Origin of the sequence: Caecibacter sp. AF58-12pH5A, assembly GCF_027681725.1 — a bacterium.
In the GTDB taxonomy this organism is placed as follows: Bacteria; Bacillota; Negativicutes; order Veillonellales; family Megasphaeraceae; genus Megasphaera; species Megasphaera hominis.
On the sequence record NZ_JAQDBC010000011.1, the window covers coordinates 1 to 57,476 of the forward strand.

Below are 57,476 nucleotides of genomic sequence, written 5' to 3' on the forward strand. Positions count from 1 at the left end.
TTCGAGCCAGTGATCCTCATTCGTTTTTATAGGGGCGTTATTTCACAGCCCCTTTTGCTCAATAATAGGGGTATGCGTCTTCGTCTTCGTTTTGATCGTCGTAATTATCGTAGTATATATCTGGCTTATCATAGTAGATGGTATTTCCAGATTGCGTGTATTGAGAACCGTCACTACCGTAAACCATATTCCCAGATTGTGTGTATGTTGTACCATCCTCCGCATAAATTGTACTACCAGATCGTGTATATGTCGTACCATCACTGCCATAGATTGTGTTGCCATTCTGTGTATAGTAATTTCCGTTGTCGTCATAAATCGTATTACCACTTTGGGTCATAACACCTGAATAGGCAAAGGTGCTAGCGGCGCAGAGGGTTAAAGCCGCAGCAATGAGCGTTGTTCGGATCATATGCATAAAAAAGACTCCTTAAAATTAAAATATTTTACTACTAGTATAAATCTTATGAGAAAATACATATAGACATAAGTTTAAAATATTACAAAAAACTTAGTTGAAAAATTATAGATGTTCATTCTCATTTATAATAAAGAGATGCGTCATTGTCTTTTTTTTCGTCGGGTTTGTCGTAGTAGACGGTGTCGCCGTATTTGGTGTATTGTGAGCCGTCGCTGCCGTAGATCGTATCGCCGTACTGCGTATACGAGCGGCCGTCGTTGGTGTAGACCGTGTCGCCGTATTTCGTATACGTCGTGCCGTCGCTGCCATAGACCGTATCACCGTATTGTGTGTAGGTTTTGCCGTTTGAGCCGTAGACGGTGTCGCCGTATTGTGTGTATTGTGTGCCGTCGCTGTCGTAGACTGTGTCACCGTATTGGGTCATCGTGCCGGAGTAGGCGAGGCCTGTGGCTGTACTGAGGGCGAAGAGAACGGCCATGAGTGTTGTTCGTACATATTGCATGGTGAGTACCTCCTGTCAGTATATGTTATATAGTATATATTATATATATATTATAATGCTCTGCGCGCGGGCTAGGAAGAAGACTTTGTTGCTTATCGGGATGAAGAGGGCGTATTAGTGCTTCCTAAAGATTGGGACGATGACGAATAAGTGGGAAATTTAGTGAGCTAAAGTGAAATTTTAGGATTCCCCAGAGATTAAGTGGCGTCCCGTACTCATTTTAGAAAACGGGATTGCATATATATTATCATTGAAAATTATTTCGCGTAGTCCACGAACGAATTTTGAGGGAGAATACCAAATAATACAGTGGGAAAAGGCGGGATTACTGAAACCGCCTGTCATCCGGACTAGCAAATTCTTGAAGCTACAAAAAGAAGATTTTGGCGAAAAGATAGGTAAACTGGCAGATGCAGATAGTATGTCTGTGCGGTTAGTGTTGTCGTTTTTCAAAAGGTCGTATTAAATAATAGGTAATTATAACAGTTTTGTGACAGTTACAAAAAATCACTTTCAATCGCCTTCTGCCTTATGTTAGAATATGGGCAACTAAAGACAGTATGTTTTGTCTATATCTGGTAGAGGTGATGTGGGATGTGGAGAAAGGCTATACCGCCGGGGGCGACGGTGCGGGATGTATTGACTGAGCGGGGTATGACGGTGCCTGTGTTTGCCAGATTGATGGGGTTTTCTGAGGCGCGGGCAGAGGCGTTTCTCTGTGGCGATGCGCTTTTGACACCGGAGATTGCGGCGGCTTTAGAGAAGATCTTGGGCGTACCGGCCAGGTTTTGGCGGAATTTGGAGCTGTCGTACCGGGCTGATTTGGCCAAGGTTTTGGAAGAAAATATGGTGTGAATGCGGAGGGAGTTGTGCAGTCGCTTGGTCAGGAGCGGCTGGACAGCTCTTTTTTGGTGGCCCTTGTCCTTGACGTTCTCTTTTTCTGGTTTTATAATATCCATAAAACCAGATATGTAAATATAAAGATTATATAATCCAAAAAGAAAGAAGGAATTTCTATGCCTATGATTCAAGCTAAAGTCACGGTTCCTATGACTGCCGAGGAGAGTGCTGTATTTCACACGGAGCTCACGCAGGCCGTCGTAGATATTCTCCACAAGCCTATGGAGTACGTCATGGTCCATGTCGGAGACGATGCTGATTTGTGGATGGGCGGTAAGAAGCTGAAGCGTGGAGCTTTTATTTCCTTTTTGTTTATGGGCGACCAGCCGGACGAAGCGTGCGCTGCTCTGACAGAGCGGGTTTGCCAGGTTCTGGCGCGTCATTTCTCCATCCCTGGCGCTAACGTCTATACAACATTCCAGACGGTCCGCCAATGGGGCAGTGATGGTGTATTATTCTAAAAGGGAGATGCGTACGATTGGATGAAAAACAAGCACTGGAAATTACGAAGGCCTTGGCCAACGAAACGCGCTTGCACATCCTCCAATGGCTGAAGGATCCGGACAGGCAATTTCCACCGCCTACGTCGTGTGACCATGACGATTGGCGTGACGGCGTCTGTGTGCAGACGATTCAGGAAAAAGCCGGTATTTCCCAGTCCGTTTGCTCCGGCTATTTGGCGGCTATGCAGCGGGCTGGCCTGGTGACGTCACAACGTATGGGAAAATGGACGTATTACAAGCGCAACGAAAAAACCGTTCAGGCTTACATTGAATTCCTGAAAAACCAGGTCTAGTTTGGTTCCCGCATAAAAAAAAAGAGCCGGTACAGCAAACTAGCTGCTGTACAAGCTCCTTTTGGCACTACGTTTTTAGTCTTCCGGCAATTTCCAGACGCCCAGTCCGGGGACGATATCGAAGCGCTTTTCTATGGCGACCGGCAAGGGATGGATGACGATTTCACCGGTAAGCTTGACGACGGACGAAAGCAGGTGGCCGCCACAGGTGACGAGGTGACCGTCTTCAAGCTGGGAGAATACGGCGTGGGCGTGGATGCCTACGCCGCCGTCCTTGCCTTTCGTTATGTTTCCTAAAAGAGAGGCCATTTCCAGCATGCCCGAGAAGGGATGGGTTTGGTACGTGTTCGTATCGGGATCAAAGGTAGCTAATTCGGCGCTGCTGCAGCCGCCAATGCCACGGAATTCGCCACCGAAGATGTTTTCCTTGGTACATACGTCTTTGAGAGCACGTACGACTTCATCGCCCGGATCGAGGCGGACGTAGAAGTCGCCGTTGATTTTTTTGTATTCCATAAAAAGGACCTCCTTTTTCTGTATAATACTATTATAGTCTGTTCGTTAAAAGAAACCAATGGGAAAAAGTCCGATCCTGCAATGCAGCATGAAAGGAGAAATGTATTATGAATCGCTGGGGAAAAATAGTATCTGTTTTAGGCGTGACTGCCGTTTTGGCTGGCGCTGCTGCTTTAGCACAGAGCTCAGCCCAGGCCGCGGCGCCTGCAGGCTTACGCTATTTTACGCAGCCGGCAACGGTGCAAGGGAGTACGACGCCGTACGGCAACAATGCAGCTCACGGCCATTATATTCAGGCCGGTGACGCCAAGCTGTATTATGAAATCTATGGGAAAGGAACGCCGGTCTTCGTCTTCCACGGCGGCGGTGTCGGTACGCCCTATGAAATGGGCTGCCTCATAGACAAGCTGCGCCAGGATCACGAAGTCATCGTCGTTTCTACACGGGGCCACGGCCGCTCGGAAATTGGCCATTCGCCGATTACATACGAACAAAAGGCTACGGATATGATCACGGTCATGAAAGCTGTGACCGGCCAGCCGGCCATCATCCTGGGCTTTAGTGATGGTGCCTATACGGCGTATAAGGTAGCTGACCTGTATCCGCAAGGCGTCGACCGCATCGTCGCCATCGGTGCCGGTACCCTCAAAGCCGGCTATTTCAAGCCAGGCCTTACCGTTGAGGACCTGGAAAAAATGGACCAGGCCTTCGTCGACCAGCAGCGCCGCCTCATGCCGGAACCGGAACGGTACCAGGAATTTCTCACGCAGTACATGGATTTTTGGAGCCGCATGAACGTAGGCAAGGAAACCTTCGGCGCCATTCAGTGCCCGGTCCTGCTCATCGTCGGTGATGAAGACGACCATGCGCCTGTAGCTACGGTGCTGGAAGCGCATCAGCTGATTCCCAATTCGCGCCTCTGCGTCGTACCGAAAGCCTGGCACACGGCCTTCTTGGATAATTTCCCCGTTACGTGGGCAGCCATAGAGCCTTTTATCGCCGCTGACCGGTCTGCTCTTACAGGCAGCAAAAAGCTTGCCGCCAACGACCAGTAAGGAAATTTACAAAAACTTTATCTCCCTTTTATCTGGTGGATATATGTCCATGGTATGCTGAGCCTGAAAGCTAGGAGTCGTCTAACCAGGCTGCGGCAGCCATGGGCTTTTTGCTGTAAGGAAAGTCAGAGAACAGGAGGGGTACGGATGTGTTACACGGCGAAAGAAGTGGCAAAGTGGTTTCTCAATTATAATCAGTATGAGCAAAAGGTGTACGGCGATACAGAATATATTTCTGATTTCAAATTGCAAAAGCTCCTGTATTACGCATACGGTGCGTACCTTGCAATTTATGACCAGCGGCTCTTTGATGAACCGATTCAGGCCGGCCAGCACGGCCCCTTTGTACAGAGTGTCTATGAAGCGTATAAGCATTTTGGCCTGAAAGGGATTACGGAGTTTGAACCGCTGCAGGAGGTCTTTTCCGAACAGGCCCAAAGTGTCCTCCAATGGGTGTACGAAAACTTCGGCCAGTACACGGCCTGGGCCTTGCGCAATATGACGCATGCAGAAGATCCGTGGCAGGAAGCGATTGCCAATTCGGCCATGAGCGACGCTGCTATTGTAGCGTTCTTCCAGCGGAATTATGTAGAAGTCGTATAGGAGAGCTTCTTTATATGCAAAAAAATGACCCGTTGTGCTCCGTAGGAGACAACGGGTTTTCTTATGTCTGGACATAGTTATAGCAGGGAACAGCAAGGAGAAAGATTGTTAAAGAGAGAGATACAGTAGTGCTGTTTCCTGCTATAATGGGGAGAAACCTTATGCATACGTATATCATAACGTTCTCTTGCCGTTTCGTCAAGACATTATTTTTCTTATAATAAGATAAGAAAAATATGGGGTCTGTCAGACGCCGGCTTTTTCGTAGTGGAATACGATATAGACGATGGCGGCTAAGACGACGATACCCGGGCAGACGATGCCGTACATGACGGTGTAGCCCCAGGCGCGGGCGACGATGCCCAAGGTAGCGGCGGCGAGACCGACGAAGATATCGAGAAACCAAAAATAGGTGGCCGTAGCAGCACCGGCCCGTGCAGGCGGCACGCTCTGAATGGCCAAGGTCTGAAAGGCCGGACTGAGAGCACCAAAGCCGAGGCCCAGGATGACGCCGGAAATATACAGCATCAGGGCTGTATCGACACGGCTGAAGAGGATGAGGCCGCCAATGAAGAAGAGAAAGCCCGGTGCGACGATGCAGGGTGCGCCGTAGTGATCAAACATGTGACCGATGAAGGGCCGGCTGACGACGATGGATAAGGCAAAGACGGCAAAGAAGACGCCTGTCTGGTTGTCGAGGCCTAACGTGTGCATGTAGAGGGGAATAAAGGTGAGGACGCCACCGTAGGAGAAAAAGACGAAGCCGCCTAAGAGGGAGGCCGGCAAGGATTTCTTTTCCAGCAAATGAGCTAAAGGCGATGTATCACGTGTGACCTTCGGTTCGATAATATTCGCAGGTAAACGGATGGAGAGGGCCCCAATGAGCATGGCGACGGCAAGGACGGTAAGGATGAGAAACAGGGCGCCAGGACTCAGCATATTATATAATAAGAGGCCGGCTAAAGGGCCGATGACCATGGCCAGATCGGTCGTTACGGAGAAATAGCCAATGCCCTCACCGCGGCGTGCTGACGGGATGACGAGGACGGCAATGGCGGCAGCTGTCGTCGTGGCTAAGGAAAAGAGCATGCCGTGTATAAAACGCAACACATAGATTTCTCTTATGGAAAAGATGAAGTTAAACGCTGTGATGACAATGAGAAAACAAATCAGTGCGATGAGCAGTAAATGACGTTTGTTGCGCTTGTCAATCATATAGCCGGCAACAGGGCGAAAGAGACTCGTACCGATCTGAAAGGACGTCATGGCCAGGCCGGCCTGGACGTCGTTGCCGGAAAATGCAGAAATGACGTAGAGAGGAAGCGTCGTTACGAGAATGTACTGTGTAATGAACTGGAAAAAATTAATCCCACCCATACAGAGAAAAGGTGGTGTCCATAATTTAGCTTTTGCCATATAGTGCTTGCGCCTCCTAAGAAAAATAAACAACGTATCTCATTGTACTCTTTGAAATGGAAATGTCAAGTTGTTGTATCTGACGGGGTTATTGAGAGAAAAAGTGTACATATAATAGATATATACTATACTGAAAATGCACGGGATTGTGACGCAGACGGCATAGAACTTCCGGGCCGGGCAGTCGAAATACTGGACTAATTATGGTAAAATATAGGTGGCTCTGAAGAGATGTGTTCTCTTCAGGCAACAATGGTGACATTACGACAGGAGACAGATAGACATGAGAACGGAAACAGGTATTGTACAGAAAATATTGCCTAACGGCATGGTATTGATTAAGGCGAGCCGGACGAGCTTATTTTCCCGTCACGCATCGTCCATTGGCAACGCCACAGCGCCTATTGAAGTGCGCAACGAAATCGGTGCTGTCCAAGGGGATTTCGTCGAATTTGCCTTGCCCCAAAATAACATTGCCTTAGGCGGCTTTGTAGGCTTTGGTATTCCTATGCTCATCGTGCTTTTGAGCATTATCGTCATGTATACGCAAGGACCGTCCTGGGGCTTTTCAGAAGATGGCGCTGCAGGCATCGGCTTTATCGTCGGCCTCGTCCTTTCCTTCGTTGTCATGAAAGTGGTGAACAAGCTTTGGAAGGGCCAGCGTTCAGAAGCGACGATCTTGCGCATTATCCGCCAGGATGCAGAAGAAGAGGAACATTTGATGCAATAATATAGTTTGAGACGAAAACAGTTTCCCCATGGTTTGCCTGTGGGGGAACTGTTTTTTAGTGGTGAGAAGCGTGGCTGCGACCGGGCTTTTGGTCATTGACAATATTCTCCCGTTTCCCATACAATGAAAAGAGACCAAGCGGTCCGTTTGTAGCACGAAGAAAAGGAGATTGCCATGAACCGATTTGATGAACAGGATGTTTTTGCCGGCTTGTTTGACTCTGACCTCGCTGATGATGGGCAGGAGCTATTCAGCCCGGAAGATGTAGCCGTGCTGGAGGAACGTGTGGCTGCCGGCGATTCCCACGCCATGGTGGAACTGGCGGCGTATTGCCAATATGGCCACAAGAAGGATCTGAAGAAGGCCACTAGCTTGTACAAGAAGGCAGCTAAGCTGGGTGAAGACGATGCTATGCTGGCTTTAGGCGATTTGGCTTTTGAAGAAAAGAAGTACGCCAACGCCGTGAAGTGGTATGAAGCGGCTGTGGCAGCAGACAATTTGGAAGCTATGCTGGAGCTGGCCCGGCTGTACCTGGAAGGTGACGGGGTACGCAAAGACCACAAGAAGGCGAAGGCCTTGTATGTGAAAGCGGCAGAGACAGGGGATACTGCAGCTATGGCAGAATTGGCCGACCATTATTACCGCGGTGATTTTGCCAAGACCGATTATGCCAAGGCTCTCGCGTGGTATGAAAAGGCCTTTGCCGACGGCTGGGTTGAAGCGGCCAATTATATTGGCGATATTTACAACGAAGGCGGTTATGGCGTAGAGCAGGATACAGAAAAAGCCAAGGAATACTATGAAAAGGGTGTAGCCCTAGGTAACGATGACAGCTATTACGCCTTGGGAATGGAATTGCTCGATGAGGCTGAACCGGATTACGAACGGGCCTTTTCCCTCTTTACGCAAGGGGCAGAACGGCAGTCTGCCGATGCCATGATTGCCTTATGTGACGCCTATCGTTTTGGCCGTGGCACGGAACGGGATTTCCCGTCCTTTATCAAATGGGCTAAAAACGCGGCCCTGGCCGGCGATGAACGGGGCTTTTTCTATCTCGATGGCGCGCGCTATCTCTTTGATGAACCGGATCTCTTGCCGTACCAGAACGAAGCGGCTGTGGAAGCCTTGCGGCAAAAGGGAGACGGCCTGTCCTTGTATATACTGGGCAAGCTGGCGATTACCAATCTTGCAGAAGGTCAGTTAGGCAGTGAAATCGATGCCCTTCCCTATTGGGAACAAGCGTCTGCACAAGGCTATGTACCGGCGACAGCAGAACTGGGCCTGTTCTACTATGCCTTGTCGGAAGAGCAGCCGGAGCAGGTGGATAAAGCCTTCCCGTATTTGCTGCAAGTGGCACAGGCAGGGGCCGTGAAGGCCATGTATGCTTTGGCCCATATGTATCATGAAGGCGAAGGGATACCGGTGGACGATGTGCAGAGCCTGGCCTGGCTGGAAAAAGCTGCCGCAGCCGGTGATGCCGATGCGTGCTACCTCTTGGGACAGGAATACGATGAAAATCTGGACCAGGGCCTGTATGACGGCCTGGTGCAACGGGATAATGCCAAAGCCTTTACGTTGTTCAAACGGGCTGCAGAAGCCGGCAATGTACCCAGCATGACCTTCTGCGGCGTTCATCTGGCTACGGGAAGCGGTGTAGAGAAAGATACGGAAACAGGCTTGAATATGGTTTGGGAAGCGGCTCAGTTAGGCGATGAACGTGCCAACGAGCTGGTAGATGAGCTGCTCAAGGACGAGGACGAATAGGTTTCCGCGTGTGAACGAATTGTGAACGAATATAGATAGTGAAAGCTCAAGCTTGCTTTTTGGCGGCTTGAGCTTTTTTTGAGCGTTTTTCTTCGCCAGTCTGGGCAGCTGCTCCCAAAAGGATGCGGGAGCCAAGCCGTTAAGAAGAAAGAATACTTAGGAGGCAAAGTACCACAAAGAAAATAATGGAAAAAAATACGTTTTTTTATTCTAAATTATAACATAATAGGATATATAACTAGAATCGATTCTAGAAGCGTCTATGAAATAAGAAATGGATGTATTAATTTGTGAAAGGGTTAACAATAGTATGAATGTATGGGGAAAAGAAATGAGAAACATTAGTTATTAATTAAAACGAAGAGAAATCAAATAAAAACAAATAGAAATACAGTGCCTAGCGGGTATAAAAAGAAATGTAAAATTTTTGTAAAATTTTTATTTCCGTTGTAATACCAAATTTTATATAGAAAAATACTATATGAAATAAAGAAAAACATACTGGGACACAAGGTATTTCAAAATGCAACCATAAGGTTTTCTTTGATTATTACAGCCTTTTTCTATCGTTGACATTTGACGGTTTTGCATATAAAATAAAGCTATAGGAGAGTGCCTTAGTGGCGAAATACGCAAGGTACATACACGAGCTTTGCCAATGTTTTGGGAAGGGAACATTGACGGTAAAAAGGTCGTGGTTTTCTCCAACGTGAATTCTCTGAGTTGTATGGAGATTAAGGAGTACACTATGGGTACAATGGGAATGAATTTGCTATGGAATGAAGAATCTAAAATCTTTTTAACTGCAGAGGAGCTCGAAAAACTGAAGAAAGAAGCTGCCGAAGGGGATAGGCAAGCCATTGCAACGCTAGCATGTTTCTATCTGTACGAACCAGGTACTGAGGAAGAAACGGCAATCTACTATTTGAAGAAAGCAGCTGAACTCCAGGATCCGCAGGGAATGCGCATTTTGGGCGACGTATATTGCCGGCAGGAAAAATTCGATAAAGCGATTTACTGGTTTACGCGCAGTTCTGAATTAGGTAATACCTACGCCATGATGGAATTGGGCGATTTGTATACGAACGGCATGGGCGTAGAACAGGATACGCAAAAGGGACATGACTACTACATGAAGGCCGCAATGGCCGGCAATGTAGATGCTATGGAAGTGCTGGCAGACCGCTATTATGGCGGTTTTAATACGGACTGCGATTATGCGGCAGCTCTCATGTGGTACAAACGGGCTCTGCGCGCAGGCAGTGAAACCGTAACAGTCCAGATTGGGGATATTTATGAAACCGGTGGCTACGGTGTAGTAAAGGACGAAGCGAAAGCAATTGCTTATTATAAGAAAGCAGCCGATGCCGGCGAGGCAGAAGGCATGTATGCGCTGGGCCGTTTCTACACCTACAGGGATACGCCGGATTTTGCTAAGGCCTTGTACTGGTATGGCCAGGCAGCAGACAAACACTATGCCATGGCGATGGTGGCCTTGAGCAATGCCGCCCGCTTTGGACGCGGTATGGAACGTGATTTCGACACCTTTGTGTATTGGGCCAGGGAAGCTGCCAAGCAGCACCATAAGCTCGGTTACTTTTTCCTCAATAACGCCCCTTATTGCTATAATGAGGTCGATACCCTTCCCTATAACAGTAAAGAGGCACAACAGAAACTCAAGGAAAAAGGCGACGGCAAAGCGCTGTATATCCTGGGGCTGGTGACAGCCAAACGGTGCAGCGCGAAGGGCCAAATTGGCATGCGCATGGCTGTATCCTATTGGGAACGGGCCTTGCTCTCAGGCTACCAAAAGGCTGACTTAGAGCTGGGACTGTATTATTACTATAAGGACCGGAGCAAGAAGAGCAACGAACGGGCCTTTACGCATCTTAAACGGGCTGCAGCACACGGCTTTACCTGTGCCATGTACCCTTTGGCTGTATGCTACGTGGAAGGACGGGGAACGGGAGCCGATTTGGATCAATACCTGTATTGGCTCCACGAAGCAGCCGAAGCAGGCGACCCGAAGGCCTGCTATCTCTTGGGCAGAGCCTATGAAGGCAATGCCGGTTTGGAAGTCATACTGCACCTGCGAGGTGACGTAGATAAAAAGAAAGCGTTTGCATTATTTGAAAAAGCGGCTGTCAATGGCAGTATTGCTGCCTTGAAGTCCTTAGGAGAGTATTATCTGCAGGGGCTTGGTGGTGTCGCCGTAGATCAGCGGCGGGGCCAGGATTATTTGATCGAATACCAGGACCTCACGACAAGTAAGCTTGAGGCTGCAAAACGAGGACGGCGTACGAACGGTGATTCCAGAAGACCGTCGTAAGGACAGAAAGACCGGGTTTAATTGAGGTAACCCAATCAGGTTCAGTATGACCGATGAGGCCCTGTGGACATTCAGCCACAGGGCCTTTTCGTATTAAAGGGGGAACTGAGGGACAATCTGCTATCAATCTAGGAGGACGATATAGTGATACGAGAAGACGCCATTTGGGCTGATTTGATACAAGATAACCCACTGACAGATAGGGAGCCGGAGGACGTAGAAGCGCTGACGCGTCGCGTACGCGCCGGCGAGACGGAGGCCATGGTGCAGCTGGGCCGCTATTATCACGATAGCGGGACCAACGAAGGCCGGGCCATACGGCTCATGGAGCGGGCTGCTGATGGGCGCAATGACGAGGCCATGGACATGCTAGGCGACTGGGCTTTTGGCGAAAAGGAGTATAGCGAAGCCGTGGCTTGGTATACGCGCAGTGCCGCCTTGGGCAATATCCGTGCAAAGGTCAAGCTGGCGCAGTTCTTTATGGGTGGCCAGGGAATCCGTAAAAACCGCCGCCGGGCTAAGGCACTTTTTATGGAGGCTGCCCAGGCTGGCTCCATCCCGGCTATGGAACGGTTGGCACTGTATTACTACCGCGGCGATTTCGGCAAAGATCCCGATTACAAGGAAGCTGTCTTTTGGTTTCATCAATTGGTATCTATTGAAGCGGCAGTCGTTGCACCGTATATGGCAGAAATCTACGCTACAGGCGGCTATGGCGTAGAGGCCGACCGGCGCCTGGCCAGTACGTATTATGAGATGAGCGCTACTACAGGAGAGGCTGAAGACCTGTACGACTTTGCCCAGTTCCTCATGGCAGGGACTGGCAGGGAGAAAGAGAAGGCCTTTGGCCTCTTACAGGAAGCGGCAGAAAAAAACTACACGCCGGCCATGCTGGCCCTTTGCGATGCCTATCGCTTTGGTGACGGGACGACACGGGACCGGCTGGAATTTGTCCATTGGGCTAAGGCAGCCGCCCTGGCCGGTGATGAAACTGGCCTGGAGTACCTCCATCAGGCGTTTTACCTCTACCATGACGTAGATTTACGGCCTTATTGCAATGCAGCAGCGCTGGCAGAGCTCAAGGCTGCCGGCAATGGTCCTTCCCTGTATGTGCTGGGGAAACTGGCCTATACCGAATTCGGTGCCAGTCAGGGACTCTGTGAGGACGATGCCTTTTCCTATTGGTTCCAGGCGGCGAAAATGGGCTATGGACCGGCAGAAATGGATTTGGCCTTTCTTCTTGGCGAAAAGAATCCGAAGGCGCAAGCCAAACAAGCCTTTGCCTACATCCGCGATGCAGCCGAACAGGGGGAAGTGCGGGCCATGTATCCCCTGGCAGACATGTATTACAAAGGTGAAGGGACAGAGCCGGACCTCATGGCCAGCTTTGACTGGGTGCAGGCGGCAGCTGCGCAGGGGGAACCGAATGCGTGCCTCTTGCTGGGCTTATCCTATTTGGGCACTGATGAACGCTATTCCCGCTATGTCGTGCAGGATCATGACCGGGCGGTGGCGTACTTTAAGGAAGCCGCGGCTGGCGGCAACCTTTCCGGCATGTCCACGTATGGCATTGCTAAGGTCATGAACCGCACGTGTGCAGAAGATGCCTATGAAGGACTGCAGTATATGGAAACGGCCTATCGCCTGGGAGACAAAAACATAGGCGATATCCTGGCGCTGGTCAAAAAGGACAGTTCCCTAGGCGTGCCTAAGGTCAACTAAAATATACCAAAAGAGACCCCCTGGCGGGTCTCTTTTTATATACGCTTGAAGCATACTTTTGTAGATAATATAAGTATTTTACATATTCCACTGTGACGACTATACTGAAGCTGTACAAAGAAAGGATTTCCCAGACGCGAAAGGAGCTCATCATGCACGTACATTTCAGGAAATTTGCTATGTTAGCCATTATGGCCTTGAGCCTGATCGTCGTCGGCTGCGGCACAGCGACGCAATCGGCTGCCAGCGACACGAAGACGCAGGCTAAGGCTGAAGAACAGGCCAGTCAGAATCAAGGGGGAGATGTAGATATGAAAAATGCACGTTTAAAAATTACTGTAGGCAATAAGGTCCTGTATGCCACACTGGAAGACAACGCGACGACGCGGGCACTGCTCAAAAAAATGCCCATGACGCTCACCATGCAAAATCTCTACGGTCGGGAAATGTGCTACCGCTTCGGTGCCGGTTCGCTGCCGACGGAACACTTGCGCTCGGACCGCTACGAAGTAGGCGATATCGTCTATTGGGCGCCGCGGGGCAGCTTCGTCATCCTGTATAAACAAAACGGTGAAGAATTCGAACGCCAGCAAATCGGCCACATCGATTCAGGGACGGATATCTTCAACGGCTCCGGCGATGAAAAGGTTTCCTTTGAAGTTGTCAAATAAGGAGGACCTATGAAGAAATTTTGGCAACACGTGCTCACGGCCCTGATGCTCACGGCACTCATGGTCGTTGCCGGCGGCTGCGGCGGTGCGGACGCCCAGAAAACCCAGGCTACAGCCTCGGCGAGTACACAAGAAACAAAACAGCAACCACAGGAGGCGGATACCATAAAAAAAGGTACGAACTCACATGTTCTCATTGCCTATTATTCTCTTACAGGAACGACAAAGCGGGCGGCAGAAGATATTCAGGCTGCAACCGGTGGCGATTTAGTCTTTATCGAGCCGGCTGACCCGTATCCACAGGACCACGATCCGTGCCTGGCCCGGCAGATGGCGGACATTCGCAATAATGCCCGGCCGGCTGTGGCGACGCAGGTAAAAAATATGGACCAGTACGACACGATCTTCGTAGGCTATCCCATTTGGTATTATCAGGCACCGCTGATCATCAATACCTTCCTGGAATCGTATAACCTGCAAGGTAAACGCATTATTCCCTTCTGCACGAGTGGCGGTTATCCTATCGACAAAAGCATTACTATCCTAAAAGACAGTGCGCCTAAGGCTACGTGGGAACAAGGCCTGCGCGTTTCCGGCAAGAACAGTGTTTTTACGAAATGGCTGGCTGGACTGGGCTATAAAAAATAATAAATTATAAAAAAACAGCCCTGGCAGGCTGTTTTTTTTACGCAAATATTACGCGTCATTTTCTGGTCGTACATGTATTCCTATTACACTAAGACTGTACCCATATCATTTTATTTGAAAGAGGTGAAAAGGATGAACCGGATTATGCGAGGTGTGTTAGCAGGTTTTTTACTCATCAGCGGTGTGGCTGTTGCCGCCACTTTGATTTCTACGGATACAGAGCGTGTGCAGGCTGTGGCTTCAGCGAGCGAAAAAGAAACGCCTCATGAGCCGGCCCAGCCGGGAACGCAGGGCATTTTTGACCGGCAGGCTCAATAAGTCTCTATCGGCCACTTCTTGCCGAGAAGGCAATCTTCTTTGTTTGTTGCATCTACAACGGAATATTTCCTCTCCCTTCGCTATACTAAATGTGAGGAAATGGATGGCTTGCCATCTATGACACCAGGCATACCGAAAGGGGATGAGTGAAATGAGCAAGAACATTGACGATATGCTGGGGTTTTCTGCGGATTACTTCAATCGCAAGGAATGTCAAGGCTGCGGCATGTGCATGAGTATTTGTCCCGTCGGAGCTTTGGCCATGGAACACTGCGAGGACGGAACCGACCGGCCCTTAGTGGATATGTCCAAATGCATCCGCTGTACACGCTGTATGGAGGCGTGTGAAATATATAAGGGATATCATTCCTGACGGCTTAGCCGGCTCGCTATCTATGGATAGATGTAGCCGGCTATTTCTTTGGCCGGTTCAATGTCTTTGACTTTAATGGCCGGCTGGAAGAGGCCATGCCAGTTGCGCTTAGTCAGTGTGCCGTGGACAGCAATCCACTGGTGCTCTGGTAATTTTCCGGCTCCGTCGTAGTAGCACATGGGCCCAAAGGGCGTAATGTCGTTGACACAGCAAAAGAGAAGATAGCGGGCTAAGGTAAAATCATGCCCATTTTCCGGCTGATTGGCGTAGGACACGAAGCCAATGGCGTAGACGTCGTAGCCAACGTAGGTATCGATGTGCTTTGTCAGGGTGAGCATCGTTTCGTAGTAATTTTCTGTGGTCAACGTAATGCGCTTGGCCTGCGTATCAATGCCTGTATCCTTGACGGCCGAAAAATCTACGCCATAGGGCTTGGCCTGGGCCGGAGCAGCTCCTTGCGTTGCCGGGGCGGCCTGCGCCGTGACCGTAAAAAGGGACGGCTTGGCCAGCAGCGGGCCGGCTAAGAGCAGGACGGGAATAAGAATTACCATAAGAGGCCAGTAGCGTTTTTGGTAATGGCGCTGGCCCAGGCTGACGAGTCCGGCCAGGCCCCAAAGGCAAAAGCAGATGGCGGCGAAGGCCATGAATGGTGCCAGACGCGGCGCTACGAAGAGCAGGTATTTTTTGCTCACCATGAGGCTGAGCCATATGAGGCCGAGTGCCAAGAAGGCTAGGCTCTCGATAAGGTCTGACCAGGGAATCCATTTCATGGGAAGGGAACACCTCCTGTCTGATACAAGGAAAAAGCGGCTGCAGCCAGGCTGACACAAAGGATGATCGTCAGGGCCAGGCGGAGCGTAAAGCGCCACGATACGAGGCGGCTCAGGAGCAGGACGTTCTTTACGTCGAGCATGGGGCCTAAGAGCAGGAAGGCCAGGACGCCCGGCACGGGAACGTAGGAGCTAAAGCTGCGGGCCACGGCTGCGTCGGCTGTAGAACAGAGGGAGAGAAAAAAGGCGGCTCCTTCCATGACAAGAATGGTCAGCCACGCCGGCAGGGCCGCTGCCTGGGCGGGCAGCCAGCCTTTGCCGCAGACCTGAAAGATGGCTGTTAGGAAGGCGGCGATGACGACGTAGGGTGCCATGCGGAAGAATTCCTCCCGCATGTGGATGATGTATAAGAAACATTTTTCACTCTTCGTGACGGCAGGCTTAGACACGTAGCGAAGGCATGTACACGTACTGTCTGCAGCTGCGCCTGTTGTCTCCAGGCGGCTGCTATAAAAGGAGAGGCTCACGACGAGGGCAATCAACAGGCCCAGGCTGATGCGGGCGACGACGATGCTGCTCTGGCCTTGGAAGGCATAGTACGTCGAGGCGATGACGATGGGATTGACAATAGGCCCGGCAAGCAAAAAGAAGAGGGCCGCCGGTACGGGGACGCCTTGACGCAGAAAAGTCTGAAAGAGAGGCACAGCGGCGCAGTCGCAGACGGGAAAGCAAAAGGCTGCGACGAGGGCCTGGCAGAGTCCCTTGGCGGTAGAACCGCGAAAACGCCGGGCCAGAAAGGACGGCGGTACGAAAAGCTGTAAGGCTGAAGAAACGGCAAGGCCTAGAAGCAAGAAGGACAGGGCCTGCAATAGCGTTGCCATAGCCAGCGTAGCTGTCGTACGCACGAGCTCCGGCAGCGGGCCTGTCGTCCGTAAGGCCCAGGCGTAGAAAAGCGTAAGACTGACGAGTACTATGGGCAGGAACACACGTTCCCAATGGGACGGTGCAGCGACGACGTGACGGCGCGTCTGCTTATTAGCCAGGGACGACACGAGACGAATGGAGCTGCCGGGATATTGCCTGCGCAGGGCCTGTTTGGCTGCGGCTATGTCCGCCGCAGCAGACACAGCCTTTTCTTCCGGCAAGTGATCGAAGAGAAGTACCGTGTCGGCTTCGCGGAGCTGGCTCAGGCTGGCCGTGCCCGTACGGCCCAAGAGCTGCGTGCAGTACGCTGGCGTGGCGACGAAGTAAATGTGCTGCAGCTTGTAATAGTCCCGTACGCGCGTCGAGAGAAAGAGACGTTCTAAGAGGGCAAAGGGAACCATGCCATTCCATTCGAGCCAGAGCTCGGACGGCGCCTGTGTCGTTGCCATTTCGCGCAGGCGGTAGGCTATAGCGCCGACGTTGGCTTCGGTCAGGATGGGCAGCACCAAGGCGTCGCTGTCAGGCGCTGTACGGCCCTCTTCCATGACGACGCGGCCAATGGCGCCGCGCCTCCGGCGGAGCAGGTAATTCGTAAGCGTCGTCTTGCCCGTACTGAGGAAGCCCATGACGATGTAGACCGGAATCTGGCCGATAATGTGCCTCATGCTAGTCCTCCCAGATACGCCGGATAGCGGTTTCGTCGAGGCTGGTACCGATGAGCATGATGCCGGCTGCGGCGAGGGTCGTCACCTGGGAAAAGAAGGTTTGCCCGGCAAATTGGAATTCTACATTTCCTTCGATAGCCGGGACGACGCCTTTGAGCCGCAAGAGGTTTGCGCCGCACGTATCGATAAGGCGCCGGATTTTCTTTTCCCAGACGGCTTTCGGTAAAGGTATGGCCGCAGTGAGTGTAAGCTCTGTGAACGGGCCTGTGTGGTCATGATGAGCGTGAGCGTGGCTGTGCCCGGCCAGGGCCTCACCTGCTACAACGGGCTGCGGGCAACCGCCTTCGCATTGCGAGGGATTCACTTCGTCCGGGAAGAGAAGGGACGGCAAATGGAGGCGGTCGGCACTTTCTTCGTAGATCCAGGCGTGATCATTTTCCCAGTGAATCGCATCGATGGCGCTATACAGTGTTTCAATCTGGTCAGCGTGGGTGAGGAAGATGCGGTCAGAGTAACGCAGCTGATTGCGATAGAATTCACCAAAATTACGCAGGTACAGTTCGCATTGCCGCGCGTCGACGACGGTCACAGCCGACGCCAGGCGCAGGAGACACTTCAGGCTGGGACTGGTGCAGGCCTTGATAATATCGGATAAGAGGGCGACGCCGGACGGTTCGATGATAATCTGTTCTACGTCGTGCTCCAAGAGAATGGAACGCAGGGATGTTTCAAAATCGCCGGCCAGGGTACAGCAAATGCAGCCGTTGGTCAGTTCACGGATCGTAGCGCCTTTTCCTTTCAAAATGGCGGCATCCAAGCCGATTTCCCCAAAGTCGTTTTCGATAATCCACGTCTTGTGGGCGCCGCCGTCTTGCTGGAGAAACTGGCGGATGAGCGTTGTCTTGCCGGCTCCTAAAAAGCCGGATACGATGGATACGGGAATTTTCATGAAAATGGGCCTGATGATCTTATGTACATCATCAGGCCCTGTCCCTCCTTACAGATAATAATATATAGGTTATAAAGTCGTCCGCGTTGCACTTTTCCTGTCAGGCCGTGGCCTGGCAGGTGGCCGGACGTCATGGTTCATATAAGGTCCGGGACAAGCGTGTGGGGGCAGCTTGCCCCGGACTGGCTAAGTATGCGCAGCGATCCTTCATGGGGGAGGAAAGGAGCGTTGCTGCGAGTGCCAGCAAAGGGAGGTACGAAGGTTATTGCAGGCTTTCGTAAATGCGCTGCAGGTTTTCCTTCATACGGTCGAGATAGGTAGCGCCGCCTTCACTGCTTTCCATGGTGTGAATGGGCTGTACCTTGGCACCGACTTCGCGGGCCAGGGTTTCCGACGTCTTCGGGCTTACGAGCTCTTCCGAGAAGATGGTTTTTACGTGATTGTCACGGCAATAGTCGACGAGCTCTTTCATTTGGTTGGTCGTCGGTTCGCCGGCAGCAAAGACCGATTCGACGCTCTTTTGTTCTAAGCCAAAGTCACGGCACAGGTAGGCAAAGGCTGCGTGGCCCGTAACGAAATCCTTGTGCGGCAAGGCGTTGAATTTCTGGGTGTATTCATTTTGCAGGGCTTGCAGCTGTTCTTTATAGGCCTTGGCATTGGCCTGGTAGTAGCTGGCATTTTCCGGATCGGCTTTAGCCAGGCCGTCGGCTATATTTTGTACTTCAATCTGGGCGCACGACGGGCTGAGCCAGGCGTGAGGGTCGTATTGGCCGTGTTCTTTAATTTCATCTGCGTCTGTATTGGTAATAGCCTGAACACCTGTACCGGCTTCTACGACGACGAGTTTCGGATTGTCCGCTGCCTTGATCATAGCTTCAGCCCACGGTTCCATGCCGAGGCCTTGCATGACGAAGACATTGGCATCGTGGAGTAATTTCATCCGTTTCGCCGTAGGCTGGAATTCGTGAGGTTCCGTACCGTCCGGAATAATTTCTATAATCGATACCTTGTCGCCGCCGACGGCTTGGACGAATTCGCGCATGGCGTCAAAGGAAACGGCTACCTTGAGCTTGCCGTCCGTATTGGCTGCCTTTTCACTCGTGCCGCCGCAGCCGGCCAGACCGGCTATGAGGCAGAGGGAAAGGAGAAAGATAAAGCATTTTTTCACGAGGGTCACCTCCAGTATTTCAAATGCAAACTACTCGCATTTGCATTTGCAGTATAGCATAGAGAAAGAATCCCGTCAATTAGTGAAATTGATATACTTCGTATTTGTTCCGCCCGGCGACCAGGTCCGCCTGCAGGCGCAAAAAAAACACCGTCCTGCCACAGTAGGACTGCGCGGGAACGGTGCAAGGAGCGGGCGGAGAGATTATTCGCCGTAGAGGTTCTTCCATTTCATGCCATAATTTTCTTCCCAAATGTGGACGCCCAGGACGACCAGGTCCTGCAGGCTGGAAAGGTGCCATACCGTCGTATCGATGGGGCCGGTATAGGTTGAGCCGTTGTAGGATACCCAGATCTGATTTTTGGCATAGTTGTATTTGAAATAATACCGCTGCCACTTGAGCATCCGGTCTGCTTCGTACGAGTATATAATGACCGAGGCCGAGAGCGCGTAGTTAGGCGGGTCGTAGCTTTGGCAGGTGATCGTCGCCGGGTCGAAGTAGTTGGCTACGCCCGTACTGGATGAGCCGAGCTTGTACGACGGGTACTTGGCAAAATGGTCGGGATAGTCTGGCGTCGCTGCCAAGGCGGCCCAGGGAACCAGAATAAGTACCAGAGCGAGCAGAGCCAGTGCTTTCTTGCAACGTGTAAGCATGGACAGGCCTCCTTTACAAAAATAAACGTCCATAACAATCCTATATAGTTAGTATACGGGAATGACGGGAAAATGCAAGCTAGTGAGCGGCAGACAGGGCCGGCCATGGCAGGGCGCCTGCCTTTTGTCTAGTCAATGGCTGGCATTTATGGTATTATAGACTGTAAAACTCTAATAGTATTTTTTTGGAATTGGAGAGATAAACTACATGGATATTACGGGAAATCGTTTTTATTTTATACTGTCCTATGGCTGCCAAATGAATCAGAGCGATTCTGAGCATTATGCCGGCCAGCTTGAAGAATTGGGCTACGGTCCGACGGAAGACATGGAACAGGCCGATGTCATTTTGATCAATACGTGCTGTGTCCGCGAAACGGCGGAAGACAAGACGCTTGGCAAGATTGGCGAACTGAAGCACTTAAAGGCGAATAATCCGGATCTGATCATTGCTGTTACGGGCTGCATGGCCCAGGAATGGCAGGATCGTCTCTTTGAACGGGCCCCGCATATCGACCTGGTCATTGGGACGCATAATATACATAAACTCATCGACATGATTAAGGAACGGCAGGAACAAGGCCGGCACCTCTTGTCGGCTGACATGGGCGCACCGGCTTTTCATGATTTGCCGACGAAGCGCTTCCACAAGTTCTTTGCCTGGATTCCCATCATGAACGGCTGCAATAATTTCTGTACGTACTGCATCGTGCCGTACGTACGGGGCCGCGAAGTGAGCCGTCCTATGGATGCAGTTCTGGAGGAAGTGAAGCAGGCTGCTGCCGGCGGCTACAAGGAAATTACCCTTCTCGGCCAGAACGTCAATTCCTACGGCAAGGATCTGGACGGGAAAATCGATTTTGCCGAGCTCCTGCGCCAGGTCGATAAAATTGACGGTATCGAACGGGTGCGCTACATGACGAGCCATCCGAAGGATATGAATTTTGACGCCATCGACGCCATTGCCGAATGCAAGAAGGTCGTCAACCACATGCACTTGCCTATCCAGTGTGGCAATGACGAGCTCCTGCGCCGCATGAACCGGGGCTACACAGTCGAACATTATATGGAACTCGTCGACTATGCCCGCAAGCGTATTCCCGACTTGGTCCTGACGACGGATATCATCGTCGGTTTCCCCGGCGAAACGGAAGCTATGTATTTGGATACGCTGGAATTCCTCAAACGCTGCCAGTACGACATGGCCTATACGTTCATGTTCTCGCCGCGCACTGGCACGCCGGCAGCCCGTATGGACGGCCAAATCGGCCAGGCAGAAAAGAGCCGCCGCCTGCAGGGCCTCATGGACGTACAGAATGTCTACAGCCTGGAAAAGAACAAGGCTATGGAAAACAAGGTCTACGACGTCATCGTCGAAGGGCCGACGAAAAACGATGAACACAACTGGTTTGGCCGTACGACAGGCAACAAGATGATCATTTGGGAAAACGACGGTACAACGGCTATTGGCGACACGGTTCCGGTTGTCGTCGATAAAGGCCAGACGTGGGTCCTCAAGGGCCATTTACAGAAGTAGGAAAACTGGGAAAGGAGTGGGACTTTGCCGGAAACAAAAACAAAAATGACTCCCATGATGAAGCAGTATCTGGAAGTCAAAGAACAATGCAAGGATAAAATTTTATTTTTCCGTCTCGGCGACTTTTATGAAATGTTTTTTGACGATGCTCTGACGGCGTCGCGGGAACTGGACCTGACCTTGACAGGCCGGGGCGGTGAAGGGAAGGACCGGGCACCTATGTGCGGCGTCCCCTTCCATTCGGCCGATACGTATATTGAACGGCTCGTGCACAAGGGCTATAAGGTAGCCATTTGCGAGCAAATGGAAGACCCGAAGCTGGCTAAAGGCATCGTCAAGCGGGAAATCATCAAGGTCATTACGCCAGGGACGATTACCCTGGAAAATGCCGTGGCGTCGAAGCAAAACAACTACATTGCCTGCGTCACAGAAAAGGATGACCTCTTGTCTCTGGCCCTAATGGATGTGACGACTGGCGAATGCCTGTGGGCGTTGTGCGCCGCGTCGGTTCTGGAGGATACGCTCTTTGATATCCTCTCGGTCTACGTGCCAAGCGAACTCATCTATGCCGATCTGGGCAAAGATGAAAAGACTATCCTTTCTTATCTCAAGGATCACCGCTCCCAGTGTGCCGTAACGCGGCTCGAACCGTCGCCGGAGCGCGACTACAGCGAGCTGGCCCAGGCTCACTTTGCGCCTGACGCCTTAGCTGCAGCCGGTACGGCTGCGTCCTGCATCGGCCTGCTCCTCGATTACGTGCAGGACGTGATGAAATCGGATATTTCCCATATCAATCGTCTGGAACGCATCGATAACGACCGCCGCCTGGTCATCGACGCCGCCAGCCTGCGCCATTTGGAAATTACGCAAAACGTCCGCGATGGCGGCCGCAAGGGGACGCTCCTCGCTGTCCTCGACCAGACGCGTACGGCTATGGGCGGCCGTCTCCTGCGCAAATGGCTGGAAGCGCCTCTCGTGCGCATTGCCGACATTACGCGCCGCCAGGACGCCGTAGAAGAACTGGTCCAAGGGGAAATTATGCGTCAGGACCTGAACGCGTCCCTCGACAGGATCTATGATTTCGAACGTATTTTGACGCGTATTGAAACGGGGACGGCCAGCCCGAAGGACATGGTAGCCCTGCGCGAATCCCTGAGTGTCATTCCGGCCGTAAAGAGCGTCCTCGCCGGCGCTCATAGTGACCTCCTGCAGCGCCTCAATGGCTCCCTGTCGGAGCATCCTGAAGTCTATGACCTCCTCAGCCGCGGTATCAAGGACGATCCGGGCCTGGTCATCCGCAACGGCGGTGTCATCCGCGACGGCTTTAACGCCGATCTCGATGAAATCCGGGCCATTGCCGCCAACAGCCACGCCTTCCTCCAGGAAATGGAAGAACGGGAAAAGGAAAAGACGGGCATTAAGATGAAAATCGGCTATACGAAGGTCTTCGGCTACTATTTCGAAATTTCCCACGCCAATACGAAACCGGTGCCGGACTATTACGTGCGCAAACAGACCCTGGTCAATGCCGAACGCTATATTACGCCGGAGCTGAAGGAATTTGAAGTGAAGATTCTCACCAGCCAGGAACGGATGCTGTCCCTGGAATACCAGCTCTTTGGGGAAATCCGCGAAGCCGTACAGCAATATATCCCGGCCATGCAGGCTACGGCCCGGGCTATTGCCCAGGTAGACTGCCTGTGCAGCCTCGCCGCGACGGCCCACGATAACCGCTACGTGCGGCCCAGCCTGAATGGTGACGACCGCATCACTATCCACGACGGCCGCCATCCGATCATTGAAAAATTCCTGCAGGGCGAGCTCTTCGTCCCCAACGACGTAACCCTCAATCACCAGGACCACGAGGTACTGGTGATTACGGGCCCGAATATGGCCGGCAAGTCGACGTATATGCGCCAGGTCGCCGTCTTGGTCCTCATGGCCCAGGCAGGCTCTTTCATTCCCGCCCGGGACGCCTCCATTTGCCCGGTAGACCGCATCTTTACGCGCATTGGCGCCAGCGACGACATCCTCACGGGCCAGAGTACGTTTATGGTAGAAATGAAGGAAGTGTCGTACATCCTCAAGCACGCTACGCCGCACAGCCTGCTCATCCTCGATGAAATCGGCCGCGGCACGAGCACCTTCGACGGCATGTCCATTGCCCGGGCAGTCATCGAATACTGCCTGCAGCATGTCCATGCGCTGACGCTTTTTGCTACGCACTATCATGAACTGATTGCCATGGCTGACGATTCGGAAAAAATCAAGAACTATACCGTCGCCGTGAAGGAACGGGGCAAGAGCATTAAGTTCCTGCGCCGTATCATCCCCGGCGGGGCTGACCGCAGCTACGGCCTGCACGTAGCCCGTCTGGCCGGTTTGCCGGAAAAACTCTTACAGCGGGCCGAAGTGATCCTGGAAGAGCTTGAATCCCAAGGCGGACCTGCCGTAACGCCTATGGCCCCGGCAGGGAAGGCCAGTACCGGGCCGCTCGAAGGCAGCCTCTTTGCCAATCCTGTTCTGGACCGGCTGATTAATGTAGACGTGACGGCTATGACGCCCATTGAAGCAATCTCCTTTTTGTATTCCCTGCAAAAAGAAGCGAAGGAAGGGAGTGGCAGCGTATGAGTTCAGTTATTAATCTGCTCGATGAAGCAACGCGCAATAAAATTGCCGCCGGCGAGGTTGTCGAACGGCCTGCGTCGTGCGTCAAGGAATTGGTAGAAAACGCCATCGACGCCGGGGCAACGTCCATTGAGGTGGAAATTGCCTCCGGCGGCGCTGCCTATATCCGCGTGACCGATAACGGCTCGGGCATGAGCGCCGAAGATGCGCGCAAGTGCATTATCCGCCACGCTACGAGCAAGATCAGTAAGGTAGAGGATATCTTTGCCATTACGTCCTTAGGCTTTCGCGGCGAAGCGGTGCCGAGTATTGCTGCTGTATCCCATTTCCAGATTACGACACGCCGGCCGGACGATGACTTTGCGACGCACCTGGTCCTTGAAGGCGGCGAAGTCAAGGAAGATGAACAAATCGGCGCTGCCGTCGGTACGACCATGGAAGTGCGCGACCTCTTTTACAATACGCCGGCACGGCGCAAATTCTTAAAGAGCGAACGGACGGAAAGCTCACGCATTAGTGAAATGCTCACCAAGCTGGCCTTGGCTGAACCGGCCATTGCCTTTACGTTCATCAACAATGGCCGTACGACCATGCGCAGTGGTGGCAGTGGCAAGCTCAAGGAAACCATTGCCGATCTGTACGGTGCCCAATTGACGCGGGAAATTTTCCCTGTAACCTACGATCACGACGACATTGTCATCGAAGGCTACGCCGGCAAACCGTCGGTTCTCAAAAGCTCCAGGGCCTGGCAGACGTGCCTCGTAAACCAGCGTATTATTCATAATCCGCTCCTTTTTAAGGCTATCGATAACGCTTACCATGCTATGCTGCCGAAGTCGGGCTATCCCTTTGCGGTTCTGCACCTGCACGTCGATCCGGCGAGTATTGACGTCAACGTGCATCCGTCCAAAACGGAAATCAAGTTTGCCGATGAGCAGGAAATTTATCGCGCCGTCTACCATAGTATCGTGACGGCCCTCTTAGAGCAGGAAAAGCCGGAACAGATCGCTGCGCCGGTTACGCATTACCAGCCGCCGAAGGCCGTCGTCAGTGAAACACCGTTGACCCCGGCAGTGGAACGGAAGGAAGCGTTTCCTGCAGCGGCGACAGCTGCGGCAAAGCCCGCTGGGCAGGCCGTTATTCGGGAAACGGCAGGGACAGGCTGGCCGGATACGCCGGCAGCTTCCACGGAAATACCGGCGGAACGTCCAGCCTCAGTGGAACCCATCTTGACTAGTGAAGCAAAACCTGTCCATCAGGAAACGACACTTTTCCCGGCTTCCCGGGGCAGCGCGTCCCAGCGGCCGGCCGTACCGCCTCTACCAGATTTGCACCGGCCACCGGCAGCCGAAGAAAAGGAACGCTTCAGCCAGGCTTTGTACCAAAACGGAGCTGCTGCCCAGACGCCGATTGGTACGGAACCAAAGACAGAGGGAGAAACAGAGCAGCCTTTGCCGCAGATCGTCTTTGACGGCGATGCCGACGTCTTCATTCCTTTAGGGGAAGTAGCCGATTGCTTCATCGTCGCCAAGAAGGGGCAGGATCTCTATCTCATCGACCAGCATGCAGCACACGAACGGATTCGTTACGATACGTTTTGCCGCCGCACAGAGGATATGCCGAGCCAGCAGCTCCTGACGCCGGAATTCGTCGACGTCGACGAAGACGATATGACCTTCCTGCAGGAACGGGAAGAGGTTTTTCAGGATTTAGGCTATGGTTATTCCGTAGCCGGCCCGAAAACGCTGCGCGTCGATGAAGTGCCGTGCGATTTAGAGACCAGCGATATTGCCGATTCCCTCCAGGATATTTGCCGTCTCCTGCGGGAAAATAATGTAGCCGATAAGGCTACCCTGCGCCACCGTTCCCTGGCCTACTTATCGTGCCACGGTGCTGTCAAAGCCGGCGATACCCTCAATATCCGTCAGATGAAACAGCTCCTAGACGATCTGTTCCATACGGAAACGCCTTACGTGTGCCCTCACGGCAGGCCGATTATCGTGCGCTTTACACCGGCTGACCTGGCGCGGCTCTTCAAGCGGACGTGAGGCAGCCTATGCTCTATGTCACGCCTTCATTAAAAGCGAAGGGCTCCTTGCAGGCAGAAGCCGCAGCCTGGGCCGCGGCCATTGGCGCCACCTTCGTTACGCGGCAGAAACGGACCGTGCCCGAGCTCTGGCAGGCCTATGGCGAAGATAACCTACTCGTCTACACGACGCAGGGGCCGGTCATCGAGCGGCCGGAAGGACGCCATTTCTTCAGTCTCAATATGGCCGAGCTGCGCATTCAAAACCTGCGCCGCGGCGATGCAGACCATCTCCTCGAGGCCTTTGGGGCAAAAGGGCCCGTACGGGTCTTAGACGCTACGTGCGGCTTTGGCGCCGACTCGCTTGTCGCTTCCTCTGGCCTGCCGGCAGGTTCATCTGTAAAAGCACTTGAAGCGATTCCCCAGATGGCCGCCGTGACGGGCTGGGGCTTTACACACTTCGTCCACGAAAAAGACGACGTTACGGCAGCCCTGCGGCGTATTTCCCTGACGTGCGGCACGTACGGCGACTACCTGGCGCAGGCTGGGCCGGACTACGATATCATCTATTTCGACCCGATGTTCAAGAAACCCGTTGCCGGCAGCTGTCAGTTCGGGCCGGTGCGGGATCTCCTCGACCACGACGCGCTAACGGCGGACACGATCCGCCTGGCCCTGATGCGGGCAGGCAGGGTCGTCGTCAAAGGCCGCTTCCTAAAGGAACTGGTAGCAGCCTTTCCCCAGGCTACACTACACGGCGGCCGCTACAGCCGCGTGCGCTACGCCGTTATAGAAAGGTAAGATTAAATATGGAACAGATTATTGCCATCGTCGGACCTACGGCTGTAGGCAAAACGGCACTCAGCTTTCACTTGGCAGACCACTATGGGACGGAACTCATTTCCGGTGACGCCTATCAGATCTACCGCCACATGGATATCGGTACGGCAAAGCCGACGGCGGCAGAGCTCCTGCGTTTCCGGCACCATCTCATCGACATTGCCGAGCCCGGTGAAGCCTATTCGGCAGCCCGCTTTTGCGCTATGGCCGGCGACGTTGCCCACGCCTTGCAGCACCAAGGCAAGGTACCCGTTCTCGTCGGCGGTACGGGACTTTATGTCCAGTCCTTCCTCGAAGGCTTTACCTTCGACGGCAGTGCCGTTGATGAGGCAGCCCGCATGGCAGCGAGAGAGCGCATTGCCGCTATGGGTGAGGCAGAGCTTATTGCCTATATCCGTAAGCAAACGGATTGGGAAGCGCCGGACTGGCACGAGCTGGTCTCGAACGAACACCGCCTCGTGCGCCTCATGGCGGCCATCGAAAAGGGCGAAGGCCGCACCTTCGTCCGGGCCGGTAAGGACCGCACCCTGGCCTGGCCGGCGTACGTCATCGGCCTCAGCCTGCCGCGGCCCGTCCTCTATGAACGCATTGAAACGCGTATTGACGTCATGCTCGAAGAAGGCTGGGTAGAAGAAGTAGAACGCCTTCTCGCAGCCGGTGTCGACCCGGCGTGCCAGGCCATGAAGGCGATTGGCTACGCCGAGCTTACGGCATATATACACGGCAGTATGACCTTAGATGAAGCAGCGGCTACGATCAAGACGCGGACCCGTCATTTCGCTAAAAGGCAGCTGACGTGGTTTAAGCGCATGCCCTACATTCACTGGTTTGCCAAAGAGGAATACGACAGCGAAGACGCCCTGGCCCGGGCAGTTCTCACCGAAACAGATGCCTGGCTGGCACGGGCAGAAAAACAATAATGCGATGTGCCTTGTGGCACTTTTGCCAGATACTATAATGACTGCGTGGGCAGGAAACCCACAGGAAAGGAATAGAAACTCATGGATTCAGTTGCTTTGGAAAGAATCCGCCAAGAAGCGCTGCTTGCTTGTACGGAACAATTTGCTCATATCGATACGATCAGCTTGCACAATACACAGAAGGTTCTCGCCGCCTATCGCGACGCCCAGCTTTCGTCGTACCAGTTTGCCGGTACGTCAGGCTACGGCTACAGCGATTTGGGCCGGGAAAAGCTCGACGAAGTGTACGCCCGTGTATTCCGCGCCGAAAAGGCTCTTGTACGGCCCCATTTCGTGTCCGGTACGCATACGCTGGCGACGGTGCTCTGCGCCCTTTTAGACCGGGATGACCTGCTTATTTCCCTCATTGGCGCACCGTACGATACGATGCAAGGCGTCATTGGCTATGCCCGGGAAACGCCGCGTTCCCTCAAGGAAAAGGGCGTCCGTTATGAAGAAGTGGCCCTCAAAGCTAATGCCTACGATCTCGACGGCATCCGCATGGCGTGCCAGGAAAAACAGCCTAAGATGGTTCTGATCCAGCGCTCCCGCGGCTATAGCTCCCGTGCGTCCCTCACGATTGACGATATTCGCCAGATTACGGCGACTGTAAAGAGCGTGAGCCCCCAGACCATTTGCTTCGTCGATAATTGCTATGGCGAATTTGCTGCCGAAGAAGAACCGCTCGAAGCCGGTGCCGATATCATTGCCGGTTCCCTCATCAAAAACCCGGGCGGCGGCATTGCCCCGACAGGCGGCTACATTGCCGGCAAGGCCAATCTGGTCGACACAGCGGCTGATTACCTGACAGCACCGGGCCTCGGCGGCGAACTCGGTTCCTACGCCTATGGCTACCGCCTCTTTTTCCAGGGCCTCTTCATGGCACCGCACGTGACGGCTCAGGCTATTAAAGGCGCTGTCTTTGCGGCCGCCGTCTTCGACCGCCTGGGCTTTAAAGTGTCGCCATCGTACGAAACGCCCCGTTCCGATCTGATCCAGACTATTTTTCTGGAAAACGAAAAGAACATGTGCCTCTTTGCCCAGGGCATTCAGACCTTTTCGCCTGTAGACGCCCACGTCACGCCGATTCCTGACGACATGCCGGGCTATGCCGATAAGATCATTATGGCTGCCGGCGATTTCGTCCAAGGCTCGTCTATTGAATTGTCTGCCGACGGCCCGATCCGCCCGCCGTACGTCATGTACCTCCAAGGGGGTATCGTCTTTGAACATAATGTCCTGGCCGTCATGAGCGCTGCCCAGTATATTATGGAAAATAGCGAAGGAGAAGACCATGATTAAAGAAGTACTCGTCGTCGAAGGCCGCAGTGACGTAGCCCGCATCCGGGCCAGCCAAATCGAAGCCGACATGATTACGACGGATGGCTTTAATTTGCGGCCGGACACGCTGAAGCAGATTGCCATTGCCTACGAAAAGCGGGGCATCATCATTCTCACGGACCCGGACAGCGCCGGCGAACGGATCCGCAAATTTTTGACCGAACGGTTCCCCAAGGCCCGGCAGGCCTTCATTCCCCGGAAGGATGCCATTGCCAATAACGACCTGGGCGTAGAACAGGCGTCGCCTGAAGCGATCCGCCTGGCCCTGGAAAAAACGCGCTGTGCCGTCTTTGAACCGGCAGAAACCTTTACGGCCAGCGATTTGCAGGCAGCGGGCCTGAGCGGGAGTGCCGACGCAGCCGACCGCCGGGCTGCCGTAGGTGCGATCTTGGGTATTGGCTACGGCAATGCCAAACAGTTTTTACGCCGCCTCAACCATTACGGTATTAGCCGGGAAGAATGGGACCAGGCCCTTAAGGAGGTAAACCATGAAGGATGCTAATCTAGCCACACTGGAAGTCGTCAAATACGTCGTCAAGCGCTTTGGCCTGCACATGAATAAGCGCCTGGGCCAAAATTTCCTTATCCGTCCGGACGTGGTTGCCCAGATCGCCGATACGGCAGACCTGAAGCCTGGTGATCCGGTCCTGGAAATCGGCCCCGGTATCGGCACGCTGACCCAGGCCCTGGCCGAAACGGGCGCCGACGTGACAGCTGTTGAAATCGACAGCCACCTCTTGCCGGTCCTCGATAAGACCCTCGAACATTATGACAACGTACGCATTATTCACGGCGATATTTTGAAGACAGATATTGCCGGGCTCATGGGCCATAAACCCTTTAAGGTCTGCGCCAATTTGCCTTATTACATTACGACGCCGATTATCATGACGCTGCTCGAAGAACGGCTGCCTATGGAACGGCTCGTCGTCATGGTGCAAAAGGAAGTGGCCGAACGCATGACTGCAAGCCCGGGCAGCCGCATTTATGGGGCCCTTTCTGTAGCCGTACAGTATTACACACAGCCGGAAATCATCTTTGAAATTCCGCCCAAGGCCTTTATGCCGGCGCCGGAAGTCACGTCGGCCGTGGTGTGCCTGGACGTGCGCAAGGAACCGCCCGTTTCCGTCATAGAAGAAAAACGCTTTTTCCAGGTTGTCAAGGCGGCCTTTTCCCAGCGCCGCAAGACCTTTGCCAATACCCTCAAGGCTGCCGGCGTCAGCAAGGACGGCGTTGCCGCTATTCTGGCCGATTGCGGCATTGAAGGCTCGCGGCGGGGCGAAACGTTCTCGTTGGACGAATTCGCTGCCATTGCCGATGCGTGGACGCGGTACAACAAAAAGCAGTAAGCCTCATAAGAGAAACAAGAGGCATTCTTTTTCACGTATGGCGACAAAAGTCGGCGTATGGACTAGAAAAAGAGCGCTATTTGCCGTATAATAAAGCATTGAGTAAGAACACGAACAAAAGGAGGTCGTAAATTGTGCGAAGTATGACCGGTTTTGGCGCTGGCACGGCGAGCAATGGTACCTTATCGGTGACTATTGAAATGCGTTCCGTTAATCAGCGCTTTTTGGAATTGAATATCCGTATGCCTCATGCCTATTTGGCGCTCGAAGACGTCATCCGCAAGGGCATCAAGGACGTACTGCTTCGCGGCAAAGTCGATGTCTTTGTCACGGTTCAGGAACTGGAAACCCAGGCTCCGCAAGTGCGTATTGATTATGCGGCTCTCGCTGCCTGCCGTCAGGCAGTAGCCGAAGCGAAGGATAAACTCTTTGATCACGAACCGCCGCGCTTATCGGAAATCATTTCCCTGAATTCCGATTGGTTCATTCAGGAACAGCCCGTCGTCGATATCGATGCCTGTCGTCCCATTTTTGAAGAAAGCCTGCAAAAGGCACTGGAAGGCATGACGGCCATGCGCGAAGCAGAAGGCAAACAGATCAGTATCGATCTCTTGCGCCGTGCGGCTAAGATGTCGGAGCTCATCGAATCCATTGCCAGCCGCCGCGATAGTATTTTACGGCAGTATGAAGAACGGCTGCGCCGGCGCATTGTTTCTCTCTTTGAAAAAGCGTCCAGCGTGCCGGATCAGGACCGCCTTCTCGAAGAAGTAGCTATTTATGCTGACAAAGTCGATTTTACGGAAGAAATCGTCCGTTTCCGCAGCCACGTCGTCCAGTTAAAGGGCTTTTTGGAAGAACACGACGCCGTAGGGCGGAAGCTCGATTTTCTCATTCAGGAAATGAACCGTGAAACGAATACCATCGGTTCCAAGGCCCAGGACCTGGCCGTAACGGAAGCGGTCCTGCAGCTGAAAAACGAAATTGAAAAGATTCGTGAACAGGTACAAAACATAGAGTAGGTGAGCCATATGAATTTCAACCTGCTGAATATCGGTTTTGGCAATATGGTCATGGGTGAAAAGGTCGTAGCGATTATCAGCCCCGAATCGGCGCCGATTAAGCGCCTCATGCAGGAAGCACGGGAACGGAATACGCTCATCGACGCCACCTTTGGCCGCAAGACCCGGTCTGTCCTCATTATGGACAACAGCCAGGTCATACTCTCGGCCCTGCAGCCGGAAACCATTGCCCATCGCATTGTGCCTGTCGGCGAGGATGCAGTGGCAGACACTGAGATAGAAATAGAGGAACTGCAGGATGAAGAAGAAAGGAAGTAATAGTATGCAAGATCCCGGATTGCTCATCGTCGTATCGGGCCCGTCAGGTGCCGGTAAAGGAACGGTCTGTGACGCCCTGCGCCAGAGCTTTCCCCAAATAGAGTACTCCATTTCCATGACTACCCGTGATCCCCGGCCGGGAGAAACGGACGGCGTGAATTATTTCTTTACAGATAATCCCCATTTTGAAGAGCTGCTCGCAGAAGATGCCTTTCTCGAACACGCCAAGGTCTATGACCACTACTACGGTACACCGAAGAAATACGTCTTTGACCAGCTCGAAAAGGGCCACCACGTGATGCTGGAAATCGACATCCAAGGGGCTATGCAGGTACGCCAGCGCTATCCCCAGGCCTTGTTGATTTACATTGTACCGCCGAGCATGGACGTACTAGCCAACCGTCTGCGCAGCCGTCATACGGATGCAGAAGAAACCATTTGCGGCCGTTTGGCCAAAGCCAGTGACGAGCTGGCGTGGATTGAAAAATACGATTACCTCATCGTCAACGACGACCTGCAGGTCGCCATTGACCAGGCCTCGGCCATTTTGACGGCCGAAGCACTGAAGACGTCGCGTAATGCCCAAAAGATTGCGACTGTCCGAGATTTATACAAAAAATAGGAGAGATGCCATTATGTTGATTAAACCGACCCTCGAATCGCTCATGAAACACGTAGACAGCAAATATACCCTCGTTACCCTGGCTGCTAAACGGGCACGCCAGCTCGTAGACGGTGACGAACCCCTCGTAGACGTAGAAACGACGAAAGTCGTCTCCATTGCGATGGAAGAAATCGATCAGGGCAAGATTACCTACGAAGCGCCGAAATCGGGCATCAAATAAGGAGGGCTCTGCCATGCTTCTGGAACACAAACGAATTGTCCTCGGCATTACCGGCGGCATTTCGGCCTTTAAGGCAGCCCAGATTGCCAGCCTCCTAGGTCACCGCGGCGCAGAGGTCAAGTGCATCATGACGGAAAGCGCGACAAAATTCATTACGCCCCTGACACTGCGCAACATAACGGGCAATCCTGTGGCGGTTCACATGTTTGACGAAGTCCAGGAATTCAACGTAGAACACATCGCCTTGGCTCGCTGGGCCGACCTCTTTGTCGTCGCGCCGGCTACGGCCAACGTCCTGGGCAAGGTCGCAGGCGGCATTGCCGATGATATGCTGACAACGACGATTATGGCTACGAAGGCACCGGTGCTCTTTGTGCCGGCTATGAACAGCAATATGTACCTCAATCCTATCGTGCAGGAAAATATGGCTAAATTGAAGAAATTTGGCTACCATATTATGGAACCGGCCAGCGGCCATTTGGCCTGTGGCATTATTGGCGTAGGCCGTCTGCCTGAACCGGAAGCCATCGTCGACCAGATTGAACTGGTGGCTTGCATGGGTACGGCTCTCAAGGGCCGCAAGGTCATCGTTACGGCCGGTGGTACGCGGGAACCGATCGATCCGGTCCGCTTTATTGGCAACCATTCCAGCGGCCGCATGGGCTTTGCCATTGCCAAGGCTGCCGTCCTGGCTGGCGCCGATGTAACATTGATCTGTGGCTCTACAGATAACCTGACGACACCGGCCGGTGTAAGCCGCCGTATTGACGTGAACAGCACGCGGGACATGAAAGAAGCTGTCGATGCCTACTATGACGACTGCGATCTGGTCGTTAAGGCAGCGGCTGTGGCGGACTACCGTTCGGCTGCGCCGGCTAAGGATAAAATCAAGAAAAACGACGACGTATTGACGATCAACCTGGAAAAGAACCCGGACATTCTCTATGGCCTGGGCCAGCGCAAGACGCACCAGGTCCTCGTCGGCTTTGCTGCAGAAACGACGAACGTCCTCGCCTATGGCCAGGGTAAGCTGAAAAAGAAGAACCTGGATATGCTCGTTGCCAACGACGTCAGCGTCAAGGGTGCAGGCTTCCAAGGCGATACGAACATTGGCACGCTTCTCTTCCCAGATGGTACGATGGAAGAGCTGCAGCAAATGACCAAGTTCGAACTGGCTGAAATTATCGTCGACCGGGCTGCCAAGCTCGTTGCTGCTAAATGTGCAGCTCAGGAAGACAAATAGAGGCGTTTACTTTTTTAATGCGAAGTACTTGCATTTTAGTCCTCTTTCGTTTATACTAATACAAGTCAAACAGAATATAGTTCCATCAAGAGACGGCGGAGGGATTGGCCCTGTGATGCCGCAGCAACCTTCATACACGTGAAAGGTGCTAAATCCAACAGTAGCAACTACTGGAAGATGGGTGTGTAAAAGCCCCTCTTTTGAGGGGCTTTTTTTTACGGAACTACATGAACACTGACAGCATATAGAGTACTTAAAGGAGGAACCACCAAATGGCTAAAGACCGCGAATTCTTTACATCTGAATCCGTTACCGAAGGTCATCCCGACAAGATGGCCGACCAGATTTCCGACAGCATTCTCGACGCAATTCTGGCTAAAGACAAAAACGCCCGCGTAGCGTGCGAAACCCTCGTTACGACCGGCATGGTACATGTCGTAGGGGAAATTTCTACGACCTGCTACGTCGATATTCCGCACATCGTCCGCGAAACGATCCGCGACATTGGCTACACCCGCGCAAAGTATGGTTTTGACTGCGATACGTGCGGCATCCTTGTCTCCCTGGACGAACAGTCTTCCGATATTGCCATGGGCGTAGACGAAGCACTGGAAGCTAAAGAAGGGGAAAAGGATAAATTCGATACGATCGGTGCCGGTGACCAGGGCATGATGTTTGGCTATGCTTCGAACGAAACACCGGAATACATGCCGTTGCCTATTTCCTTGGCACACCGCCTGGCACGCCGCCTGGCACAGGTACGTAAAGACGGCACACTGCCGTACCTTCGTCCCGATGGCAAGACGCAGGTAACCGTAGAATACGAAGATGGCAAACCGGTCCGCATCGATACGATTGTCATTTCGGCACAGCACAGCCCGGAAGTAACACGGGAACAGATCGAAAAGGATCTCCTCGAACACGTCATTAAACCGATTCTGCCGGAAGGCCTCTTCGATGAAAAGACGAAGCTCTACATCAACCCGACAGGCCGTTTCGTTATCGGCGGCCCGCAGGGCGACTCGGGCCTGACAGGCCGCAAGATCATCGTCGATACGTACGGTGGCATGGCCCGTCATGGCGGCGGCTGCTTCTCCGGTAAGGATCCCACAAAGGTTGACCGTTCGGCAGCCTATGCAGCCCGTTACGTAGCGAAAAACATCGTCGCTGCCGGCCTGGCTGACAAAGTAGAAATCCAGCTCGCTTATGCCATCGGCGTAGCCCGCCCGGTTTCCATTCACGTAGAAACCTTTGGCACTGGCAAAGTGGAAAACGATGTCATTACCAAATTGATCAACAAACACTTCGACCTGCGTCCGGCCGGCATCATTGAAATGCTCGACCTGCAGCGCCCGATTTATCGCCAGACTGCTGCCTATGGCCACTTCGGCCGTACAGACGTCGATCTGCCTTGGGAAAAGACGGATAAAGCCGACGTCCTGCGTCAGGAAGCAGGCTTATAATAGGGAAGGAATGGCTCTTTTACGGGGCTGTACCAGCTATGACTTGTCATTATACCTGCATTAACAGATTGACAAAAATGCTCTTTTTGGGTATAATTTCAATGTGTGCAGTAAAGCACTCCCTAACATACATTTTGGAGGGAGGGATAGAGAATGGCAGAAATCAAAGTTGGTAAAAATGAATCTTTGGACAGCGCACTGCGCCGCTTCAAGCGTTCTTGCCAAAAAGCAGGTGTTCTTTCCGAAGTTCGGAAGCGCGAACATTACGAAAAACCGAGCGTACGTAGAAAGAAGAAATCTGAAGCAGCACGGAAACGGAAGTATAGAGCATAATCGTCAAACGTAAGAAGGGTGATACAATGTCTCTGAAAGACCAACTGCTTCAAGACATGAAAGAAGCAATGAAGGCCAAAGAAGCCGGTAAGACACAGCTTTCTGTCATCCGTATGGTACGGAGTTCCATCCGTAATACGGAAATCGACGGGAAATGCGTCCTCGACGACGCCGGCGTTGGTGTGGTCATTGCGAAAGAAATGAAACAGCGTAAAGAATCGCTGGCTGAATTTGAAAAAGCCGGCCGTAGCGACCTCATCGAACAGACGCAGGCTGAAATCGCCGTACTGGAAAAGTACATGCCGAAACAGCTTACACCTGAAGAAGTTGCACAGATTGTCCGTAATGCCATTAGCGGCCAGGACGTAGCAAGCCTTAAACTGGGCGATGTAATGAAACTGGTCATGCCACAGGTAAAGGGCAAGGCAGACGGCAAGCTCGTTTCGCAGACCGTCAAGGAAATCTTACAAGGCAAATAGTGTGTTTATCATAAATATCTATTGACAAATCCACTGATTGATTGTAATATTGTACCATGATTTACAAAACAAAATAAGTCATGCACCAAACAAAGTCAAAGAAGACTTCGCACCTCTGTTTAGCAGGGGTGAGAAGTCTTTTTTTTCAATTAAGGAGGAAATCAGGTATGGTAAAAGAAGATTTAGTTTATGTTATTCCTGCAGGTCAGTATGGCAAAGAAGGCGTTTTGGCTCTTCTCGAACAGCATCCGGAAATCAAATTCGTTTCCCTCGTAGGTGTCGACCTGGCTGGGAATGACACAGATGAAAAGATTCCTATCTCGACATTCTTTGAAGATTATGATGACTTCTTCAACGCTACAGCTTTCCAGACCGACGGTTCCTCTGTTGTACTGCCTGGCATTGCGACGCTGTCCAATGCCCGCGTAGATATCAAAGCCGATCCGGGCGTAAACTGGTTCATTGACTATAACTACGACAACATTGACGAACACACAGGCAAACCGACCGGTACCCTGCGTATTCCGAGCTTCCTGCGCCATGCTACGGGCTATATCGATTCCCGTTCCATCCTGCGCAATACACTGAATTATGTAAACGACGAACTGATCCAGATCGTTAAAAAATATGGCGTCAACGGCCTGACCATCAATACAGATGACATTGAAAAGATCGTCTTCACGACGGCTACGGAATTGGAATTCTGGGTTAAGAGCCCGAGCCAGGACGTAGCAACGCGCCGCCTGTCCGTTTCCCAGAAGCTTCAGGAACAGTACTGGCAGCGTACACACGGCGTCGTTCGTACGGCTTTGGAACAGTCCGTAGAACGCCTCCGTCAGTACGGTCTTGAACCGGAAATGGGCCACAAAGAAGTTGGCGGTATCAAAGCCCAGATCGATGATTCCGGTAACCTCATTTACGTTCTCGAACAGCTGGAAATCGACTGGAAATACACAGGCGATCCTGTCCAGACGGCTGATAACGAAATCCTCGCCCGCGTCATCGTCCGCGAAGTATTCCGTGAAAACGGCCTCGAAGTTACCTTCCAGGCTAAACCGATTCATGGCGTTGCCGGCAGTGGTGAACACACGCATATCGGCATCGGTGCCATCATGAAAAATGGCAAATTCGTCAACCTCTACAACCCGGACGACATGAAGAAGGATTTCCTCTCGAGCCTCGGCTACGGCGCTATCATGGGTATCCTGAAACACTACGAAGTCATCAACCCGTTTGTTTCTTCTACCAATGATGCCCTGAACCGCTTGAAACTGGGCTTTGAAGCTCCTGTTTGCATCGTTACGGCACTGGGCGGTGATACACCGGACGTACAGACACGTAACCGCTCCGTCCTCATCGGCCTCATCCGCAATACGAAGAAACCGGCTGCTACGCGTTTCGAACTGCGTGCTCCCAATGCCTTCACCAATACGTATATTGCCATTTCCCTGGTCTATATGGCAGCTCTCGACGGTATCCGTTATGCCTTGTCCAGCGGCAAGACACCGGATGCTCTGTGCGCAGAATTGTCCAAGAAACCGGGCGAACCTGCAGATTACCTCGAAAAAGACCGGGCCTATCGCAGTGAAGTCGACGTCTTCGAAGCCTTTACAGCAGAAGAACGGGATGCCATGTTCGGCAAAGCTCCGAAGACCGTTTGGGAAAACTTCAAGGCTCTCGATGAATACCCGGAAAAAGTGGCAGAACTGGCTTGCGGCGCCTTCGAAAAACGTTTCGTAGACTCCTTCAAGGCTGGCGCACTGAAACGTTGGGCACTGGAATTGCAGTACCGCATCATTCCGGAAAACCTGCACACAGTCATCGAATGCAAACCGCTCCATACAGAAGCTGACACGAACCCCCTCGAAGTAGAACGCTGGACTGTCATCAACTCCTTGCGTACCGAATTGGGCCGTGACACAGAAAAGAGTCTGTCCATCTTCACGAAGATCAAAAAAGCCCTGGCTGCTGGAGATTACGACACAGCATCGGATCTCATGATCATCATGAGCGAAAAGATGGATGTCCTGAACGACCTCTATTATGAATACAGCCACAACGCATTCTAATAACTAGAACGCATCATACAGCGGGACGGTATACCGTTTCGAAAAGCATAAAAAGATTTCTGATCCCTTTGGGTCGGAAATCTTTTTTGCGTTATAGAAAAATTAGTTAATAGAATTAATCAAACGTGTTGCTTGTGACGTCATAACTTTATATTACTTAAATTCATCGTTAAAATAAAGTAAAACGTTAAACGTCCTTCTAGATTTGACGCTCATTCATTTCAGTGATAGCATGGTTGCATGAGACCATTGCGGACTAGAAAAATCTATCATTGCCAGGGCTTTTATTTTTTTGCGCAAAACACCGTATTGTTTTGTTTTGCCAAGCTCATACAGTAGGAAACTGTTCCTTTTCGTTCGTGTATGGCAGGAATTCAGCTATGGAGGTGATGTAATTCGGGGGAAGACGCCGCCAGGCGCAGCCGTCGTGTCTTTTTTGCGTGCCGGGAACATGCAGAAGGGGACAAAGGGGTAGGGCTGGCCAGAGAAAGTATTGAATTTCTTATATAACGTATAGAAGTTACTACTTTTTTATAGGAGGCGTTTGTACAATGGATCCAAGAATTCATACTCTTGCAAAAAACTTAATCACCTATTCGGTTCATCTGCAAAAAGGAGAAAAGCTGCTCATCGAAGTCTTCGATGAAGGACTGCCTTTGGCGAAAGCGCTTGTAGAGGAAGCGTATAAAGCCGGTGGCCTGCCTTTCATCAGCTTCAAGAATATGCAGCTTGAACGGGCTCTTTATCAGGGGGCTACGCAGGAATCGTTTGACTATATGGCTAAGTGGGAAGCTGCCCGCATGAGCGATGTAGATGCGTATATTGCCGTCCGCGCCTATAGTAATACGGCCGAACTGGCGGACGTACCGGACGACAAGATGAGCCTCTACCAGACCTATTTCAACAACCCTGTACACATGAAGATCCGTCTGCCCAAGACGAAATGGTGTGTACTCCGCTATCCGAACCAGTCTATGGCCCAGCTGGCCAACATGAGCCTCGAAGCCTTTGAAGATTTCTACTTCAACGTGTGCAACCTTGATTACGGCAAGATGGAAGCAGCTATGAAACCGCTCGTCGACCTCATGAACCGTACAGATAAGGTACATATCGTAGGGCCCGGTACGGACCTCACGTTCTCCATCAAAGGTATCCCGGCTGTAACGTGCTCAGGCCGCATGAACATTCCCGATGGGGAAGTGTACACCGCGCCGGTGAAGGATTCCGTCAACGGCTATTTGACGTACAACACGCCGAGCCTGCAGAACGGTACGACCTTTGAAAACATTCACTTTGAATTTAAAGATGGCAAGATCATCAAAGCCGAAGCGAACGACACGACCAAGCTCAACGCCATCCTCGATACGGATGAAGGGGCCCGCTATATTGGCGAATTTTCCTTTGGTATGAACCCGTACGTAACCTTCCCTATGAAGGATACGCTCTTTGACGAAAAAATCAAAGGCAGCTTCCACTTTACAGCCGGCAATGCCTATGACGATGCTTTTAACGGCAACCGTTCCGCTATTCATTGGGATCTCATTTGCCGCCAAGGTGCCGATTGCGGCGGCGGTGAAATCTGGCTCGACGACGTACTCGTCCGCAAAGACGGTATCTTTGTCCTGCCTGAACTTCAGGGCCTGAATCCGGAAAACTTGAAATAAGCGGACTGCAGGCCGTTCCTCATGCCGGGCGTCCTGCTGAAATATAACTACTGGAGGTTGTTTGCATGTCAGAGCACGAAACGCGACCGGCGGAAGAGTACAATCCGCCCATGTCGCCTTATAAAGAGTATCAGGAAATCAACGCCTACGTCGTAGGCTGGGGTATGTTTTTTGCTGCCCTCTTCGCCTTGGCCGTCGGCTACCTGAGCTTGAAAATCGGCCAGACCGTCGACGCCTTTGCGCCTGTATCGGTCTTGGCAATGGGCATGGCCGTTCTTTTTAAGCGCAAAAACGCTTTTCCTGAAACGGTTCATATCCAGGCCATTGCCAGTGCCGGTACGAACATTCTGGGCGGTACGATGTTTATCCTGCCGGCCCTCTTCATCTTGCATATTTACGGCGTTTCCTACTGGGAAATGGTCACGCCGATCGTCTTAGGCAGTATCCTCGGCGTCTTCCTGGCGACTATGTTCCGCCGCTATTTTGTCGAAGAAATGGACAAGGCCTATCCCTTCCCATCCGGCCGGGCTGCGGCGCAGGTGTTGGCCTGCAATGAAGGCGGTGCGGCTAAGCTCATGGTTCTCAGCGGCTTTATCGCCATGTGCTACGATTTCGTCCTCAATTCCCTGGGCTGGTGGAAAGAAGTCATTACGACGACGACCTTCCAGTGGGGCACAGCCCTGGCCGACAAGCATAAGCTCGTCTTCAGCCTCGATAACGACGCGGCGCTCTTGGGGATTGGCTATTTTACGGGTCTGCGCTATGCCTGCATCATCGCTGCCGGCTCTTTCTTTGCCTGGGTCGTCTGCATTCCCGTCGTCTATTACCTCGGCGGCGACCACCTGATGGTCATCAAGGACCAGCAGGTCCTCCTGGCCAACGCCCCTGTAACGGCCGTCTTCAACCAGTACGTGCGCCATATCGGCATTGGCATGCTGGCTATGGCCGGCGTCATCGGCCTCCTTTCTATGAGCAAGGTCGTCGGCGGCGTCGTCAAAAAAGCGGCAACGGATATGTTCTCGTCCCGTGCGGCCGGCCAGGAAACGCTTTTGCGGACGCAGCAGGATATTCCCATGAACTACCTCGTTATCGGTACGTTCCTCATGGTAGTCCTCTTTACGGTTTTCTTCCACCTTACGTGCTCAGAAAACCTGACTCAGACCCTTCTGGCCTTCGTCATTGTCCTCATTTTCGCCTTCATGCTTTCTGTTGTCGGCATCAGCTCCATTGCCTTTACAGGGAATGAACCGGTTTCCGGTATGACCATCTTCATGATCATCGTCTCGGCCGTCATCATGGCCAGCGTCGGCATGAGCGGCGACAGCGGCATCGTTGCCATCCTCATGATGGCTGCCTTCCTGTGCTCGACCTTGTCCGTTGCGGGTAACTTTATGTCGGAACAGAAGGTTGCCTACCTGACCGGTGCGACACCGCGGAAAATGCAGCAGTGGCAGCTCGTATCCATCGTCCTGGCGTCCTTTGTGTCTGTTGGCGTCATTATCCTGCTCAACAACGCCTATGGCTTTACAGGCGAAGGTGCCCTCCAGGCACCGCAGGCCAACGCCATGGCGGCGATCGTACAGCCCATGATGGGTGGCGGCGAAGCACCGTGGCCGCTTTACATGGCCGGTGCCTTCTTTGCGGTCATCCTCTGGATGATCAAGATTCCGCCTTTGGCCTTTGCCCTCGGCGCCTACCTGCCTATGGGAATTAATACGCCGGTTCTCGTCGGTGGTATCGTTTCCTATCTCGTATCGCACAGCAGCAAGGACGACGCCATTAACGAGCTGCGCCTCAGTGAAGGCAGCACCGTTGCGTCCGGCTTCGTCGCCGGCGGCGCTATTGGCAGTCTCATCAGTGCCGTCCTGCACATTGCCGGTATCGACTGGTTTATGAAAGCCTGGGAAGCCACACCGGCCGCTACGTACTTAGGCATCGTCGCCTATCTCGTACTCTGTGCTTTCATCTACAAGATGGCTGTCAGAATAAAAGAAAAAAGAGCAGAGAATAAAGCTGAATAAGGCAATCTCTACGTCACGTCCTCCGTGCAGGCCTTCGCTTGCAGGAGGACGTGTTTTTTGTCTTGCCGGGCCCGGCGAAAAGCCTATAGCAGTATTCGAATTCCTTATATTAGGTTTGACGCACTATGTGCCCTGTGGTATAGTTTTAAATGTAAATGTATATAGTAAATCAGGTGTCGTAAGACTCAATAGAAAAGCCGGTATAAGCCGGCGCGGTCCCGCCGCTGTAAGGACGAGTGATACTGCAGGAAACGTCACTGTGTAGCCGTAGCTACATGGGAAGGCGCAGTAGAGCCATGAAGCCAAGCCAGAAGAACTGCCTGATTGTGATCACCGGTATGACCTGCGAGCGATGGGGAGGAGATTTTTTGTGTTAGCCTGTAAAGGAAACCTGACGAACCGCGCGGAGATTCCAGCGCGGTTTTTTTATTGCCCAGGTGCCGGTAGAAAAGGAGAGATTGCGATGCACAAGAAACAACCTGTAGTAGCTGCCTTAGCCCTAGCCTGCCTGGCTGTAGCTCCATTCTGGTTGGACAACAGCGTCCACGCTGCGTACACCTTAAGTCCAGAGGTAAAGGACGTGACGCCGGCCCTCAAGGAAGCTACGTCCTTAGGTGTCCTGACCTACAATACCCCGGACCTGCAAAGCCTGGAAAATAAGGATGCCATCTTAGTCCTGAGCTTTGGTACGACTTATACCAAGAGCCGTCAGGCCACGATTGATGAAACGGTCAAAGCTATTCAGGCAGCTCATCCGCAGACGAAGGTCGTCGTCGCCTTTACGTCGCATATTATCGTCGACCGCATCAAAGCTCATGAAGGCCTTACCATTCCGACGCCGGAAAAAGCTCTGGAACAGCTCAAGGCCGAAGGCTATACGCGCGTGGCTATTGCGTCGCTGGATGTCATTCCCGGCGTGGAATATGACTACGACAAGGCCATATTCAATAGCTATAAGCACGCTTTCAAAAAGATGACCCTGGCGACGCCGCTCTTATATTGGATGGGCCAGGAAGACCAGCGTGATGACCTAAGTGAATTCGTGACGGCCTTTGCCAGCCAATTTCCTAAGCTCGGCAAACACGACGCCATTTTGGTCATGGCCCACGGTACGCCTCATCCGGCAAATGCCTATTATTCCGTCCTCCAGGACCGCTTGAAAACGGCTGGCTACGGCCAGGTCTATGTCTATTCCGTCGAAGGCTGGCCGCACCTCGATACGGTGATTCCGCAGCTGAAGAAAGCCGGTATCAAGCACGTCATCCTCATGCCCATGATGATGGTCGCCGGTGACCACGCTAACAATGACATGGCCGGTGCCGGCGCCGCTTCCCATAAGAGCATTCTCGAACAGCATGGTTTTACCGTTTCGCCGTATATCCACGGCCTCGGTGAAAACACGGCAGTACGGCAGCTCTTCGTCGAACGGGCTAATGAAGCTGTAGCAGCGCTGGAAAGTACGAAATAGGAGATAATAGAAGAGTATGGGGCAGGCTGACAGAATGCAGTCTGCCTCGCCTTGTGTCACGTCCGTATTCTTTATAAGGGAGTCATATTGTGGAAGGTATTTATCAGGGAATTCTCATGTTTCAACAGGGCGGCGTCGTCATGTACGTCTTGCTCCTTTGTTCGCTTGTAGTCGTCTATTTTGCTGTCGAACGGGGCCTCTATTTCCGCCGCATGGATGCGGGCAGCGACTTTGCCGAGCGCTGCAGCTGCGTCCTGCGTCAGGGTGATGCCGGTCAGGCCACAGCCTGTATTGCCCAGGGTCACGGTGCCTTAGCGGCGATCTTACAGGCTGTCCTCAGCGGCAAGGCCGGTGTAAAGCCGGCAGCCTATATGGAAATGGAGTCCGGTATTGCCATTGCCCGTTTCCGGCAGCACTTATATTTTCTCAGCGTCATCGTCACGATGGCACCCCTTTTGGGCCTCTTGGGCACCATCAGCGGCATGATCCGTTCCTTTAGTATCTTCAATATCGAATCCGGCCAGGCTGTGGCCATTACCGGCGGTGTTGGCGAAGCCCTCATTGCCACGGCCTTTGGCCTTTGTGTGGCTGTCCTGGCTCTGGCGGTTCATGCCTATTTTACGCAACGCCTGGAACGGATCATTACCGATATGGAAACGTGCTTTAGTGCCTGGGAAGTGGGGCGGAAATCATGAGATTACGGGATCGCCGCTCCTTTAGGGAACCGGCCGTTATGATCATCCCTATGATCGATATCATGTTTTTTCTCCTCGTCTTCTTTATGATCAGCACGCTCTACATGGTCCACGTAAAGACCATGCCCGTCCAGCTGCCCCAGGCCGTCCACGCCGAGCAGCAGGCCCGCGTGTCGAGCGTCATTACCCTGCAAAAGGATGGCAGCCTCTCGCTCGACGACCGGGCCATGAAAGAAGCAGACCTGCTGGCAGCGGTACAGGCTGAAAAAGAGGCGAACCCGAATTTCGTCGTCGTCATCCGGGCCGACCAAAGCCTGGATTATGGCCAGGTCATGGTCCTCATGGATCACTTAAAGAACGCCGGCATCACGCGCTTTGGTCTGGCTGCCGGCGGGGAGCAGGGACAATGACGGCCCGCAAGGACAAACGGCTGGCCTTGACGGTAACGGTTGCTGTCCACGCAACGATTTTTGTGGTCCTCAGTGCCTGTGGCCTCTTTACGTATGTCCACATGCCTCATAAACCGTCTTATACAGAGGTCATGGTCTACGATGAAAACTCCCTTTCTACGTCGCCCCAGGGCGGTGGCAGCCCGGCTATTGCCATCCCCTCCGGAGCACCACCTATTACAGAAACGTACACGGATAAGGCGGCTCAGGCTGATGCACAAAGGGAGCAGGCTAAGAACGTTCAGGCTGCCGGCGCCGGCACGGCTTCCGGTAGCAGTAGTGCAGCAGGCAGTACTGCCTCAGCCGGCCAGGGAAATGGCAGCGGTACAGGTGGCGACAGTGGCAGCGGCGATGGGGCAGGCTCCGGAAATAGGGCGCCCAGACCGGCACAAAAAGCCCGTCTCCTTGCGTCGGGAGATTTTAACGTCCCCGCAGCAGCCCGCCAGGGCATTCACGGCCAGGTGAGTCTTTCTATCGTAATCAGCGCCGCCGGTTCCGTAACGTCGGCAGACATTATCAGCAATTCGAGCGGCCGCAGCGATGTTGCCCAGGCTGCGCAGGAGTATGCCTATACCTTGCAATACGCGCCGGCAACGGATGAAGCCGGTGACGCTGTCGCCTCACGGCGGCAAATTAATTTGCAGTTCTAATCTACAACAAAAGGGGATATACTATATATTATGGTGTCACAACGATCTATCCGCACACTTTCTATTTTGCTCGCCTTGGCAGGTACCTTGCCCGTGTCAGCCGATACGACGCGCGTCGTCAGCGATGCCGACAGCGATACGTTTTACGTTACAGTCCGGCAGGCGGCGCCTGTAAAAGAGGCAGCTCCGCCTAAGGCTGCAGCTGCTTCGCCGGCCCCTGTTGTCCGTCCGGAAACCCAGGTGATTACAGCACAGGAAATAGCCGCACAGCATGCGACGAATGTGACCGACGCCTTGCGCCGCGTGAACGGCGTCAGTATTAACGAAATGGTACCGGGCACATCGGCGTACGTCAAGCTCAACGGCGACGACCGGGTCCTGGTCCTCGTCGACGGCCAGTCCCTGGCTAACGCCCAGGGCTCTGCCTACGGCCGGGGCTCTGTCGATCTCACGTCCCTGCCGGGTGTAGGGGCTATTGAACGGATCGAAGTAACCCGTGGCAGTGGCTCTGTGGCCTATGGCAGCGGTGCCGTCGGTGGCGTCATCAATATCATTACCAAAAAGGGGAGTACGACGCCACAGACGACTCTCGACGTCAACACCGGTTCGTGGGGGACCCACGGCTACAGCCTCAGTAACAGCGGCCAAAGCGGCAAGACGAGCTGGTTCGTCACGGGCAATATAGACAAGCGGTCCTATTATAAATTTCCACAGGCCTACGACAGCGATGAAAGCCGCGGCGATTATAATAACAAGTCCTTGTCCCTGCGGCTGGACCAGAAGCTGAACGAGGCCAACTCCCTGACGCTCCAGGTCTTTCACAAGACCAGCGACGGCCACAGTTCGACCTTCGATAAAAAGGACGACCGCTTCCAGCTCCTGCGCAACAAGGTTGTGGACCGCCTCTACAACGACTACAGCCTGACCTGGCATTTCCGGGAGGATACGGCGACACCTGGTTATATCCGCTATTTCAACAACTATTCCCGTACGTGGTGGACGAACCATTACTTTACGCGTACGCAGGGCTTGGAAGGGCAGAACACGCGGCAAATAGGCGCACACCGCCTCACGGCCGGCGCTGCCTGGACGGAAGATGCCGGCACCAATAAAGAAGCCAATTATTTCGACGAAAAACGCCACAATCTGGCAGGCTATGTAGAAGACGTGTGGAATATTGGCAAGTGGACTCTTACGCCGGGCCTGCGCGTCGACGATAACAGTACGTACGGTACGCATTACACGCCGCGCCTGGCCGTTGATTATCAGGCCAATGACAAGGTCAAGGTCTACGCCTCTATGGCCCGCGTCTTCGCCCCGCCCCGCCTCAACGACCAGTTCTATTTCACGGGCTCTACGGCAGGCAATCGTGACCTGGAACCGGAAACGGGCTATACCCAGAACCTGGGCATCCAGTACGCCCTGACGCCTAAGACGGTCTTTGATCTCCATGTCTTCCGCAGCCATTTGCACGACGTCATCCGCTGGAACCGGGCCGTTACGCCGCACGAAGCGGAAAACCTCGATGAAGAAAAGAAACGGGGCCTGGAGCTGTCCCTGACGCGGACCATCAACGAACACTGGCGCTGGAACGCCGGCTATTCGTACACCCATATCGACGTGGATACGGGCGACGGCCTGGCTTTTGATGCTACGTACAACCGGCCGAATGGCTATTTCTCGTCTCTCGACTATACCGGTGGCCGCTGGCATGGCAACGTCTCCCTCACGGCCGGGACAGGACGGAATGACACGTATTACCTCGGCAGCTCTTACGTCGTCTGGGACGGCACCGTAAGCTATGATCTCAATAAAGATTGCACCCTCTACGTCAGGGCGACGAACTTCACGAACGACGCCTATGACCTGTACCACGAATATCCGGCAGCAGGACGGGCCTGGCTTGTAGGGGCAACGTATACGTTCTAAAGGAAGGATGGAATAGGATGGGACGAAAACTACTTTGTATGGTCCTGACGGTACTGCTCGTATGTCTTTGCGCCGGCTGTGGCCCTCAGGATAAAGCGGCAGCGTCAGGACGACAGGTAACCGATGCGTTGGGCCGGACCGTAACCGTTCCGGCAGCGCCCCAGCGCGTCGTCGCCTTATCGACTTCCCTCGTAGAGCTGACGGCAGCCGTACAGGGCGATCTCATGGGCCGCTCGTCTGTCCGCGCAGCTGACGCGTCTGTCCCCAAGGGCTATGAAGACGTTCCGGAAATGGGACCTGTCTATAGCGTCAATATGGAAAAGGTCCTGGCAGTCCAGCCGGATCTGGTCCTCGTCAGCGCAACCCAGCAGAGCAAGCTCGTGCCCGTGCTGGAACAAAACGGTATTCCTGTCTTGGCCTTGAAGACGAAGACCTACGACGAAGTACGCCATACGCTGGACCTCTTGGGCACCGTATACGGCCATCAGGCAGAGGCCCGGGACGCACTGCAGTCGATGGAGCAGAGGCTGACGCAGATCAAAGGGGCCTTGCCGGCAGAAAAGCCGCGCATTGCGATTCTGCACGCTACGGCTAAGAGCGTCACCCTGGAGCTGCCGCACAGCATTGCCGGCAGTACGGCAGACACCCTGGGCTTGCCTAATATTGCCGCAGAAGTAACGGAACAGACCGGCGCGGATATGGAAACGGTACCGCTGAGCCTCGAATTCCTTACGGCCCAAAATCCGGACATTCTCTTCGTCACGTCTATGGGCAAGGCCGACCAGATCGAAGCCCGTCTGCAGGAAGACCTGGCAGCCAACCCGGCCTGGTCTAACCTGAAGGCCGTGCAAACGGGACGGGTTTATATCCTGCCGGAAAACCTTTTCCTCCTCAGTCCGGGCGTCCATTATCCGGACGCTGCGGCGTACATGGCGAAAAAAGCGTTTCCCGGGCTTAGCCTATGAGGAGCCGTAAAGGCCGCCGCCTGGGCCTCCTCGTCGTCTTTGCCGTGCTGACTGCCGTGAGCCTCATCGTGTCCCTTACAGAAGGAGCGACGTATATCAGTGCCCACGATGTCGTCATGCGTCTCATAGAGCCCGGTACGGATGTGACGAGCCAGATCATTTGGAACCTGCGCCTGCCCCGGGCCCTGACCTGTGCCCTGACAGGACTGAACCTGGCCCTGTCAGGGGCTATCCTGCAGGCGGTTATGCGCAATCCCTTGGCCGATCCGCACATTATCGGCATTTCCTCCGGCGCCGGGCTGGCCGGGATTATTTTGCTCATCGTCCTGCCGGCCTATACGTTTCTCTTGCCGCCAGCTGCCTTTGCCGGTGCCATTGGTGCGGCCGTTCTCATTTATATCTTATCATGGAAGCACGGCATTCAGCCCTTGCGTATCATCTTGGCCGGCGTTGCCGTCAGTACCTTTTTGGGAGCCATTATTTCGGGCCTCCTCATTTTCTATAGCGACCGCGTCCACGGTGCTCTCCTCTGGCTGGCCGGCGGCTTCAGTGCCTGCAGCTGGCACGACGTGAGCCTTATCGTGCCGTATACGCTGGCCGGCCTGCTTCTCGCCTTAGCCGGTGCCGGAAGCCTCAATATTCTTCTCCTCGGTGACGACACGGCCCGCAGTCTGGGCCTGCCTGTCGAAGTGGCGCGCTGCCTTCTCACGGGGACAGCGGCGCTCCTGGCGGCCAGTGCCGTCAGCGTAGCCGGGCTCTTAGGCTTTGTAGGCCTCATCGTACCGCACACAGTGCGCCTGCTCGGCGGCAGTGACCATTTCTTTCTCCTGCCAGGTTCGGCACTGCTCGGCATGGCCGTCGTGACCCTGTGCGATACCTTTGGCCGCGTCATCTTTGCTCCCATTGAAATTCCGACGGGGATTATCATGGCCCTCTTGGGCGTGCCCTTTTTCCTTTATCTCTTAAGGAGGGATTTGTCATGAGTGAAGCCATCTTGACGGCATCCCACCTGTGCGTCTCGTTAGGGGGCAAGGAAATTCTTCACGACGTGTCCTTGCGCGTGGCAAAGGGCGATTTCCTGACTCTCATCGGACCGAACGGCAGCGGTAAAAGTACGCTCTTGCATACCTTGTGCGGCCTGACGAAGCCTGGCCAGGGAAGTGTGACCCTGGCGGGCCAGCCACTGGCTGCGTATGGCCGCAAGGAATTAGCCCAAAAGATAGCCCTCGTCACGCAGCAGCATACGCTGCCGGCCGATCTTACGGTATATGATCTCGTGCGCTGTGGCCGCTTTCCCTACCGCCATTTTCCTCGCGGCCTGGGGGCAGAGGACCGGGAAAAAATCGACCAGGCTCTGTTTGCGACGAGTCTTACCCCATATGCCCAGCGGGAAGTGAAATCCCTTTCCGGCGGAGAACAGCAGCGGGCCTGGCTGGCCACGGCCCTGGCACAGGAACCGGAAATCATGGTTCTCGACGAACCGACGACGTACCTCGATATCCGTCATCAGTTTATGCTGCTCGAGCTGCTGCAGGAATGGCATGACCGGCGGGGTCTGACCATTGTCATCGTCCTCCACGATCTCAACCAGGCCTACACGTGGGGCCAGACGACGGCCGTCCTCGCCGAGGGGCGCATTGCCGCTGCCGGCAGCACGGCAGAGGTCATTACGCCAGAACTGATGCAGCGCGTCTTTGGCGTAACCAGTGAAATCGTCACGACATCATCAGGACGGTCTTTTCTTGCCTGTTATCCGCAGACCGCGCCTAAGCGATAGCCAATCGCCGGCGCGGCCCTTTTTGACCGTGCCTGCCCTAGGTGGAGGACGGGAGAAATCCATGGTATAATAGAAAAGTAATACAAATAGTCATTATCAAAGGAAAGAAAATATGGAATCATATGAAGTTGTACAAGGAAAGAAGCTCCGTCAGGGCTATACGACAGGGAGCTGTGCCGCAGCGGCGACCAAAGCGGCAGCGCGCATGCTCTTAGGCCGGGTAGGGGTACCGGTCGTACAGCTGACGACGCCACGGGGCCTGGTCCTGGACCTGGAGCCGGAGGACGTACACGTGACGGCTAACGCGGCAACCTGTGCCATCCGTAAGGATTCAGGCGACGACCCGGATATTACCGATGGCGTGCGTATTTATGCGACGGTGGAAAAGACAGCCTCCGGCTGGGAGCTCGCTGCCGGTCCCGGCGTCGGTACGGTTACCAAGGACGGCCTGGCGTGTGCCAAAGGCGGCCCGGCCATCAACCCTGTGCCGCAGCGCATGATCCGCGCAGCTGCAGAGAGTGAAGCCGCTGCCAGTGGCTATACAGGGGGATTGAAGGTTACCATTTCCATTCCCGGCGGCGACGTCTTAGCGGCTAAGACCTTCAACCCGCGCCTGGGCATCGAAGGGGGACTTTCGATTCTCGGTACGTCGGGCATCGTCGATCCTATGAGTGAAAAGGCCCTGGTCGACACGATCAAGACGGAAATGAAAGCCCGCCGCGCTAACGGAGACACGCATCTTCTGGCCTTCTTCGGCAACTACGGCGTCGATTTTGGCCGCGACACGCTGCACCTCGATGTAGAACGCCGCGTGACCTGCAGCAACTACGTCGGCGACATGCTGGATTACGCCGTATACTGCGGTTTTACGGACGTTCTCCTCATCGGTCACGCAGGCAAGCTGATCAAGCTCGCCTTAGGTATTATGAACACACATTCGCGCTACGCCGACGGGCGTACGGAATTTATGGCCCTCCAGGCCGTCTTTGCCGGTGCGTCTGTAGAAACGGCCAAACGCATTTATGCGAGCCGCACGACAGACGAAGCCATTGCCATCCTGAAGGAGGCACAGGTCTTAGAGCCGGTTATGCAGGCGGCGACGGAGCGCATCGAATACTATATGGAACAACGGGTCCATCGGGAACTGCGCTGTGGCGCCATTCTCTTTTCCAATACATACGGCGTATTAGGGGAAACGAGCCACGTGCCGGAGCTCATAGCGGCCCAAAAGGAGATATGATATGACGAAAGGAACCCTCTATTGCCTGGGACTCGGCCCGGGCGATCCGGAACTGATTACCTTCAAAGCCTGGCGCTACTTGTGCCAGTGCCCTGTCCTGGCCGTGCCGCAGGACCAGGCCGGCCGTAAGACTGCCGACGGTATTTTGCGGGCAGCTGCCAGCTTGCAGCCTGGCCTCGACCTTGACGCTAAAGAAACGGTGGCCCTCGATTTTCCCATGACCCGCGACGCAGCAGTCCTGGCGGCAGCCCACGAAGAGGCAGCCAAGACACTGGCGGCGATCCTCGACAGCGGCCGCGACGTAGCCCTCATTACCTTAGGCTGCCCGACGATTTATGCGTCGTGCATGTACGTCGAAGAAAAGATCGCCGCCTTAGGCTATGCGACGGAAATCGTCGCCGGTGTAACGAGCTTTTGTGCCGTCGCCGCCAGATTGGGCCAGTCCCTGTGTGAAAAGGACGACGCCTTGCTCATTTTCCCGGCAAGCCGTCCGGATCTGCCGGAGCTGCTCGACGTGCCGGCCAATAAGGTCATCATGAAGGTGCCGCGTCATACAGAAGCATTGAAGGAAACGCTGGCAGAAAAAGGCCTTTTGGAAGGTGCGTCTGTCGTGTCGCGCTGCGGCATGGCCGGCGAATGGGCCGGGAAATTGACAGATATGAAGGATAGTGCCTATTTTTCAGTCATTTTGACAGGCAAGTCGAAATAAGAGAGGAGGCGCCGCTCAGACAGTACGCCTGATGCGGCAGAGCATATGATACACTTTGTAGGCGCCGGTCCTGGCGCGGCGGACCTCATTACAGTCCGCGGTAAGACCTTGCTGGAAACGGCAGATCAGATTATTTACGCCGGTTCTCTCGTGAACCCGGACCTGTTGCAGTACGCGAAAGCGGGGTGCCGTATTCTTGACAGTGCTTCTATGACTCTTGAAGAGGTCATTGCGGCCATGGAAGAATACGAAGCCAAGGGCGCCATGACCGTACGCCTCCATACCGGCGATCCGAGCATTTACGGCGCCATCCGGGAGCAGATGGATGAACTCGATAAGGCAGGCATTGCCTATGCGTGTGTGCCCGGTGTGAGCTCCTTTTGCGCCGCTGCTGCAGCGGTGCAGAAGGAATATACCCTGCCCGGTATCAGCCAGTCGGTCATCATTACCCGTATGGAAGGACGGACCGGTGTGCCGGAGCACCAGAAGATTGCCGACTACGCCGCCCATGGTGCGACGATGGTCATCTTCCTCAGCGCCGGCCTTTTGGAAAAACTGGAAACAGAACTGCAGCGTGGCGGCTATGCTGCCGCTACGCCGGCAGCCATTGTCTATAAAGCTTCGTGGCCTGATGAAAAGGTCTGCTACTGCACGGTAGATACGCTGGCCCAGACGGCAGCAGCGAACGGCATCAGCCGTACGGCCCTCATCTTAGTCGGTCATTTCCTCGACGGCGCTTATGAACGGAGCCGCTTCTATGACCCAGCCTTTACGCACGGCTACCGGCAGGGGAAAGACGCGAAGTAAGGTTTTACGAAAGAAGTTGATAAAATGAAAGCGGTACTGTTTTCTTTTACCCGTCGCGGGACGACGCTCAGCCTGACCATTGCCGCCTGGCTTACGGTCTTGGGCTGGGACGTACAGCCTTTGACGACGGTGAAATTCGCAACCATCGACCGGCGCCTGCGCGTATTGTCACCGGACTTGCGTACAGCCGCCGGCGCAGCCTTTGAAGAGGCACAGCTCCTGGTTTTCGTCGGTGCTGCCGGCATTGCTGTCCGGGCTATTGCGCCGTACGTAAAGAGTAAAGAAACGGACCCGGCAGTCGTGGTCATCGATGAAAAGGGACACTTTGTCATTCCTATCCTCTCCGGGCATATAGGCGGTGCCAACGATATGGCCCGCCGTCTGGCCGATCTCGTCCATGGCCAGGCAGTGCTCACAACGGCGACAGATGTGAACCATCGCTTTGCCGTCGATGAATGGGCTGCCCGGTCGGGCCTGGCTATTTCTTCCATGCGCGAAGCCAAGGCCTTTTCGGCAGGCTTGCTGGAAACGGGACGGGCCGGCGTCTACAGTGATTTCCCCATCGTCGGACCACTGCCGCAGGGATTGGAGGTGCGCGATTCCGGCCCCTTGGGGCTGGCTGTCACGCTGCGTCCTGATTGTTATCCCTTTACGGAAACGGTCGTCCTCAGGCCGCGTATTATCCATATCGGCATTGGCTGCCGCAAGGGCATTTATAAAAAGACTATTGGCCGCGTCGTTCTGCGTGAACTGCGGCGCCTGCAGCTGCCTGTTCACCTCATTGCCCGCGTGGCCTCCATTGACGTAAAGGCCAACGAAGAAGGGCTTTTGGCTTTTGCCAAGGATTACGGCCTGCCCTTGGTCTTTTATTCGGCAGAGGAACTGAACAGCCTGGGTGACCAGGGCTTTGCGTCGTCCGACTTTGTCTTGCGCACAGTAGGTACGGATAACGTCTGCGAACGGGCAGCCTATTTGAGCAGTAACGGTGGTCCCTTCCTGCTTCATAAGACCGTGGCTGATGGCGTGACGCTGGCCATTGCCCGCGAAGATTTTAGCGTCCAATTTACGAAAATGGAGTAACGTTTATGGCACAAAAAATATATGTCGTCGGCATTGGTCCCGGCGCAGCAGAAGATATGACAGGCCGTGCAGCAGCGGCTCTTTCGGCGAGTGACGTCATTGCCGGCTACCAGACCTACATCGACTTGGTGCGGCCGGCGTATCCCGGTAAGGAATATATCAGTAACGGCATGACCAAAGAAGTAGACCGCTGCCGTTTGGCCCTGGAAACGGCTAAAGGCGGCAAGACCGTAGCGCTTATTTCCAGCGGTGACGCCGGCGTCTACGGCATGGCCGGTCTCATGTATCAGGTTGCTGCCGGCAGTGGTGTAGAGATTGAAGTCGTAGCCGGGATTACGGCGGCCTGCTCAGGCGCTGCCCTCTTAGGGGCCCCTTTGGTGCATGATTTCTGCCTCATCTCCCTGAGCGATCTCCTGACACCGTGGGAAGCTATCGAAAAACGGCTCGACCGGGCTGCTGATGCGGACTTCGTCATCGTCCTCTACAATCCGGGCAGCCATAAGCGGGCTGATTATTTGCAAAAGGCCTGCGAAATCATTGGTAAGTATCGGGCTGCAGCGACGCCGGCAGGGCTTGTACGTAACATTGGCCGCGACGGCAGTACGGCAGAAATTACGACCTTAGGCGATCTCGCCGGCCGCCAGGTCGATATGCTGACGACGGTCTTTATCGGCAACAGCCAGACAGAAGTCATCGATGGCCACATGGTGACGCCCAGGGGGTATCGTCTCGTATGATGCCTCTCGTCTGGATCTTCGGTGGTACCAGTGAAGGCCGTTGTTTGGCCCAGGCGGCGTTGTCCCTGCCCATTCGCCTGCGCCTTTCTGTGGCAACCGACTATGGCAGTGATTTGGCACCGCGCGGCGAGAACCTGGAAATTTGGCAGCGCCGCCTGACAGCTGCCGAAATGACGGCCTGTCTGCAGGCTGACCGGCCTGAGCTGGTCATCGACGCTACGCATCCCTACGCAACGGCTGTAACGGAAAATATTCGCGCTGCCTGTGCAGCTGCCGGCACGCCCTATATCCGACTCGTTCGGCCTTCTGAAGAGACGGATACAGCTATTACCGTGTCGTCCATGGCTGAGGCCGTAGAATTTCTCAGCCAGACAGAAGGCCCTATTTTCCTGACGACAGGCAGTAAGGATCTCGATACCTTTGCTACCTTGCCGGACTATGCCAGCCGCATTGCCCTGCGCATTTTACCGGCTCTGGAATCGCTCGAAAAGGCTTTGCGCCTGGGCTACGAACGGAGCCGCATCGTCTGCATGCAAGGCCCCTTTACAATTGATCTGAACGCCGCTATGTTCCGTTTTTACGAGGCTGCCTGGGTGGTAACCAAGGAGTCGGGACAGCGCGGCGGGTTTGAAGAAAAAGTGGCTGCCGCTCAAAAAGCCGGTGCCCATCTCCTCGTTGTGTCCCGTAAGGACGACGAACAAGGGCCGGCCTATGACGACGTGTGGCGGCTTTTGGAGGAACGCTATGGCCAAGGTTAAACTTAATCTCATCGGCATGGGACCGGGAAATCCGGATCTCCTCACAGGCGCTGCCCGGGCAGCCCTGGCTGAAAGTACTATCCTCTTAGGTGACCGCCGTCTGCTCTCGGCCTTTCCCATGGAAGGGAAGGACGTGCGGCCAACGACGAAGCCTTCAGATATCTGCGCAGTTATTGAAGCAGCGGCGCCGGGGACGGTCGTGGCCGTCCTCGTTTCCGGTGACGTAGGCTTTTACAGCCTGGCAAAATCGCTGACCCATGTGGAAGACTGCGAGGTGCACCGCTACGCCGGCATTAGCAGCCTCGTCTATTTTGCAGCGGCCCTGGAAATTCCTTGGGAAGATGCCTGCATCGTCAGCCGCCACGGCCGTAACCAGCCCCTTATTCCGGCTGTACGGCAGCATAAAAAGGTTTTTTGCCTGACTGGCGGCAAGCATAGCGTGGCCTCTGTCTGCGCCGAACTGACGGCGCAGGGCCTGGGGGATCTGGATGTCGCCGTAGGCGAACGTCTTTCGTACGACAATGAACGCATTGTCCGCGCTAAGGCCGGTGAACTGACAGACGCCTCCTTTTCGACGCTGTCGTCCCTCTTTATTTTCAATCCCCAGGCGGAAACGATCCATACGCCTGTACACGGCTTGGATGATGGGGCATTCGTCCGCTCCCACGTGCCGATGACGCGGCAGGAAGTGCGGGCTGTGGCGATTGCCAAGCTGCGTCCTCAAGTGGGCGACACTATGTACGACGTCGGCGCCGGCACGGGCTCGTGCAGCGTGGAATTGGCCTTGCAGGCCCCGTTAGGACAGGTCTATGCCTTAGAAGAAAAGGATACGGCTTTAGAACTGTTGGCAGCCCAGAAAGAACGCTTTAATCTGCCTAATATGACCATCGTTGCCGGTAACGCTGCGGCTACGATTCCGGCGCTGCCTGCACCGGACTGCGTCTTTATTGGCGGTACGAAGGGCGAATTGCCGGCCATTCTCGATGGCATTTATGCAAAAAATAAAGCCTGCCGTGTTGTACTCACGGCCATTGCCTTAGAAACGGTCAGTGCCATTGTGACCTACTATGCCGAACATACGGCGTACGACCTGGATATTGTCCAGCTGGCAGCGGCCCGGGGCCGTCATGTAGGGTCATATCATATGCTGACTGCAGAAAATCCTATTTTTATCCTTACAGCTTCGCTTAAGGAGTGATTTCTATGGAGCAAACAGCTGTTGCCCGCGTCCTCTTTGCCGCACCTTCTAGTGGCAGTGGCAAGACGACTGTCGTCTGTGCGATTATGGAGGCCTTACGTCAGCGGGGCCTGAAGCTCGCTGCCTGCAAGTGCGGGCCTGATTATATTGATCCCTTGTTTCACCGTGCTGTCTTGGGCATTCCCTCTCAGAATATCGATCTCTTTCTCTTAGGGAAACGCTGGCACGGTGCGGCTGTGGCGCGGCGTCTCGTTGCCGAAGCAGGGGCAGATACGGATATTACCATTATTGAAGGAGCCATGGGCTATTACGACGGCATCGGCACGAGTGAAGAAAATAGTGCGTACGCCGTGCGCGCCGCCTTGGCAGCGCCGGCCGTACTCATCGTCGATGGCCGTGGTGCTGCCTTATCCCTGGCTGCCACTTTGCGGGGCTTCGTTACCTTTCGCAGGAACAGCGGTCTCCAAGGCTTTATCCTGAACCACGTAAAGCCTTCGGTCTATACGTATTACCGCCAGGTCCTCGAAGAAGAAACGGGCCTCAAGGCCTATGGATATCTGCCGGAGCTGCCCGACTGTACCTTTGCCAGCCGTCACTTAGGCCTGGTTACGGCCGGAGAAATTGAAGACCTGCAGGCTACGCTGGGACGATTAGCCCAGGCAGCCGAAGAGGGCATCGATCTGGATGGCCTTTTGCAGCTCGCCGCTGGGGCTCCGCCGCTAAACTGGTGTGACGAAAAAGTACCTCAGTGCCAGCCTGTCCGTTTGGCTGTTGCCGAAGATGAAGCCTTTTGCTTTTATTACGCTGCCGAGCTGGACCTCTTTCGTAAACTCGGCGCCGAGATCATTCCCTTTAGCCCCATTCATGATGCGGCTTTGCCGGATTGTGATGCCTTGTATTTAGGCGGCGGCTATCCGGAACTGCACGCGCCGGCATTGACGGCCAATGCGTCTATGCGCCAATCGATCCGTATGGCCTTAGCTGAT

General features: G+C 53.8%; 57 protein-coding genes and 2 riboswitches (1 of these 59 running past the window's edge). Of the genes, 48 read left to right on the forward strand and 9 right to left on the reverse strand.

What is annotated here, in order from left to right; genetic code table 11:
* Window positions 1–58 precede the first annotated feature (58 nt).
* Both PGX44_RS06615 and PGX44_RS06620 read right to left on the reverse strand, forming a co-directional pair.
* Window positions 59–418, reverse strand: coding sequence for a hypothetical protein (locus PGX44_RS06615; RefSeq protein WP_498854730.1), 360 nt, complete (start codon window positions 416–418; stop codon window positions 59–61).
* A gap of 121 nt (window positions 419–539) precedes the next feature.
* Window positions 540–923 (reverse strand): hypothetical protein, encoded by a 384-nt coding sequence (locus PGX44_RS06620; RefSeq protein ID WP_498854731.1) that lies wholly within the window; start codon window positions 921–923, stop codon window positions 540–542.
* A 594-nt stretch (window positions 924–1,517) separates the two neighbouring features.
* On the opposite strand from PGX44_RS06620, the gene PGX44_RS06625 reads away from it, so the two are divergent.
* The 3 genes from PGX44_RS06625 to PGX44_RS06635 all read left to right on the forward strand — a co-directional run bounded on the left by PGX44_RS06625 (window position 1,518) and on the right by PGX44_RS06635 (window position 2,619).
* The gene (locus PGX44_RS06625) at window positions 1,518–1,778 is read left to right on the forward strand and encodes a helix-turn-helix transcriptional regulator (protein WP_498854732.1); all 261 of its coding nucleotides are present in this window, start codon (window positions 1,518–1,520) and stop codon (window positions 1,776–1,778) included.
* Between the two features lie 167 nt (window positions 1,779–1,945).
* Window positions 1,946–2,284, forward strand: a complete 339-nt coding sequence (locus PGX44_RS06630) for a phenylpyruvate tautomerase MIF-related protein (RefSeq protein ID WP_498854733.1) — start codon at window positions 1,946–1,948, stop codon at window positions 2,282–2,284.
* Window positions 2,285–2,301: 17 nt separating this feature from the next.
* Window positions 2,302–2,619 (forward strand): ArsR/SmtB family transcription factor, encoded by a 318-nt coding sequence (locus tag PGX44_RS06635; RefSeq protein ID WP_498854734.1) that lies wholly within the window; start codon window positions 2,302–2,304, stop codon window positions 2,617–2,619.
* 75 nt (window positions 2,620–2,694) lie between these two features.
* Here PGX44_RS06635 and PGX44_RS06640 read toward each other — a convergent pair whose 3' ends face one another.
* Entirely contained in the window at window positions 2,695–3,135 is a 441-nt protein-coding gene (locus PGX44_RS06640) for a PPC domain-containing DNA-binding protein (protein ID WP_498854735.1), read from the reverse strand.
* 107 nt (window positions 3,136–3,242) lie between these two features.
* Here PGX44_RS06640 and PGX44_RS06645 point away from each other — a divergent pair, with 107 nt between their 5' ends.
* Window positions 3,243–4,190 carry an alpha/beta fold hydrolase gene (locus PGX44_RS06645; RefSeq protein ID WP_498854736.1) on the forward strand — a complete coding sequence of 316 codons (948 nt, stop codon included), beginning with the start codon at window positions 3,243–3,245 and terminating at the stop codon, window positions 4,188–4,190.
* Between the two features lie 147 nt (window positions 4,191–4,337).
* Entirely contained in the window at window positions 4,338–4,793 is a 456-nt protein-coding gene (locus tag PGX44_RS06650; RefSeq protein ID WP_498854737.1) for a Panacea domain-containing protein, read from the forward strand.
* Window positions 4,794–5,039: 246 nt separating this feature from the next.
* Here PGX44_RS06650 and PGX44_RS06655 read toward each other — a convergent pair whose 3' ends face one another.
* Window positions 5,040–6,209 (reverse strand): MFS transporter, encoded by a 1,170-nt coding sequence (locus PGX44_RS06655; protein WP_498854738.1) that lies wholly within the window; start codon window positions 6,207–6,209, stop codon window positions 5,040–5,042.
* 283 nt (window positions 6,210–6,492) lie between these two features.
* Here PGX44_RS06655 and PGX44_RS06660 point away from each other — a divergent pair, with 283 nt between their 5' ends.
* From PGX44_RS06660 to PGX44_RS06695, 8 genes are all read left to right on the forward strand, one after another.
* Complete coding sequence (locus PGX44_RS06660) at window positions 6,493–6,939, forward strand: SoxR reducing system RseC family protein (RefSeq protein WP_498854739.1); 447 nt, start codon at window positions 6,493–6,495, stop codon at window positions 6,937–6,939.
* 174 nt (window positions 6,940–7,113) lie between these two features.
* Window positions 7,114–8,703, forward strand: coding sequence for a tetratricopeptide repeat protein (locus tag PGX44_RS06665; protein WP_498854740.1), 1,590 nt, complete (start codon window positions 7,114–7,116; stop codon window positions 8,701–8,703).
* A 748-nt stretch (window positions 8,704–9,451) separates the two neighbouring features.
* Complete coding sequence (locus PGX44_RS06670; protein WP_498854741.1) at window positions 9,452–11,032, forward strand: tetratricopeptide repeat protein; 1,581 nt, start codon at window positions 9,452–9,454, stop codon at window positions 11,030–11,032.
* Between the two features lie 144 nt (window positions 11,033–11,176).
* Window positions 11,177–12,754 (forward strand): tetratricopeptide repeat protein, encoded by a 1,578-nt coding sequence (locus tag PGX44_RS06675; RefSeq protein WP_498854742.1) that lies wholly within the window; start codon window positions 11,177–11,179, stop codon window positions 12,752–12,754.
* 179 nt (window positions 12,755–12,933) lie between these two features.
* Window positions 12,934–13,425 (forward strand): cyclophilin-like fold protein, encoded by a 492-nt coding sequence (locus PGX44_RS06680; protein WP_498854743.1) that lies wholly within the window; start codon window positions 12,934–12,936, stop codon window positions 13,423–13,425.
* Between the two features lie 9 nt (window positions 13,426–13,434).
* Window positions 13,435–14,073 carry a flavodoxin gene (locus PGX44_RS06685; RefSeq protein WP_498854744.1) on the forward strand — a complete coding sequence of 213 codons (639 nt, stop codon included), beginning with the start codon at window positions 13,435–13,437 and terminating at the stop codon, window positions 14,071–14,073.
* Between the two features lie 132 nt (window positions 14,074–14,205).
* Window positions 14,206–14,391, forward strand: coding sequence for a hypothetical protein (locus tag PGX44_RS06690; RefSeq protein WP_498854745.1), 186 nt, complete (start codon window positions 14,206–14,208; stop codon window positions 14,389–14,391).
* Between the two features lie 151 nt (window positions 14,392–14,542).
* Window positions 14,543–14,764, forward strand: a complete 222-nt coding sequence (locus PGX44_RS06695; protein WP_289001183.1) for a 4Fe-4S binding protein — start codon at window positions 14,543–14,545, stop codon at window positions 14,762–14,764.
* Window positions 14,765–14,784: 20 nt separating this feature from the next.
* Here the strand turns inward: PGX44_RS06695 and PGX44_RS06700 are convergent, their stop codons facing one another.
* From PGX44_RS06700 to PGX44_RS06720, 5 genes are all read right to left on the reverse strand, one after another.
* The gene (locus PGX44_RS06700) at window positions 14,785–15,534 is read right to left on the reverse strand and encodes a TIGR03943 family putative permease subunit (protein ID WP_498854746.1); all 750 of its coding nucleotides are present in this window, start codon (window positions 15,532–15,534) and stop codon (window positions 14,785–14,787) included.
* Entirely contained in the window at window positions 15,531–17,123 is a 1,593-nt protein-coding gene (locus tag PGX44_RS06705; protein ID WP_498854747.1) for a permease, read from the reverse strand. Before PGX44_RS06705 ends, PGX44_RS06700 begins: the two co-directional genes overlap by 4 nt.
* Window position 17,124: 1 nt before the next feature.
* Window positions 17,125–18,072: a CobW family GTP-binding protein gene (locus PGX44_RS06710; RefSeq protein ID WP_498854748.1), complete on the reverse strand. Its 948-nt coding sequence runs from the start codon at window positions 18,070–18,072 to the stop codon at window positions 17,125–17,127.
* A 262-nt stretch (window positions 18,073–18,334) separates the two neighbouring features.
* Window positions 18,335–19,249 carry a metal ABC transporter substrate-binding protein gene (locus PGX44_RS06715; protein ID WP_498854749.1) on the reverse strand — a complete coding sequence of 305 codons (915 nt, stop codon included), beginning with the start codon at window positions 19,247–19,249 and terminating at the stop codon, window positions 18,335–18,337.
* Window positions 19,250–19,444: 195 nt separating this feature from the next.
* Window positions 19,445–19,894, reverse strand: coding sequence for a hypothetical protein (locus PGX44_RS06720; RefSeq protein ID WP_498854750.1), 450 nt, complete (start codon window positions 19,892–19,894; stop codon window positions 19,445–19,447).
* 208 nt (window positions 19,895–20,102) lie between these two features.
* Here PGX44_RS06720 and miaB point away from each other — a divergent pair, with 208 nt between their 5' ends.
* The 35 genes from miaB to PGX44_RS06895 all read left to right on the forward strand — a co-directional run.
* Entirely contained in the window at window positions 20,103–21,431 is a 1,329-nt protein-coding gene (miaB, locus tag PGX44_RS06725) for a tRNA (N6-isopentenyl adenosine(37)-C2)-methylthiotransferase MiaB (protein ID WP_498854751.1), read from the forward strand.
* 54 nt (window positions 21,432–21,485) lie between these two features.
* A complete protein-coding gene (gene mutS / locus PGX44_RS06730) occupies window positions 21,486–24,062 on the forward strand; it encodes a DNA mismatch repair protein MutS (protein WP_498854786.1) in 2,577 nt (858 codons plus the stop codon).
* On the forward strand, window positions 24,059–26,107 hold the full coding sequence (gene mutL, locus PGX44_RS06735; protein WP_498854752.1) for a DNA mismatch repair endonuclease MutL: 2,049 nt from the start codon (window positions 24,059–24,061) through the stop codon (window positions 26,105–26,107). Before mutS ends, mutL begins: the two co-directional genes overlap by 4 nt.
* An 8-nt stretch (window positions 26,108–26,115) precedes the next feature.
* The gene (locus PGX44_RS06740) at window positions 26,116–26,886 is read left to right on the forward strand and encodes a class I SAM-dependent methyltransferase (protein WP_498854753.1); all 771 of its coding nucleotides are present in this window, start codon (window positions 26,116–26,118) and stop codon (window positions 26,884–26,886) included.
* 8 nt (window positions 26,887–26,894) lie between these two features.
* Window positions 26,895–27,845, forward strand: a complete 951-nt coding sequence (gene miaA / locus PGX44_RS06745) for a tRNA (adenosine(37)-N6)-dimethylallyltransferase MiaA (RefSeq protein WP_498854754.1) — start codon at window positions 26,895–26,897, stop codon at window positions 27,843–27,845.
* Window positions 27,846–27,926: 81 nt separating this feature from the next.
* Window positions 27,927–29,186 (forward strand): methionine gamma-lyase family protein, encoded by a 1,260-nt coding sequence (locus PGX44_RS06750; RefSeq protein ID WP_498854755.1) that lies wholly within the window; start codon window positions 27,927–27,929, stop codon window positions 29,184–29,186.
* Window positions 29,179–29,727, forward strand: a complete 549-nt coding sequence (rnmV, locus tag PGX44_RS06755; RefSeq protein WP_498854756.1) for a ribonuclease M5 — start codon at window positions 29,179–29,181, stop codon at window positions 29,725–29,727. The genes PGX44_RS06750 and rnmV overlap by 8 nt, the downstream gene beginning before the upstream one ends.
* Window positions 29,714–30,574 carry a 16S rRNA (adenine(1518)-N(6)/adenine(1519)-N(6))-dimethyltransferase RsmA gene (rsmA, locus tag PGX44_RS06760; protein ID WP_498854757.1) on the forward strand — a complete coding sequence of 287 codons (861 nt, stop codon included), beginning with the start codon at window positions 29,714–29,716 and terminating at the stop codon, window positions 30,572–30,574. Before rnmV ends, rsmA begins: the two co-directional genes overlap by 14 nt.
* A gap of 143 nt (window positions 30,575–30,717) precedes the next feature.
* Window positions 30,718–31,593 (forward strand): YicC/YloC family endoribonuclease, encoded by an 876-nt coding sequence (locus PGX44_RS06765; RefSeq protein ID WP_498854787.1) that lies wholly within the window; start codon window positions 30,718–30,720, stop codon window positions 31,591–31,593.
* A gap of 9 nt (window positions 31,594–31,602) precedes the next feature.
* The gene (gene remA, locus PGX44_RS06770; RefSeq protein ID WP_186503047.1) at window positions 31,603–31,911 is read left to right on the forward strand and encodes an extracellular matrix/biofilm regulator RemA; all 309 of its coding nucleotides are present in this window, start codon (window positions 31,603–31,605) and stop codon (window positions 31,909–31,911) included.
* Window positions 31,912–31,915: 4 nt separating this feature from the next.
* Window positions 31,916–32,533, forward strand: a complete 618-nt coding sequence (gene gmk / locus PGX44_RS06775; RefSeq protein ID WP_498854758.1) for a guanylate kinase — start codon at window positions 31,916–31,918, stop codon at window positions 32,531–32,533.
* A gap of 13 nt (window positions 32,534–32,546) precedes the next feature.
* Window positions 32,547–32,756, forward strand: coding sequence for a DNA-directed RNA polymerase subunit omega (gene rpoZ / locus PGX44_RS06780; RefSeq protein WP_289001197.1), 210 nt, complete (start codon window positions 32,547–32,549; stop codon window positions 32,754–32,756).
* Window positions 32,757–32,769: 13 nt separating this feature from the next.
* Complete coding sequence (coaBC, locus tag PGX44_RS06785) at window positions 32,770–33,999, forward strand: bifunctional phosphopantothenoylcysteine decarboxylase/phosphopantothenate--cysteine ligase CoaBC (protein ID WP_186503050.1); 1,230 nt, start codon at window positions 32,770–32,772, stop codon at window positions 33,997–33,999.
* A 79-nt stretch (window positions 34,000–34,078) separates the two neighbouring features.
* Window positions 34,079–34,183, forward strand: a riboswitch (SAM riboswitch).
* 88 nt (window positions 34,184–34,271) lie between these two features.
* Complete coding sequence (gene metK / locus PGX44_RS06790) at window positions 34,272–35,462, forward strand: methionine adenosyltransferase (RefSeq protein WP_289001199.1); 1,191 nt, start codon at window positions 34,272–34,274, stop codon at window positions 35,460–35,462.
* A gap of 153 nt (window positions 35,463–35,615) precedes the next feature.
* Window positions 35,616–35,795, forward strand: coding sequence for a 30S ribosomal protein S21 (rpsU, locus tag PGX44_RS06795; RefSeq protein ID WP_059077465.1), 180 nt, complete (start codon window positions 35,616–35,618; stop codon window positions 35,793–35,795).
* Window positions 35,796–35,821: 26 nt separating this feature from the next.
* Window positions 35,822–36,274 (forward strand): GatB/YqeY domain-containing protein, encoded by a 453-nt coding sequence (locus tag PGX44_RS06800; RefSeq protein ID WP_498854759.1) that lies wholly within the window; start codon window positions 35,822–35,824, stop codon window positions 36,272–36,274.
* Between the two features lie 167 nt (window positions 36,275–36,441).
* Window positions 36,442–38,343, forward strand: a complete 1,902-nt coding sequence (locus tag PGX44_RS06805) for a type I glutamate--ammonia ligase (protein ID WP_498854760.1) — start codon at window positions 36,442–36,444, stop codon at window positions 38,341–38,343.
* A gap of 551 nt (window positions 38,344–38,894) precedes the next feature.
* Window positions 38,895–40,007, forward strand: coding sequence for an aminopeptidase (locus PGX44_RS06810; protein ID WP_498854761.1), 1,113 nt, complete (start codon window positions 38,895–38,897; stop codon window positions 40,005–40,007).
* A gap of 65 nt (window positions 40,008–40,072) precedes the next feature.
* On the forward strand, window positions 40,073–42,028 hold the full coding sequence (locus tag PGX44_RS06815; RefSeq protein WP_498854762.1) for an OPT family oligopeptide transporter: 1,956 nt from the start codon (window positions 40,073–40,075) through the stop codon (window positions 42,026–42,028).
* A 154-nt stretch (window positions 42,029–42,182) separates the two neighbouring features.
* Window positions 42,183–42,366: riboswitch (cobalamin riboswitch) on the forward strand.
* Window positions 42,367–42,491: 125 nt separating this feature from the next.
* Entirely contained in the window at window positions 42,492–43,496 is a 1,005-nt protein-coding gene (locus PGX44_RS06820; RefSeq protein WP_498854763.1) for a sirohydrochlorin cobaltochelatase, read from the forward strand.
* Window positions 43,497–43,585: 89 nt separating this feature from the next.
* On the forward strand, window positions 43,586–44,191 hold the full coding sequence (locus PGX44_RS06825; protein ID WP_498854764.1) for a MotA/TolQ/ExbB proton channel family protein: 606 nt from the start codon (window positions 43,586–43,588) through the stop codon (window positions 44,189–44,191).
* A complete protein-coding gene (locus PGX44_RS06830) occupies window positions 44,188–44,601 on the forward strand; it encodes an ExbD/TolR family protein (protein WP_498854765.1) in 414 nt (137 codons plus the stop codon). Before PGX44_RS06825 ends, PGX44_RS06830 begins: the two co-directional genes overlap by 4 nt.
* Window positions 44,598–45,290: a TonB family protein gene (locus PGX44_RS06835; RefSeq protein ID WP_498854766.1), complete on the forward strand. Its 693-nt coding sequence runs from the start codon at window positions 44,598–44,600 to the stop codon at window positions 45,288–45,290. Before PGX44_RS06830 ends, PGX44_RS06835 begins: the two co-directional genes overlap by 4 nt.
* A gap of 30 nt (window positions 45,291–45,320) precedes the next feature.
* Complete coding sequence (locus PGX44_RS06840) at window positions 45,321–47,219, forward strand: TonB-dependent receptor plug domain-containing protein (protein WP_498854767.1); 1,899 nt, start codon at window positions 45,321–45,323, stop codon at window positions 47,217–47,219.
* Between the two features lie 17 nt (window positions 47,220–47,236).
* Window positions 47,237–48,184 (forward strand): ABC transporter substrate-binding protein, encoded by a 948-nt coding sequence (locus PGX44_RS06845; protein ID WP_498854768.1) that lies wholly within the window; start codon window positions 47,237–47,239, stop codon window positions 48,182–48,184.
* Window positions 48,181–49,167, forward strand: a complete 987-nt coding sequence (locus tag PGX44_RS06850) for a FecCD family ABC transporter permease (protein ID WP_498854769.1) — start codon at window positions 48,181–48,183, stop codon at window positions 49,165–49,167. Before PGX44_RS06845 ends, PGX44_RS06850 begins: the two co-directional genes overlap by 4 nt.
* Window positions 49,164–49,961, forward strand: a complete 798-nt coding sequence (locus tag PGX44_RS06855) for an ABC transporter ATP-binding protein (protein WP_498854770.1) — start codon at window positions 49,164–49,166, stop codon at window positions 49,959–49,961. The genes PGX44_RS06850 and PGX44_RS06855 overlap by 4 nt, the downstream gene beginning before the upstream one ends.
* 112 nt (window positions 49,962–50,073) lie before the next feature.
* Window positions 50,074–51,201 (forward strand): cobalt-precorrin-5B (C(1))-methyltransferase CbiD, encoded by a 1,128-nt coding sequence (gene cbiD, locus PGX44_RS06860; protein ID WP_498854771.1) that lies wholly within the window; start codon window positions 50,074–50,076, stop codon window positions 51,199–51,201.
* 1 nt (window position 51,202) lies between these two features.
* Window positions 51,203–51,910, forward strand: coding sequence for a precorrin-2 C(20)-methyltransferase (gene cobI, locus PGX44_RS06865; RefSeq protein WP_498854772.1), 708 nt, complete (start codon window positions 51,203–51,205; stop codon window positions 51,908–51,910).
* Window positions 51,911–51,955: 45 nt separating this feature from the next.
* The gene (cobM, locus tag PGX44_RS06870; RefSeq protein WP_498854773.1) at window positions 51,956–52,717 is read left to right on the forward strand and encodes a precorrin-4 C(11)-methyltransferase; all 762 of its coding nucleotides are present in this window, start codon (window positions 51,956–51,958) and stop codon (window positions 52,715–52,717) included.
* 24 nt (window positions 52,718–52,741) lie between these two features.
* A complete protein-coding gene (locus PGX44_RS06875) occupies window positions 52,742–53,797 on the forward strand; it encodes a cobalt-precorrin 5A hydrolase (protein WP_498854774.1) in 1,056 nt (351 codons plus the stop codon).
* A 5-nt stretch (window positions 53,798–53,802) separates the two neighbouring features.
* Window positions 53,803–54,534 (forward strand): precorrin-3B C(17)-methyltransferase, encoded by a 732-nt coding sequence (cobJ, locus tag PGX44_RS06880; protein ID WP_498854775.1) that lies wholly within the window; start codon window positions 53,803–53,805, stop codon window positions 54,532–54,534.
* Window positions 54,531–55,292 (forward strand): precorrin-6A reductase, encoded by a 762-nt coding sequence (gene cobK / locus PGX44_RS06885; RefSeq protein ID WP_498854776.1) that lies wholly within the window; start codon window positions 54,531–54,533, stop codon window positions 55,290–55,292. Before cobJ ends, cobK begins: the two co-directional genes overlap by 4 nt.
* Window positions 55,279–56,490 carry a precorrin-6y C5,15-methyltransferase (decarboxylating) subunit CbiE gene (gene cbiE / locus PGX44_RS06890; RefSeq protein ID WP_498854777.1) on the forward strand — a complete coding sequence of 404 codons (1,212 nt, stop codon included), beginning with the start codon at window positions 55,279–55,281 and terminating at the stop codon, window positions 56,488–56,490. Before cobK ends, cbiE begins: the two co-directional genes overlap by 14 nt.
* A 5-nt stretch (window positions 56,491–56,495) precedes the next feature.
* Window positions 56,496–57,476: the 5' portion of a cobyrinic acid a,c-diamide synthase CobB gene (locus PGX44_RS06895; protein ID WP_498854778.1), read on the forward strand. It continues 414 nt past the right edge of the window; only the first 981 of its 1,395 coding nucleotides appear in the window; its start codon is at window positions 56,496–56,498; its stop codon lies beyond the right edge, outside the window.

Coding starts and splice junctions, on each gene's coding strand:
- PGX44_RS06615 (WP_498854730.1), bottom strand. CDS start 418: ATGCATATGATCCGAACAACGCTCATTGCTGCGGCTTTAACCCTCTGC.
- PGX44_RS06620 (WP_498854731.1), bottom strand. CDS start 923: ATGCAATATGTACGAACAACACTCATGGCCGTTCTCTTCGCCCTCAGT.
- PGX44_RS06625 (WP_498854732.1), top strand. CDS start 1,518: ATGTGGAGAAAGGCTATACCGCCGGGGGCGACGGTGCGGGATGTATTG.
- PGX44_RS06630 (WP_498854733.1), top strand. CDS start 1,946: ATGATTCAAGCTAAAGTCACGGTTCCTATGACTGCCGAGGAGAGTGCT.
- PGX44_RS06640 (WP_498854735.1), bottom strand. CDS start 3,135: ATGGAATACAAAAAAATCAACGGCGACTTCTACGTCCGCCTCGATCCG.
- PGX44_RS06645 (WP_498854736.1), top strand. CDS start 3,243: ATGAATCGCTGGGGAAAAATAGTATCTGTTTTAGGCGTGACTGCCGTT.
- PGX44_RS06650 (WP_498854737.1), top strand. CDS start 4,338: ATGTGTTACACGGCGAAAGAAGTGGCAAAGTGGTTTCTCAATTATAAT.
- PGX44_RS06655 (WP_498854738.1), bottom strand. CDS start 6,209: ATGGCAAAAGCTAAATTATGGACACCACCTTTTCTCTGTATGGGTGGG.
- PGX44_RS06660 (WP_498854739.1), top strand. CDS start 6,493: ATGAGAACGGAAACAGGTATTGTACAGAAAATATTGCCTAACGGCATG.
- PGX44_RS06665 (WP_498854740.1), top strand. CDS start 7,114: ATGAACCGATTTGATGAACAGGATGTTTTTGCCGGCTTGTTTGACTCT.
- PGX44_RS06670 (WP_498854741.1), top strand. CDS start 9,452: ATGGGTACAATGGGAATGAATTTGCTATGGAATGAAGAATCTAAAATC.
- PGX44_RS06680 (WP_498854743.1), top strand. CDS start 12,934: ATGTTAGCCATTATGGCCTTGAGCCTGATCGTCGTCGGCTGCGGCACA.
- PGX44_RS06685 (WP_498854744.1), top strand. CDS start 13,435: ATGAAGAAATTTTGGCAACACGTGCTCACGGCCCTGATGCTCACGGCA.
- PGX44_RS06690 (WP_498854745.1), top strand. CDS start 14,206: ATGAACCGGATTATGCGAGGTGTGTTAGCAGGTTTTTTACTCATCAGC.
- PGX44_RS06695 (WP_289001183.1), top strand. CDS start 14,543: ATGAGCAAGAACATTGACGATATGCTGGGGTTTTCTGCGGATTACTTC.
- PGX44_RS06700 (WP_498854746.1), bottom strand. CDS start 15,534: ATGAAATGGATTCCCTGGTCAGACCTTATCGAGAGCCTAGCCTTCTTG.
- PGX44_RS06705 (WP_498854747.1), bottom strand. CDS start 17,123: ATGAGGCACATTATCGGCCAGATTCCGGTCTACATCGTCATGGGCTTC.
- PGX44_RS06710 (WP_498854748.1), bottom strand. CDS start 18,072: ATGAAAATTCCCGTATCCATCGTATCCGGCTTTTTAGGAGCCGGCAAG.
- PGX44_RS06720 (WP_498854750.1), bottom strand. CDS start 19,894: ATGCTTACACGTTGCAAGAAAGCACTGGCTCTGCTCGCTCTGGTACTT.
- miaB (WP_498854751.1), top strand. CDS start 20,103: ATGGATATTACGGGAAATCGTTTTTATTTTATACTGTCCTATGGCTGC.
- mutS (WP_498854786.1), top strand. CDS start 21,486: ATGATGAAGCAGTATCTGGAAGTCAAAGAACAATGCAAGGATAAAATT.
- mutL (WP_498854752.1), top strand. CDS start 24,059: ATGAGTTCAGTTATTAATCTGCTCGATGAAGCAACGCGCAATAAAATT.
- PGX44_RS06740 (WP_498854753.1), top strand. CDS start 26,116: ATGCTCTATGTCACGCCTTCATTAAAAGCGAAGGGCTCCTTGCAGGCA.
- miaA (WP_498854754.1), top strand. CDS start 26,895: ATGGAACAGATTATTGCCATCGTCGGACCTACGGCTGTAGGCAAAACG.
- PGX44_RS06750 (WP_498854755.1), top strand. CDS start 27,927: ATGGATTCAGTTGCTTTGGAAAGAATCCGCCAAGAAGCGCTGCTTGCT.
- rnmV (WP_498854756.1), top strand. CDS start 29,179: ATGATTAAAGAAGTACTCGTCGTCGAAGGCCGCAGTGACGTAGCCCGC.
- rsmA (WP_498854757.1), top strand. CDS start 29,714: ATGAAGGATGCTAATCTAGCCACACTGGAAGTCGTCAAATACGTCGTC.
- PGX44_RS06765 (WP_498854787.1), top strand. CDS start 30,718: ATGACCGGTTTTGGCGCTGGCACGGCGAGCAATGGTACCTTATCGGTG.
- remA (WP_186503047.1), top strand. CDS start 31,603: ATGAATTTCAACCTGCTGAATATCGGTTTTGGCAATATGGTCATGGGT.
- gmk (WP_498854758.1), top strand. CDS start 31,916: ATGCAAGATCCCGGATTGCTCATCGTCGTATCGGGCCCGTCAGGTGCC.
- rpoZ (WP_289001197.1), top strand. CDS start 32,547: ATGTTGATTAAACCGACCCTCGAATCGCTCATGAAACACGTAGACAGC.
- coaBC (WP_186503050.1), top strand. CDS start 32,770: ATGCTTCTGGAACACAAACGAATTGTCCTCGGCATTACCGGCGGCATT.
- metK (WP_289001199.1), top strand. CDS start 34,272: ATGGCTAAAGACCGCGAATTCTTTACATCTGAATCCGTTACCGAAGGT.
- rpsU (WP_059077465.1), top strand. CDS start 35,616: ATGGCAGAAATCAAAGTTGGTAAAAATGAATCTTTGGACAGCGCACTG.
- PGX44_RS06800 (WP_498854759.1), top strand. CDS start 35,822: ATGTCTCTGAAAGACCAACTGCTTCAAGACATGAAAGAAGCAATGAAG.
- PGX44_RS06805 (WP_498854760.1), top strand. CDS start 36,442: ATGGTAAAAGAAGATTTAGTTTATGTTATTCCTGCAGGTCAGTATGGC.
- PGX44_RS06810 (WP_498854761.1), top strand. CDS start 38,895: ATGGATCCAAGAATTCATACTCTTGCAAAAAACTTAATCACCTATTCG.
- PGX44_RS06815 (WP_498854762.1), top strand. CDS start 40,073: ATGTCAGAGCACGAAACGCGACCGGCGGAAGAGTACAATCCGCCCATG.
- PGX44_RS06820 (WP_498854763.1), top strand. CDS start 42,492: ATGCACAAGAAACAACCTGTAGTAGCTGCCTTAGCCCTAGCCTGCCTG.
- PGX44_RS06830 (WP_498854765.1), top strand. CDS start 44,188: ATGAGATTACGGGATCGCCGCTCCTTTAGGGAACCGGCCGTTATGATC.
- PGX44_RS06835 (WP_498854766.1), top strand. CDS start 44,598: ATGACGGCCCGCAAGGACAAACGGCTGGCCTTGACGGTAACGGTTGCT.
- PGX44_RS06840 (WP_498854767.1), top strand. CDS start 45,321: ATGGTGTCACAACGATCTATCCGCACACTTTCTATTTTGCTCGCCTTG.
- PGX44_RS06845 (WP_498854768.1), top strand. CDS start 47,237: ATGGGACGAAAACTACTTTGTATGGTCCTGACGGTACTGCTCGTATGT.
- PGX44_RS06850 (WP_498854769.1), top strand. CDS start 48,181: ATGAGGAGCCGTAAAGGCCGCCGCCTGGGCCTCCTCGTCGTCTTTGCC.
- PGX44_RS06855 (WP_498854770.1), top strand. CDS start 49,164: ATGAGTGAAGCCATCTTGACGGCATCCCACCTGTGCGTCTCGTTAGGG.
- cbiD (WP_498854771.1), top strand. CDS start 50,074: ATGGAATCATATGAAGTTGTACAAGGAAAGAAGCTCCGTCAGGGCTAT.
- cobI (WP_498854772.1), top strand. CDS start 51,203: ATGACGAAAGGAACCCTCTATTGCCTGGGACTCGGCCCGGGCGATCCG.
- cobM (WP_498854773.1), top strand. CDS start 51,956: ATGATACACTTTGTAGGCGCCGGTCCTGGCGCGGCGGACCTCATTACA.
- PGX44_RS06875 (WP_498854774.1), top strand. CDS start 52,742: ATGAAAGCGGTACTGTTTTCTTTTACCCGTCGCGGGACGACGCTCAGC.
- cobJ (WP_498854775.1), top strand. CDS start 53,803: ATGGCACAAAAAATATATGTCGTCGGCATTGGTCCCGGCGCAGCAGAA.
- cobK (WP_498854776.1), top strand. CDS start 54,531: ATGATGCCTCTCGTCTGGATCTTCGGTGGTACCAGTGAAGGCCGTTGT.
- cbiE (WP_498854777.1), top strand. CDS start 55,279: ATGGCCAAGGTTAAACTTAATCTCATCGGCATGGGACCGGGAAATCCG.